The sequence below is a fragment of the Crossiella sp. SN42 genome, from assembly GCF_023897065.1.
Classification (GTDB): Bacteria; Actinomycetota; Actinomycetes; order Mycobacteriales; family Pseudonocardiaceae; genus Crossiella.
The window spans coordinates 166,436-222,097 of the sequence record NZ_JAMHIV010000007.1 but is presented as its reverse complement, the minus strand read 5'-3'; the positions used below and the strand labels follow the sequence as shown (position 1 = coordinate 222,097).

The following is a 55,662-nucleotide window of genomic DNA, read 5'->3' as shown; positions in this document are numbered from 1 at the left end:
TTCAGGCAGCCGCGCGCTCACCGATCGGGCGGCGACGGCGCGACGCGGCCAGCGACGGCGGCTGCCAGGCCCCGTCCGCCCGGTACAGGTCGGTGCCCGGCGGCACGATCTCGTCGATCCGGTCCAGCGTCGCGTCGTCCAGCTCCAGCTCGACGCCGGCCAGCAGCGAGGTCAGCTGTTCCATGGTGCGCGGCCCGATGATCACCGAGGTCACCGCGGGGTGCGCGGCCGGGAAGGCCACCGCCAGCTGCGCCAGCGGCACCCCGAGGTCCGCGGCCAGCTCGGTCAGCTTCTCCAGCGCGTCGAACTTGGCCGCGTTCTCCGGCAGCGAGGCGTCGAAGCGGAACGGGGTCAGCGCGGGCCGCCCGGTGGTCAGGTCCACCGGCTGGTCCTTGCGGACCTTGCCGGAGAGGAAGCCGTTGGCCAGCGGACTGTAGGTCAACGTGCCCATGCCGTAGCGCTGCGCGGTGGGCAGCTGGTGGGTCTCCACGCCGCGGGCGAGCAGGTTGTAGGGCGGCTGCTCGGTGCGGAAGCGGTACAGGCCCCGGCGTTCGGCCACGTGGTGGGCCTCGGCGATGTCCTGGGCGGGGAAGGAGGAGCAGCCGATGGCGCGCACCTTGCCCTGGCGGACCAGGTCGGTCAGCGCGGCCAGGGTCTCCTCGATGTCGGTGGTGTGGTCGGGCCGGTGCACCTGGTAGAGGTCGATCCAGTCGGTGCGCAGCCGCCGCAGGCTGTCCTCCACCGCGCGGGTGATCCAGCGCCGGGAGTTGCCGCCCCGGTTGGGCCCCTCGCCCATCGGGAAGTGCACCTTGGTCGCCAGCACCACCTCGTCGCGGCGGCCTGCCAGGGCCTTGCCGACGATCTCCTCGGACTCGCCCCTGGAGTACATGTCGGCGGTGTCGACGAAGTTGATGCCCGCGTCCAGGGCGGTGTGGATGATCCGGGCGCTGTCCTCGTGGTCGGTGTTGCCGACCATGCCGAACATCATCGCGCCCAGACAGTGGACGCTGACCTCGATCCCGGTGCCGCCAAGCGTGCGGTAACGCATAAGTCCTGCTCCCCAGTAGTGGTGATCTTCGGGGCGGACCCTAGGTGCTGGAGCGAACTCCAGGTCAAGCCCTCATGATACTTTTGCCTGAGTCAATGACTTGGCAGACTGGGGCAACGATGACCACGAAACAGCGAATCGCCGCCATCCGGGCCTTCACCCGGTGCTACACGGCTCAGCTGGGCGTGCTGGACGAGGGCCTGCTGCGCACCCCGTACACCCTCACCGAGGCCAGAGTGCTCTTCGAGCTGGGCCAGCAGGAGGCCACCGACGTCGCCGACCTGCGCCGCGACCTGGCCCTGGATGCCGGCTACCTGAGCCGGATCGTGGCCCGCTTCGCCGCCGACGGCCTCCTGGTCAAGGAGAAGTCAGCGACTGACGCCCGCCGCCAGGTGCTGCGCCTGACCGAGCGCGGCCGCGCCGTGCACACCGACCTGGACACCCGCTCCGCCGACCAGGTCCGCGACCTGCTCGCCACCCTCGCCGAACCCGACCAGCGCCGCCTGACCGAAGCGATGAACACCATCCGCGAGGTCCTCGAACCCACGCGTTCCCGCCCGCCCACGGTGGTCCTGCGCGCCCCGAACCCCGGCGACTACGGCTGGGTCATCAACCGCAACGCGGTGCGCTACGCCGAACAGTTCGGCTGGGACCACACCTACGAAACCCTGGTCGCCAAAATCGTCGCCGACTACGCCGGAAACCACGACCCAGCAAGGGAATCCGCCTGGATCGCCGAGGTCAACGGCGAGCCCGTCGGCTGCGTCTTCTGCGTCGCCGAGAACGCCGAAACCGCCCGCCTGCGCCTCCTGTTGGTCGAGCCCTCCGCGCGCGGCCTGGGCATCGGCTCCCGCCTGGTCGAGGAATGCCTGCGCTTCGCCGAACGCGCCGGCTACACGCAGATCACCTTGTGGACCAACGACATCCTCGGCGCCGCCCGCAAGATCTACCAAGCCGCGGGCTTCGAGCTGGTCGCCGAAGAACCCCACCACAGCTTCGGCAAGGACCTCATCGGCCAAACCTGGACCCGCCCCCTGCCGGTCCGCACGCCTACCCTGCCAAGGTGAGTACCCCGCACATCCACCCCGCCGACCCCGCCCAGGCCGACGAGCTGACCGCGATGATGCACAACTCCTCGGCCTACCAAGGCGAGTACGCCTCAATCCTGCACGCCTACCAGCTCACCCCAGCCAACCTGACCTCCGCCCCCACCTACGTCGCCCGACGCGGCACCGAACCCCTGGGCTTCTACCGCCTGATCCCAGATCCACCGGAGCTCGACCTGCTCTTCGTCGCCGACCACGCGCAGGGCCTGGGCTTGGGCAGACTCCTGATCCGGCACATGCTCGCGGTGGCGGGGGAGCGGGGCCTGACCGCGGTGCGCATCGTCTCCCACCCCCCGGCCGCCGACTTCTACCGCCGCCAAGGCGCACAACAACTCCGGCTGCTGCCCCCAAGCCCGCCCCGGGTCACCTGGACCCGCCCGGAGTTCCTGCTACCGGTCCCCGCGCCAGGAAACCCAGCAGCCCCACCAGGATCAGCACCCCGCCACTGACGGCGTAGAGGATCAGGAACGGAACCAGACCCACCACAACCTGAACCACGCCGACCAGCAGACAAAGCCCGCCAAGCAGCCAGGTATGCCGCGCGGCCAGCGGCAGAAACGCCAGCAACGCGACCCCGAGCAAGAACGGGCTGGCCGGACCAATGGCGAGGGACATCAACACGCCAGTGGTCATCGACACCCCGATCGCCAGCCCGGTCAACCGCCACAGCCAGCGCGGCGGGCTCAACGCGAGCACCCGGCTGGTCCGGCAGGCGAGCACGTCCATGATGACCCCCAGGGTTGAGCGGATGCTCAATTCTAAGCACAAGTTGAGCAAACGCTCAAAGCGATGGGTTCAGCGCCATCGCGCCAACCAGCAGCCCGCCCATCCGTCCGTCGCAGGGTCGGGCCGCCTGGTTGTCGCCGCCGCGCCCCCGCCCAGCTCCGTCCTCCCACCGCGCCGCCGCCGCGCAAGCCGCCTTTGGCGCGCCACCCCGACCGCTGTCGCCCCATCGCCGCGCAGGCCGCCGGGCCGCCGACCGCCCCGCCCCATCACCCGCTCCGGCGCCTGGCAACCCAGGTCAGGTCGCCCGCGTCCTCGGCCTGAAGCCGCGGCCATCCTGCTCGCCGCCGCCCCGCCGCCCCGCCGCCCCGCCGCTGTGCCGCCCTGTCGCTGTGCCGCCCGGTCGCCGTGCATGCCGTTCGCCGCCGCCTCGCCCCGCTCCGCCACCGTGCAGTCGCCCCGTCGCGGGGACCGCCCGGCTGCCGTCGGGTGGCTGTTTGGGCGCTGTGTCGCGGCGACGGCCTCAGCCCGTGATCCGCTGGGCCGCCAGCCGCCCGGAGATCAGCACCGGTGGAATCCCCACCCCCGGCGTGGTGCCCGCCCCGGCCAGCACCACGTTCGCGAACGCCCGGGGCAGGTTCCCCGGCCGGAACGGGCCGGTCTGGGCGAAGGTGTGCGCCAGCGCGAACGGGGTGCCCGCGGACAGGCCCTGTCGTGCCCAGTCCGCCGGGGTCACCAGGGCCAGGCGGGTCACCGCGGCCTGGTCGGGTAGCAGGCCGCGCTTGGCCAGCACGGTCACGATCTCCTCGGCGTAGCGCGGGCCCAGCCGGTCCCAGTCCAGCGGTGCGGCGGCCAGGTTCGGGCACGGGGCGAGCAGGTAGTGGCCGGTCCGGCCGGGGGGCGCGAGGGTGGGGTCGGTGAGGGACGGGGTGGTGAGCAGCAGGGACGGGTCGGACATCAGTTGCCCGCCGTCGGTGATCTCGGCGAAGGTCTGCTCCCACGCCGCGCCGAAGCTGATCGTGTGGTGCGCGAGGTCCGGGGAAGCCTTGTCAGCGGCCAGGTGCACCACCACCGCTGAGGGGGACCAGCGCAGCGGGACCGGTCGTCGGGGGCGGTGGCCGAGCAGTTCGTAGGTCTCGGTGAGGTCGGTGGTCAGCACCACCGCGTCACAGGTGATCCGGTCGGTGGCGGTGTGCGCGGCCAGCACCCGGCCCGCCCTGCCCTCCAGGGACTCCACGGTCTCGCCGTAGCGGAACCGCACCCCGGCGGCCGCGGCGGCTTCGGCCATGGCTTGGGGCAGGGCCCGCATACCGCCGCGCGGGAACCACACCCCGGCCACGGTGTCCATGTAGGCGATCACCGCGTAGGCGGCCAGTGCCCGCTGTGGCGGCACCCCGGCGTAGAGCGACTGGAAGGAGAACACCCTTTGCAGCCGCGGGTCCCGGATGAACCGGCCCACCGCCGGGCCCAGCCTGCCGAAGCCGCCCAGTGCCACCAGCTTCGCCAGCGAGGAGCCGACCAGGTCCAGCGGGGAGTCGAAGTTCGCGCCGATGAACCGGTCCCGCTCCACCGCGTACATCCGGCCCAGCCACTCCCGCAGCCGCAGGTACCCCTGCGCCTCCGCCGGACCGGCGAACCGCCGCACCTCCTCGGCCATCGCCTCGGCCCCGGTGTGCACGTCCACGCTGCTGCCGTCGGCGAACCGCGCCCGGTAGGCCGGGTGCAGCGGCAACAGCTCCAGCCGCCGCTCCAGCGAGTCCCCGACCGCGTGCAACGCCTCCTCGACCAGCTCCGGCATGGTCAGCACGGTCGGCCCGGTGTCCAGCCGGAACCCGTCCACGTCCAGCCGTCCGGCCCGGCCGCCCGGGTGCGGCTCGCGCTCCACCACGGTCACCTCGCGGCCGCTGCCCCGCAGGTGCAACGCCGCTGACAACCCGGCCAACCCACCGCCGACGACCAGGACGTGGTCGCTCCGTCCGGTCACCCGCCGCATGGTCCGCGCTCCGTTCGCCTCACCCGGCCGCCACCACCCGGTCAGTGGTCGCGTCCGGTCAGCACCCTGGCCAACGTACCCAGTTGCCCGGACGGGCCCGCACCAAGGTCCGCCGCGGCCAGCGCCGCCAGCGCGGCCGCGGTGTGCTCGGTGATCATCCGCTCCACCGCCGCCACCGCGCCGACCTCGGTCAGCGCCAGCCGAACCCGGTCCACAGTGGACTCATCCACCACGGCATTCCCGCCCCCGGCAAGGATTCCGCCCAGTAGCTCGGCCACCGCCGCCCGCCCGGCCCGCTCGGCCAGCTGCGCGCCCAGCACCAGCAGCGGAGTCCGCTTGCCCTCCCGCAGGTCGTCCCCGACCGGTTTGCCGGTGACCGCCGGATCGCCGAAGACCCCCAGCAGGTCATCACGCAGCTGGAAGGCCACCCCCAGCGAACGCCCGAACGCCCGCAGCTGCCGCACCATCGGCGCGGGCGCCCCGGCCAGCTCGGCGCCCAGCTGCAACGGCCGCTCGATGGTGTAGCTCGCCGTCTTCAACCGCGCCACCCGCAACAACGCGGGCAACGAGTCCTCGCCCTTGGCATGCGCCCGCAGGTCCAGGTACTGACCGGCCACCATCTCGCTGCGCATCGCCTGCCACGGCTGCCAGGCCCGCCGCAACATGTCGTGGCTGACCCCTGAGCTGACCAGCGCGTCATCGGCCCAGGCCAGCGCCAGGTCCCCGATCAGGATCCCCACGCCATCGCCGAAGCGCTCCGCACAACCCGACCACCCGGCCGAGCGGTGCCGCCCCGCGAACACCACGTGCGCCGCGGGCCGCCCACGCCGGGTGGAGGACCGGTCCATCACGTCGTCGTGCACCAGCGCGCTGCACTGCAGCAGTTCCAGCGCCACCAGCGCCCGCACCACCGAGTCGGCGCGCTCCCCGGCCGGGTCGCCACCGGCGGCCCGCCAGCCCCACCAGGCGAAGGCGGGCCGGATCCGCTTGCCCCCGGCCAGCGCGAGCTCGGTCAGGGCCCGCACCAGCATCGGATCGACACCGCCGCGCACATCGCTGTCGCCGCGCGCTCGGAGGAACTCCTCGATGGCCGGCTCCAGCCCGGCCTCGGTGAGCTCCGCAGCGAACACCACCTGTTCGACAGGCAAGTCCCCCTCCTCCGCTCGCCGCGTCTCCCGCCTGGCGACGCTAGCCGCCACCTCCGGAACGCGCATCCGCGAACGGCGCTGACCTGCGACGACGCCAAGACTGCCGGTCGTGTCCACCGACCCGGGCGAAGGCAGCCCGCGCCCTCGGGATGTAGCGGAGCCGGTACGGCAGAAACGGCCAGAGCCGGGCTACCACCGCCGCGAACCGGCGAAACCGGCGCTCGTCCACCGGCCGCCAGGACGCGCCGATCCTCACCCGCACCACCGGCGGCAGCAGCGCCCTGGTGAGGAACCACAGCACCCGGCCGACCAGCGGCGCGACCAACCGCCACAACGGCGCGGGCAACCACGGCTGCGGCATCGTCTCCGGCCGCTCCACGAACCGCAGCAGCGCCCGCGCCGCCGGAGTCAGCTCCAGCTGCTCGGCGCACACCCGGTCGAAGTACGCCTTGAACTCCGCCCAGTCCTTCGGCACCGGACGATCGCTCACCCCGTACCGCCGATAGGCCACCAGGGACTCCGCGTACAGCTGCTCCCGCTCCGCCTCGGTCAACGGCCGGTCGAAGACCTCCGCGGTCTGGAGCACCACGTCGAGCATGGTCGCGTGCGCCCAGAACCACACCTCCGGATCCAGCGCGTGGTACCGCCGCCCCTGCTCGTCGTGGCCGGTGATGCCGTGGTGGAGCTCCCGGATGCCACGCGCGGTGTCCTCGGCGGCCGGACCGTCGTAGACCACCCCGGCGATCTGCGGGATCGACCGCAGCGTCCGGGCCCACGGCTCGGTGTAGAACGCCGAGTGCTGCACCACGCCGGCGCCCAGTGCCGGGAACATCAGCTCCAGCAGGCCGACCCGGCCGAGCAGCAGCAGCGAGCGGCGGTCACCCGAGTAACGCCAGTGCAGCGATCCGGGACCAGGTGCGGTCATGGCTGACTCCTCCAGGGGGAGTCCCCATCATCGCTCACCCGCCCCAGTGGGCGACATGGGCCGATCCGGGGTCACCGCTCGCTGTCCAGATGCGCCATCAGCGGTTCCGGATACCTGGGACCGGCGGCGGAGTCCGCGGGCACCGCGCGCTCGATCGCCTCGAGGTCCACATCGGACAGTTCCAGGTCGAGCGCGCCAAGGGCCTCGGCCAGCCGCTCCCGGCTGCGCGCGCCCACCAGTGGCACGATGTCCTGCCCCTGGTGCGCCACCCAGGCGATGGCCACCTGCGCGGTGCTGGCGCCCCTGGCCGCGGCCACCGCGCCCAGCGCCTCGGCCAAACCGAGGTTGTGCCCGAGGTTCTCCGGCGCGAACCGCGGACTGTGCCCACGGAAGTCCCCGGCCTGGATGGACCGGTCGGCCGACCAGCGCCCGGACAGCAGGCCCCTGGAGAGCACCCCGTAGGCGGTGATGCCGATGCCCAGCTCGCGGCAGACCGGCAGGATCTCCGCCTCGATGCCACGGGAGAGCAGCGAGTACTCGATCTGCAGATCCACGATCGGGTGTACCGCGGCGGCCCGGCGCAGGGTCTCCGGACCGACCTCGGACAGCCCGATGTGCCGCACGTGCCCGGCCTGGATCAGCTCGGCGATCGCGCCGATGGTGTCCTCGATCGGCACCGCGGGGTCGAGCCGGGCCGGGCGGTAGACGTCGATGTGGTCGGTGCCCAGCCGCTTCAGCGAGTAGGCGGCGAAGTTCTTCACCGCGGCCGGGCGGCAGTCGAAGCCGAGCCAGCCGCCGTCGGCGTCGCGCAGCGCGCCGAACTTGACGCTGACGACCGCCTGGTCGCGGTCCCGGCCGCGCAGCGCCTCGGCGACGAGCAGTTCGTTGTCGCCCATGCCGTAGAAGTCGCCGGTGTCCAGCACGGTCACGCCCGCGTCCAGGGCGGCGCGGATGGTGGCGATGCCCTCGGACCGGTCGGCCGGGCCGTACAGGTCCGACATGCCCATGCAGCCCAGGCCGAGCGCGCCGACCGCCGGTCCGGTGGCGCCAAGGGGACGAGTGATCATGGTGTTGCTTCCTCCGGTCGGTTCGGCGGCGGTGGTGCCGCTGCCACGAGCCTGCCCCGCCCGCCGCGATTTGAGGAGAGGACTCTCCGTCCCTGGATCTGGCCGTCCCAGGACCTGGCCGTCCCAGGGACGCCCTGATCCAGGGACGGGGAGGTCCTGGATAACTGTCGGTGCCGCAGGGCAGGGTGGAGCCGTGGACCGAACCCAACTCGCCGACTTCCTCCGCCGCTGCCGAGCCCGCCTGCAACCCGCCGAGGTGGGCGGCCTCGACCTGGCCCGCCGCCGCACCCCCGGCCTGCGCCGGGAGGAGGTGGCCAAGCTCGCCTGCATCGCCACCGACACCTACGCACGCCTTGAGCAGGGCAGAGGCCGCCATCCGACCACCCAGGTGCTGGCCGCGCTGGCCCGCGCGTTACGCCTGACCGACGACGAACGCGACCACCTGTACCTGCTCGCCGGGCACGAGCCACCGGCCCCGCCCCGCACCACCGAACTCCGGCCCAGCCTGCTCCCGCTGATCTACCGGCTGTGGGACTACCCGGCCATGGTGATCTCCGACCTCGGTGTCTGCCTGGCCCAGAACCCCCTGGCCCGCGCACTAATGGGTGATCTCGCGGGGGCGCACGGCTGGGACCGCAGCTTCCACTGGCGCTGGTTCGCCCGGCCGGAGAGCCGCGCGCTGTTCCCCGCCGAGGACCACGCGGAGCACTCCCGGGTGCAGGTCGCCGACCTGCGTGCCACCGCGGCCCGCCGAGCCGGGGACCAGGACGTGCGCGAGTTCGTCCGGGCCCTGCGCTCGGCCAGCGCGGAGTTCGCCGAGCTCTGGGACCAGCACGAGGTCGCGGTCCGGCGCTCGGACCACAAGCGGTTCCTGCACCCCGAGATGGGACTGATCGAGACCCGCTGCGAGATTTTACTGACCCCCGAGCACGACCAGCGGCTGCTGTTCTACGCCGCGGAACCGGGCACCGTGAGCCACGACCGCCTGCAACTGCTCGGCATGCTGGCGTACCAGACCCCGGAGGATCAGGCCGAGGCAGAGGCCGCGCTGGCGGAGATGGAGGCGATGGACCGATATCCCCAGGAGCCGTTCCAGTCCTGACCTGGCTCCAGCACGATCAGCCCGTCACCGCTGTTGAAGGCGTTCGGCGCGCAGGTCATCGGCTCGATGGTGATGCCGGAACGCGGCGTGCGGGCCGCCGGGGCGTAGTCATCGGTGTAGACCTGGAGGTAGTCGTAGCCGCCGTCCATCCACAGCTCGGTGGTCGTGCCCGCGGCGTCGGCGACCCTGGCCACGGCCAGGCCCTGCTCGTCGCGGACCAGGTCGGTGAACGCGGTGTCCAGGGCGGCTGAGCCGAGCGCGCGAGTGGTGCGGAAGTCCAGCGCGGTGCCCGCCACCGACTCCTTGCCGATGGGCAGCAGGCGGTTGTCGGTGGGGTAGTAGGTGGCGGCAGGGAGGGTCAGCTCGACCAGTCCGGCGGTGGCCAGGTACGGGTGGTGCGCGGCGCCGAAGGGCGCCCGGGTGTGGCCGGTGTTGGTGGCGTGCAAGGTGATCCGCACGCCCTCGGCGTCGACCTGGTGTTCGATGCGCAGGGACAGCTGGAACGGGTAGCCGTACTGCGGCCGCTGTTCCTGGGACAGCACGACGCGGTCCTCGGTGTGCTCGACCAGCGACCACTCGGTCCAGCTGAGCAGTCCGTGCAGGGCGGTGCGCCGGTCGGGCTCGTTGATCGGCACCTGGTGCCGCACACCGTCGAAGGTGTAGGCGCCGTTGTCGATCCGGTTGGGCCACGGCACGATGGTCTTGCCCTGGTAGCTGTCGCCGAGCTCCTCGGCCGCGTGGGTGAGCAGCCGCTCGACGCCGTCGACCCGCCAGGACAGCAGCGTGGCGGCGACTCCCGCCACCACCGCGGTGTGCCGGCCGGAGCGGATCTCGTACAGGCGCCCGTTCGTCGTCATGAGGCGAATTGTGTCATCCGGGATGGCGCGGCGGCGTGGCGAGGCGCTGCCGGGTGGCCGGCGGGTCAGCCTGCCAGCTCGTCGGTGCGGGAGAGCCAGCTGCGGTAGACCGGGGCCTGGTCGGCCTTGGCCCAGTAGGCGCGGATGGCGCTGGTGACCAGGGCGTCGGCCAGTCGCGCCACCGGGCTGTCGGTGCGCACGGCCAGGATGTGACGGAAGTCAGGGCGGGCGCCGTGGAAGGGGCGGACCGAGATGCCCTCCTCCAGCCGGAAGGTCGCCTGGGCCAGCATGACGCCCAGGCCGGTGCGAATGAATTCGCGGGCGTTGGCGCTGTCCAGGCGGTAGGCGATGCGCGGGATGAATCCGGCATTCGCGCACAGGCCGCGGAGGTATTCGGCGCAGCGGATCTCCAGGCCCTGGGGGAGGATCCAGTTCTCCTCGGAAAGGTCGGCCAGGGAGATCTCGAATTCGTTCGCTAGCGAATGTCCTGTTGCGACGGCGATGAACAGCGGCTCGGTGGCGATGGTGTGCACCGCCACACCCGGCAGGCGGTCCAGCGGCATGGCCGGGTGCTCGGCAAGCACACCCAGGTCGGCGGCGCCACCCGCCAGAAGTTCCATCGCGGTCTGCCCGCAGCGTTCCTCCCGGAGGGTGATGCTGGCCTCAGGGGCCAGTTCGTGCAGGCGTTCGGTGATCGGCCCCGGCAGTGGAGTCGGGTGGGCGACGATCCGGATCCGGGCAGGACCGGTGTGCAGCGGGGCGGTGAGCTGGCGGGCCTCCTGGATCAGCTCGTCCACCGAGGGAACCAGGACTTTGGCCCGTTGCACCACCAACTCGCCCAGTGCGGTGGGGCGGGTTCCGTTGCGGTCGCGGTGGAACAGCGTGCCGCCGAAGGCCCGCTCCAGCCGCTGTAGCTGACGGGTCAGCGCCGGTTGGGTGAGGCCGAGCTGGATGGCCGCGCCACTGAGACTGCCCACCTCGCTGATCGCCCGAATCATCCGCAGATGCCGGATCTCCACATCCATGAACCCGATGGTAGGACGCCTGGACCCGGTGCCGTAGCCGCTGATAGGTCCCCTGACTGGCCGAACCATGCCATCGGGTCATGGTCAACTGTCAGTGGCCCCGCCGGTTTGTTCAAATTCTAATGAGTTTCATGTTGTCCTCGACGACACCGGTGCGGCTGGCCACGCGGGTGCTCGAACTTGTGCTGGCGCACCAACGAAAAGCGCGCGGCGGGCGATCTTGTCAGCAAGATCCGTGCCCGCGCTGCCTTTCCGCGCAATTGCCGTCGGTGCTCGACGCCATTTCGGCGAACCGGCCGATCCAGTTCGTGCTGCCCGCCTTTCCGGTCAAGTCGCCCAACCGGGAGAAGGTGCTCGGGCACCTCCCGGACCTGGCCGAGGAGCTCGCGATCGCCTTCCTGGACGAGCTGTGCGCCGAGCTGACCGAGGTGTACCCGCCGGGCGTCCGGCTGACCATCTGCTCCGACGGGCGGGTCTTCGGCGACCTGATCGGCGTGCCGGATGAGGACATCACCGCCTACCAGCACGAGATGGCCGCGTTGATCAGCGCCACCGGTGCGGACCGGCTGGCTCTGTACACATTGGACGACTACGCGCCAGGGGTCAGCCCGGTCTCGCTGCGCGACCTGCTCGACCGCGAGTACACCGAACCGCTGTCCAGCCTGCGCGCCAAGGTCCGCGCCGATCCGGACCTGCGCGCCATGTACCTCGGCCTGGTCCGGTTCCTGCTGGAGGACCGCTACGGCCCGGACTACACCGGCACCCGTGCCGCACTGCAACGGGAGAGCAGGCACCGTGCCTACGGCGTGCTCGCCCGGAGCCGGGCCTGGGGCGAGCTGGTCGGCGCCCGGTTCCCAGCGGCGGTCCGGCTCTCCATCCACCCGCAACCCTGCGGCTCGGCCAAGCTCGGCCTGCTGCTGGGCCGCACCCCGGACGCCTGGCTGACGCCCTGGCACGCGGTGGCCGTGCGCGAGCCAGGCGGATGCACCCTGATGAAACGGATCGAGGCCGAACGGCTGGGCGCGCGACTGGTGCACCGGGCAGGCCGCCCCAGCCACTACGTCCTGCCCTGAGCACCGGAGCGCACCGCAGCTGGACGGGCGGCTGCTCGCGGTGTCCCTGGTGGGGCTGACTGCGGCGATGGTGTCGCCGATCTCGTGGAGCCACCACTGGGGTGTGGTTCGTACCGCTGCTGATCGCGTTGCTGCCGCTGCTGGTGGACGGGGTGGTGTTGCGCGCGGCCGGGGTGTTCGCGGCGCTGCTGAGCTTCGCCTGGCCGCTGCACTTGCTCAACGGGCACCGGATGGACCTGCCGCGGCTGGGACCGATCGGGCTGCCACCCGCCGGTGGGCTGGAACTGTTGTGCCAGAACGCCTATCCGCTGGGGTTCCTGGTCATCGTGGCGTTCGCAGCTCGTCGAGCAGCTGTGCGAACACCGGTTCGGTGATGATCGGGATGCGGTAGTCGCGGGCCTTGCGCGCCTTGGCGGACAGGGAGTCCGGGTCGGCGGCGACCACGACCTTGGTCCAGCGGCAGACGTTCTCCGGGTGGGTGATGAGTCCGGCGGCGCTGGCGTGGGCCTGGAGGAGCTCGCGGGGCTGCTCGGTCTGGCCGGTGAAGGCGATCCGGTCGCCGGGGTCGAGACGGAATCCGGCGGGCAGGGCGACCGGCTCGGCGGCCGGGGCCGGCACGTAGGAGTCCGGGGCGTGGCGGGCGCGGTAGTAGGCGGAGGTGCGGCGGGACTGGCGGTAGGCGGGGGCGTCCTCGCGGCGGGGGCGGCGGGCGACCGGGTGGCCGGGCGCGCCCCGGTGCACCGGTGGCGTGTCCAGGGCGGGCACGAAGGGCCAGTTGCGGGCGCGGGCCGTCGCGATCAACTGCGCCCAGTTGCCGTCGCCCGCGGACAGGTAGTGGGCCAGCAGCGCCGCGGTGGCGCGGGCGTCGTGCAGAGCCGAGTGCGCGTTGGTCAGCGGGATGCCCGCGGCGGCGCAGCAGGCGGCCAGGTTGCGGCGGTCGGTGGTGAGGTAGCGCGGGGCGAGGGTCATGGTGCAGACGCCCTCGGTGGCCCCGGTCGGCAGGGGGACGCCGGCGTTGGTCAGCTCGGCGTGCAGGAAGCGGGCGTCGAAGGTCAGGTTGTGCGCGACCAGGACGCGGCCGGTGAGGCGGGCCACCAGGTCGCCTGCGATGCGGTCGAAGGTGGGGGCGGGCAGGACCTCGCGGGCGGTGATCCGGTGGACGTGCTGGGCGCCCAGGTCACGATGGGGGTTGACCAGGGTGCACCACTCGTCGGTGACCGCGCCTGAGGCGTCGGCCTGCACGACGGCGACCTCGATGATCCGGTCGCGGCCAGCGGCGAAGCCCGTGGTCTCGACGTCCACCACCGCGAAACCCACCGACCCCCCAACCCGTAGCGATCACCGGACGCAGCGTAGCCGTCGCGGTGATCACCGGGCTGTTCAGGCAGGGAGTTCGACGCTTTCGCCGGGGGCCAGCAGGGTCAGCGGCACGCCGGTGCCGGGACCGCGTTCGCCGAGCAGGCTGCTGGTGACGCCCCGGCCCGCCTCGCTGAGCAGCACGTCGTGCACCTGGTAGGCCTGCCTCGGCTTGACCTCGCGCAGGTAGTCGACCAGGTGCGCCAGCCGGGACCAGGGCGCGTGCAGCGGCAGCAGCAGCGTGTCCACCCGGCGTTCCGGCACGGTCAGCGCGTCGCCGGGGTGGAACACCGTGCCGCCGAGCAGGAAACCGCTGTTGCGCACCAGCGGGATCTCCGGGTGGATCTCGGCGTGCCAGTCGCCGTGCACCTCCACCTCGACCGCGCCGATGTCGAACCGGTCGCCGTGCCCGACCGCGGTGACCCGCCCGCCCAGCCCGGTGAGCTGCGCCGCCACCGTGTCGGTGGTCCAGATCCGCAGCGCCGGGTCGGCCTCCAGGGCCGCGCGCAGGCGCTGGCCGTCGAAGTGGTCGAAGTGCTCGTGCGTGATCAGCACCGCGGTGGCGCCAGTGAGCGCCTCGGGCTCGGTGAACGCGCCGGGGTCGAGCACGATGGCCTCGCCCTCGTGCTCGACCCGGACACAGGCGTGCCCGTACTTGGTCAGTCGCATGTGCCGAACGCTACCGCCGGGCCGCGCGGCTCGCGGCTCAGAACGCGGTCGGCGGCACCCCGTCCCAGGCCGCCCGCAGCTCGGTGGACACCCGGTCCTGGCTGATCGACGGGTGTTCGGCGAAGAGCAGGGTGTCCCGGGTGGCCGGGTCGAACGGTCGCCAGCGGGGCAGCTCCGGCAGGCGCGGGTCGCCGGTGCGGGCGAAGGCGCTGAGCGAGTCGTTGAGCTGCCGGGCCAGCCGGTCGGCGACCTGGCGATCGGCTTGCGGGTGCAGGCGTTGCGGGTCGGCCTTGCCGAAGGTGAAGGGCAGGTCGCTGGCGTGCACCGGGCCCAGCGGGGAGGCGTGCGCGTAGTCGAAGCGGTAGGCCCAGGCGCGGCCGCCCGCGCGGTGCACGGCCTCGGCCAGCCAGATCGAGGGGAACTGGACGAAGATGTCGCTGGCCAGGTCCAGGCGCGGATCCCGGCCGGCCGGGGTGTGCCGGCGGTAGGCGGCCTGGATGGCGGCGAAGCGGTCCGCGCCGGCCACCGACCTCAGCTTGTTCTCCATGCCGGGGACGAACATCGGGAAGACCCCGGCGAGCTGGTTGGACTCGTCCCGGCAGGTGCCGATCAGCACGTCCACCTTCGCGGAGATCCGGCGCAGCGGGTGCACCGGCAGCACGTGCCCGTCCAGGACCTGGTGGAAGACCTCGCCGCCGAGCTCGGGGGCGGTGCTGGCCTCGGCGGCCGCGGCCACCACCTCCGCGGCCGGGACGGTGAACAGCTTGGGCGAGCCGGGGGAGGGGATGCCGAGCCGCTTCAGCACGAAGTCGGTGGTGCGCTGGGCCTGGGCCGGGGTGAAGTGCGGGCGGGCGCCGCCGCTCTGCGTCACCGCGCGCCGGAACAGGCCGGCGGCGGCGGGCGCGCCGAGCAGCGAGCCGATGGACATGCCGCCCGCGGACTCGCCCATCACCGTGACGTTGCGCGGGTCCCCGCCGAAGGCGCCGATGCACCGGCGCACCCAGCGCAGCGCCTCGACCTGGTCCAGCAGCCCCGTGTTGCCGGAGCCAGGCCTGCCGGGCAGGTGCAGGAAACCGAAGGCGTGCAACCGGTAGTTGAGGGTCACCAGCACCACATCGTTGCGCTCGGCGAAGACCGTGCCGTTGTAGTCGCTGCCCGCGCCGCTGACGAACACGCCGCCGTGGATCCACACCACCACCGGGCGGCGACCCCGGGTGCCGCGCGAGTAGACGTTGAGGAACAGGCAGTCCTCGCTCTCCGGACCCGGCGGCCGGGGCGGCCCGGGGAGCTGGTGGGCCACCGGGCCGAACTCGGTCGCCGCGCGCACCCCGCGCCAGGGCCGCACCGGCCTCGGCGCGGTGAACCGGTGCTCGCCGGTGGGCGCCTCGGCGTAGCGGATGCCGCGCCACACCGTGATCCCGTCCTGCCGGACCCCGCGCAGCTTGCCCAGCGGCGTGCACGCCAGCACGTCCGAGTCGGCCCCGCCCGCGGCCGCCGCCGTGCCCGGCAGCGCCGCCGCCAGTGCCGCGCCCCCGGCCAGTCCGAGCGCCGTCCGCCTGTCCACCTCTGCCACGTCAGCCTCCCGTATCCGTTGTCGACCGCAAGCTCACCTGGGACTGCCTGAAACCGGTCGTCCCGAACGCTCAGACGCCGAAAACCAGCGAACAGGGGTCGCGGCATGACGAGAACCGGCGAGCTGGACCCCAGGATGGTGACCGCGTTGCCGGCCACCCGGCCCCGGCCGGTGCCGGACGAGGTGGACCAGCGGCTCATCGCGCTGCTGCGCGCCGACGGCAGGCCCGGCAACCTGCTGGTCTCGGTCGTCTGCCGGGACGGCGAGGACCTCTACGACCTGATCACCGGCCCCCTGGGCGCGCTGCCGGAGGTCACCGGCGTGGACGTCACCCCGGTGCTGCACGTGGCCCGCCGCGCCGGAGTCAGCCACTCGGCGTGAAGTACGGCGTGGTCGGCGGCCCGGCCGAGGGTGGCGGCACCTGGAGTACCGGCACCGGTTTGCCGCCGGGGTTGCCCTTGGTCTTGGCGCTGAAGGAGAGCTGACCGCTGGCGGCGGGCACCTGGTAGGCGTTGTTCAGGTTGAGCAGCTGGCTCAGCACGTCCGCCGGGGTGGGCAGCCGGTCGGCCGCCCTGGACTGCTCGGCGGCCAGCCGGATCGCGCGGGCCGCGGTCACCATCGCGTCGTGGTGCATCACCGCGTACCCGTCATCCAGCGAGGCCTGGCTGAAGTGCTCGGTGAACGCGGCGTGGAAGTCCCGGTAGTTCGGCGCTTCCGGCGCACCCTCCCGCCACCGCTCGGCATCCACCGAGGAGGCGTAGACCGCGGTCACGTTGGCCGCGACCAGCTTGCTGATGAGCACCTTCACCAGGCCGAAGCCGGTGGCCCCGGTCAGCACGGTGAGCGGCTCGGCCCGGCACACCCGGTGGCTGAGCGCCTCGACGAAGCTCACCAGGTCGCTCTCCCGGCCCGCGTAGAACACCAGCTGCGGGTGCACGGTGCAGATGTTCTTGGTGATGCCGTCGAACATGTTGGGCGTGGCCTCGCCGGGGATGGAGGCGCCGACGAAGCTCTGCGGCGGGTAGCGCAGGTAGCCGCCGCGGTTGCCGAACTCCCGTTCCAGGGCCTGCTTGAGTGTGCGGGTGTAGAGGTCGGGCTGGTTGGCGTCGTAGACCAGCAGGCCTTCGCGCAGGTCGGGCCGGGTGGCCAGGTGGCGGGCCAGCGCGGCCACGTAGTCGGTGTTGGTGGCATTCGCCCGGATCAGGCCGGTGATGTGCTCGTGGTCCAGGCCGTCGGCGGTGATCAGCGCGCCGATCATGGGCAGCTTCAGCGCGGAGAGCCGTTTCGCCGCGGTCTCGGTCTGCGCCACGCTCATGCCCAGCCCGGCCACCGCGACCAGCCGGTCCGCTCCGCTCATCCGGTTGGCCAGCTCGGCCACCACCGGCTCCCAGTGCCGCAGCCCCGATCCGGCGTTGGCCAGCAGCAGCCGGACCAGCGGCTGCGGATCACCGGCCAGCGAGCTGCGGTTGACCCGCTGCTGCCCGACGAAGGTGCCCTGTACCAGCCGTAGGATCTTGGCCCCGTCCAGCGCGCTGGAGCCGTTCCAGGTCAGCGGGGACAGCAGCGCCACGCTGACGTAGGGCTTGTTCTGCGCCAGCACCCACTCATTCTCGGCCAGGATCTTGCGCTGCACCTCGGCCAGGTCCGGGTGGAACTCATAAGAGCCATCGGTGATCCCGACGCACTCACCGTCCACATCGGACACTCCGGAGGACGGTCCGCCGCAGGCGTCCAGCAACCGCCCGGCCGCCCAGGTGCCGACCCCGGCCAGCAGCACCACCACCGCGGTCAGCACCAGCAGCCTGACCAGCCGTCGTCGGCGGCGCGCCCTGGTGGGCGGGGGAGTGAACAGGTCCTGCTCGACCTCGGCGATCATGACTGCTCCGCGAGTCGGTGGTAACGGCGGGCCTCCTCCAGCAGCACGGTGGGCGCCGCGCCGGAGGAGGTGGCCAGGTCGGTGCAGAAGGAGTCGATCTCCTGGTACAGCTCGCCCCGGGTGTTGCGGCGCAACGGATCCGCGTCCAGCCACAGCGCGGCCACCAGCCCGGCGGTGGCACACTGCACCCGGTCGGACAGGGGCAGGTCCCTGGTGAGCGCGCGCACCTCGGCCACCGCGGGCTCCCGGTGCGGCAGGCGGTTGGGCGCGGCGGTCACCTGGTGCAGCTCGGCCAGCCAGACCTGGGTGTCCACTTCGGACAGTCGCTGAGCCTCGGTGGTGGCCACGGCGGCCAGGTCACCGGCGGCCAGGGCGTAGTAGCGGGCGGCCACCGAGCCCGCCGGGCTGTGCTCGCGCAGCGCGCCGAAGACCCCGGTCCAGCTCGCCACGTCGGTCTCCGGCCGTTCGGCCAGGCGTCGCAACAGCAGGCGCCGCAACAGGTTCCCGTGCTCCGGCCACAGCTGGGCGGCCTTGATCTCGGTCAGCGGGGTGCCGTCGCCGGCGTGCAGCCGCCGCTGCCCGGCCAGCCACAGCCCGTCGTCCTCGGTGCGGGCCGCGGCGCAGGTGATCAGGTCGGCTAGCACGGTCAGCTCCGGGAAGTCCAGCTCCACCGGCTGGTCCTGGAGCAGGCGGTGCAGCATCCGGTCGGCCACGCACAGCCGCTGTTCCTGGCCCAGGCCGTGCGGCTCCTGCCGGGTGAGCAGCTCGGCCAGCTCGGGCCGGTCCTCGGCGTGTGCGCGCAGCGCGTCCACCAGCAGCCGGACCGCGGCCGGGTGGCCGCCGGTGAAGCGGTGCACGGTGTGCGCGATCCGCCGGTCGTCGCCGATCCGCTTGCCCAGCGCGGCGACCCGCTCGCGCACCTCCGCCTCGGTCAGGTCGGGCAGCCGCAGTCGCAGCCACCGCGGGCGACGCGGTTCCAGCCTGCGGCGCAGTTCGGCGTAGTTGCGGTCGCGGTCGGTCAGCGCGGCCACGTCGGCCGGGTCCACCCGGTCCAGCAGCAGACCCCGGCTGGTGGCCACCAGGGTCAGCGGATCGGGGTCGGACTGCTGCCGGGTGTCGGTGAGCCGGTCCAGGAACCGGCGGCCCAGCAGGGTGTCCGCGTTGTCCAGCAGCGCCACGCAGTTCAGCGACCACTCCTGCGCGCGGCGGGTGCGGAAGGCCGCGCGCAGGTCGGCCAGGAACGCCCGGCACAGCAGCTGCTCCAGCAGGTAGCGGTCGTGGTCGTCGGCGCCCTCGCGCGCCCACAAGTTGAGGTCCACCAACACTTCCAGTGGGTCCTCGTCCCGGTCCGGCGCGCGGTCCTGGTGCTTGAACCAGGTCAGGAACCGGCCCAGCGTTACCCTGGTCCACCGCCAGCCGCTGGCCCAGCCGACCAGCGCGCCGGTCAGCTTGCCGATCAGCCCGGCGGGCACCGCGGCGGGCAGCTGCGCGGCGTTGAGCGCGTCCCCGGCCGCGGTCTCCAGGATCTGGGCCAGGGCGTCGAGCTTGCGCCGCTGTTGCAGCGTGGCCAGCACCGTGCGGCGGGCGGCAGGCCGGTCCTCTTGGTCGAGGTCGAGCGCGATCACCACGTTGGCCGCGGCCAGCCGGGGGAAGCGCAGGTATCCGTAGCCGCGGCACCAGCGGTTGAGCTGGAAGGCCAGCGCGGAGAGCAGCTGCGCGACCGAGGCGTGCCTGCTGGACTCCAGGTCCAGCCGGGCGTAGGGCACGTTCTGGTCCAGGCGTTCGCCGAGCTCGGTGAGCAGCGTGGTCTTGCCGCTGCCCCGGGAGCCGGTGACCACCAGCACCGGATAGCGCTGGCTGGTCGGGCGCCCGTGCTGCTCCGGCCGGGACATCAGCTCCCGGACCAGGCGCATGGCTGCACTGCGTGATCGGCCCATGGCTCGACGTTAACCACGCGGTTCGGGCAGGGTCCCGGAGTGCCTGAAACGTTATGCGGTCAATCGATTACGCACAGCCACCGGCAGGAGTCAGGGTGGCCAGCAGCGACTCGGCCTCGGCCACCAGGAAGTTGTCCTGGATCCGCCGGGCCAGCCCGGCCGCGGCGCGGGCGTAGGCGCGGGCCGGCCGGGGATCGCGGGCCGACCAGGCCCGGGACAGCGCCAGCAGCGCGTCCACCTCGCCGTAGTGGTTGCGGTCCCCGCGGTAGTGCTGCCGTGCCCAGCGCAGGCAGTGCAGGGCCTCGTCGGTCTGGCCGAGCCGGGTGTGCGCCTGGCCGAGCACGATCAGCGAGTGGTGCTCGGCGATGGTGTCCGCGCAGCGCCTGGCCAGCTCAAGGGACTCCCTGGCCAGTTCCAGGGCCTCGCGCGGGTTGCCGGTGTCCATGTGCAGCTCGGCCAGTTCGGCCAGCACGTAGCGCTGCGCCCAGTCCGCGCGCACTTCCCTGGTCACCGCGAGGGCGTGCCGGAGCCTGCGCTCGGCCAGCCCGCTCTGGCCCAGCACCCTGGCGTGCGAGCCCAGCAGGTAGAGCACCCACGGGTTGTGCGGCGGCACCGCGGGGTGCTGGGCGAGTTCTTCGGCGGCGTCCCGGTGACGCAGCGCCTCCTCGTGCTCGCCGAGGCGGTGGCAGACGTAGAACAGCGCGTTGAGCGTGGTGAGGTGCGAGATCGGGTCGTGCCGCTCGGCCTGGTGCAGCGCCAGGACGCGCAGCTCGTTGGCCTTGATCGCGGCCAGGCTCTGCTCGCGCAGCCGGTAGGAGCCGATGTCGGTGTGGATGGCGGCCGCGCCCGCGGTGAGCCCGGCCTCGGCGTAGCGCTCCAGCGCTCGCTGGTACAGCTCGACGGCCTGCTCGCGGCGTTCCCGGTACCGTTCCGCGTCCGCCAGGCTGATCAGCGCCACCACCTGCCCCGCCGGGTCGCCCTCGGCCTGCGCCGCGGCCAGGGTGGCCTGCGCGGCCGGCAGGCAGGCCGGGCTGGGGCGGAGCAGGAAGTAGTTGCGCACCACGCCCATCAGCCGCCAGGTCGCCGGGCGCGGGCCGTGCTCGGCGGCGTGCGCGATCAGCGCGGTGATGTTGCCGATCTCGGCGTCCAGCCAGTCGGTGGCCACCCGGTAACCGTCGAAACTCACCTCCGGCGGCACCGGCGGGGTCGGGGCCAGCGGCACCTGCCGCCAGTGGCCGTAGAGCGCCCACGAGGCGGTCTCCACGGTCTGGGTGTACCAGCCGTAGAGCCGCAGCACCGCCGCCGTGCGCTCAGCCGGGGCGAGCTCCAGGGCGGCGCGTTCGGCGGCGTACTCGCGGAGCAGGTCGTGCAGGGTGATCCGGTCGTTCGCGGCCGGGCGGATGAGGTGCGCGGTGCTCAGCCGCGCCAGCGCGTCCTCGGCCTCGGCCAGTGCACAGCCGGCCAGCGCGGCGACCGCCTCGGCGCTGAACTCGGCGATGGGGGCCAGGCCGAGCAGCCGGAACACCGCGCGGGCCGGTGGTTCCTGGGCCAGGTAGGAGCAGTCGAAGGTGGCCCGGACCCCGCTGAGCTCGTGCTCGCCGATCTCCAGCGCGCTGAGCCGGTCGCCGTCGAGCAGCTCGCCGACCATCCCGGACAGCGGCCAGGACGGGTGCGCGGCCAGGTTCGCCGCAGTGATCCGCAGCGCCAGCGGCAGCCGGGCGCAGGCGTTGATCAGCTCCGCGGCCGCGTCCGGTTCGGCGGCCAGCCGCTCGGCGCCGACGGTGGCCGCCAGCAGCTGTCCCGCTTCCTCGTCGTCGAGCACGTCCAGCACGATCGCGCGCACCCCGGCCAGCCGGTTGCGGCTGGTGACCAGGACCTGCGCGCCGGGGCCGACGGCCAGCAGCGGGCGGAGCTGCTCGTCGTCGAAGACGTTGTCCAGCAACACCAGCAGCTGTCGTTCGGCCACCAACGAGCGGTACAGGTTCGCCGCGGCCGACAGCTCGGCGGGCACCCGTTCGGCAGGCACGCCGAGTCCGCGCAGCAACCGGTCCAGCGCGGCCAGCGGGGTCAGCGGCTGGCCGGGGGTGTGGCCGAGCAGGTTGAGGTAGAGCTGGCCGTCCGGGAACTCCGCGCGCACCCGGTGCGCCCAGTGCACGGCCAGCGCGGTCTTGCCGACCCCCGCGGTGCCGGTCAGCAGCACCGGTTCGCTGCCCGGTTGCAGCTCGTCGAGCTCGGCCAGCGCGGCGGTGCGGCCGGTGAACCCGCCGATCGCGGGAGGTAACTGCGCCGGGCGGGGCACGGCCGCCGGGACCACCGTGGTGAAGGTGCTGTGCGCGGCGGGCACCTCGCCGCGCAGCACCCGCAGGTGCGCCTCGCGCAGCGCGGCGCTGGGCCGGACCCCGAGGTCGGTGTCCAGGCGGTCGCGGATGCCGGTGAAGACCTCCAGCGCGGCGGCCTGACGGCCCGAACCGGCCAGCGCGAGCAGCAGCACCGCGTGCAGGTCCTCGTGCAGCGGGTGCTCGGCGGCCAGCGGGCGCAGCACGCGCACCGCCTGCTCGGCCCGGCCCAGCCGCACGGCCAGCGCGCCGTAGGCCAGCGCGGCCTCGATCCGGCGCCTGCCCACCGCGACCGCCACCGGGTGCTCGCGCAGCCTGCCCGGCAGGTCGGCCAGCACCGGGCCGCGCCACCGGTTCAGCGCCTGCTCGTACTCGGCCAGTGCGGCCACCGGGTCGGTGCCGGCCAGGCTCTCCGCGCGGTCCAGGCCATCGGCGAACTCGGCCAGGTCGAGCTGGCCGGGGCCCGGGTTGAACAGGTAGCCGCCGTGCAGGGTGACCAGGCGGTCGCGGTCGCCGTCGGGCAGCTGCTTGCGCAGCCTGCTGAGGTAGGTGTGCACCAGGCTCTGCCGGGACTCCGGCGGCCGGTCGCCCCACAGCGCGTGGGTGATCTCGCCGTGGCTGACCAGCTGCCCCGCCCGCAGCGCGAGCAGGCCGAGCAGCAGCCGGGGCATGGCCGCCGAGGAGTCCAGCACGGTCGAGCCGCGGGAGAGCAGCAGCGGTCCGAGCACGCCGACGCGCAGCTCGCCCGGCTCGGGCAGCTCCGGATCGGGCAGGCCGACCACCGCGGCCAGCCGCCGCAGGGTGTCCCCGCGCGGGACCTTCACCTCGCCCTGCTCGACTCCGCGCACCGTGCGCACGCTCAGCCCGGCCCGCGCGGCCAGCTCCTCCTGGGTGAGTCCACTGCGCAGCCGGGCGGTGCGCAGCGCCGAAACCCACGGTGTGCCAGCCACCCCGCAATGCTGCCTGGGCCGGAGCTGGCCTGGCACACCGGGTCTGTGCCGGGCGTTGTGGTAGGTGTTCTCCTGACGGTGGCGCGGGGGAGGAGCAGCGGGGATGAACGCGGGCGAGCCGGTCCGGCAGGCGGTGCTGGAGGCGGTGCTGGAGCGGATCACCTTCGCCAACGAGGAGACCGGCTACACCGTGGCCAGGGTGGACACCGGGCGCGGCGGCGACCTGGTGACCGTGGTCGGCGCGCTGCTGGGCGCGCAACCGGGGGAGTCGCTGCGGCTGCGCGGCCGGTGGGGTTCGCATCCGCAGTACGGCAAGCAGTTCCACGTGGAGGACTACACGACGGTGCTGCCCGCCACCGTGCAGGGCATCCGGCGCTACCTGGGTTCCGGGCTGATCAAAGGCATCGGGCCGGTGCTGGCCGACCGGATCGTCGAGCACTTCGGCGTGGACTCCCTGGACGTCATCGAGCAGCACCCCGAGCGGCTGATCGAGGTGCCCAAGCTGGGCCCCAAGCGCACCAAGCTGATCGCGGCCGCCTGGGAGGAGCAGAAGGCGATCAAGGAGGTGATGGTCTTCCTGCAAGGGGTCGGGGTGTCCACCTCGCTGGCGGTGCGGATCTACAAGCAGTACGCGGAGAAGTCCATCGAGGTGGTCCGCCAGGAGCCCTACCGGCTGGCCAACGACGTGTGGGGCATCGGGTTCCGCACCGCCGACACCATCGCCAAGTCGGTGGGCATCCCGCACGACAGCCCGCAGCGGGTCAAGGCCGGGTTGCAGTTCACCCTGTCCGAGGCGACCGGCAACGGCAACTGCTTCCTGCCGGAGCAGGAGCTGATCAGCGAGGCGATCAAGATCCTCCAGGTGGACACCGGCCTGGTGATCGACTGCCTGGCCGAGCTGGTCGAGGAGGAGGGCGTGGTCCGGGAGCAGGTGCCCGGCGAGGACGCGGACGCCCCGGTGGGCGCGATCTACCTGGTGCCCTTCCACCGCGCCGAGGTCAGCCTGGCCGCCTCGCTGCTGCGGCTGCTGCGCGCGGGGGCGGACTGGATGCCGGACTTCGCCTCGGTGGACTGGGCCAAGGCGCTGGCCTGGTTGCACCGGCAGAACAAGACCGAGCTGGCGCCCGCGCAGGAGGAGGCGGTCAAGCTCGCGCTGACCAAGAAGGTCGCGGTGCTCACCGGCGGACCGGGCTGCGGCAAGAGCTTCACCGTCCGCTCGATCGTGACCCTGGCCAGGGCGAAGAACGCCAGGGTGCTGCTGGCCGCGCCCACCGGCCGCGCCGCCAAACGCCTCACCGAGCTGACCGGCCACCCGGCGGCCACCGTGCACCGCCTGCTGGAGCTCAGACCCGGCGGGGACGCCGCCTACGACCGGGACCGCCCACTGCCCGCGGACCTGGTGGTGGTGGACGAGGCGTCCATGCTGGACCTGTTGCTGGCCAACAAGTTGGTCAAGGCGGTCGGCCCCGGCGCGCACCTGCTGCTGGTGGGAGATGTGGACCAGCTCCCGTCGGTGGGCGCGGGCGAGGTGCTGCGCGACCTGCTGGCCGAGGGCAGCCCGATCCCGCACGTGCGGCTGACCCAGGTGTTCCGGCAGGCGCAGCAGTCCGGCGTGGTCACCAACGCGCACCGGGTCAACGCGGGCGAGCCGCCGGTGACCGACGGCCTGGACGACTTCTTCCTGTTCCCGGTGGAGGAGGCCGAGGCCGCCGCGGAGCTGACCGTGGACGTGGTGGCCCGCCGGCTGCCGAAGAAGTTCGGCGTGAACCCCCGCCGCGACGTGCAGGTGCTGGCCCCCATGCACCGCGGCCCGGCAGGCGCGGGCGCGCTGAACCTGGTGCTGCAGGAGGCGCTGACGCCCAGCCGCCCCGACGTGCCGGAGCGCCGCTTCGGCGGCCGGGTGTTCCGGGTGGGGGACAAGGTCACCCAGATCCGCAACAACTACGACAAGGGCGCCAACGGCGTCTTCAACGGCACCCTGGGCGTGGTGGTCGCGCTGGACAACGACGAGCAGAAGCTCACCGTGCGCACCGATGAGGACGAGGACGTCGACTACGAGTTCAGCGAGCTGGACGAGCTGACCCACGCCTACGCGGTCACCATCCACCGCAGCCAGGGCAGCGAGTACCCGGTGGTCGTCATCCCCCTGACCACCAGCTCCTGGATGATGCTGCAACGCAACCTGCTCTACACCGCGGTGACCCGGGCGAAGCGGATCGTGGTGCTGGTCGGGTCGCGGCGGGCGATCGGTCAGGCGGTGCGCACGGTGGGCGCGGGCCGCCGCCACACCGCGCTGGCCTGGCGACTGCGCGATCACGCCGGCTCGTAACGCAGCGGCACCTCGACCCCGGCCCGCCGGAACAGCCCGGCCACGATCTTGTTGAGCATCCGGTTGACCGCGGCGGAGTCCTTGGCCCGCAGCATCTCGGCGGTGAGGATGTGCCGGGAGTCCTGCCAGGGCTCGCCGGGGTGGAAGACGGTGAGGATGACGGTGACGCCGTAGGGACGCGGGGTGGCTTGCACGCGCCAGGCCGGGCCGGTGGGCGGGACCAGCGGGATGCGCTGGGTGCTCCAGGTCCAGGAGTGCATGCAGTAGAGGAGCTGGTCGGTGGTCACGCCCTTCATGGTTGGCTTTGCCAGGCTGGCAAGGTAAATCCGCAGCGTCGCTCGATAGGGTGAGATTTCCTTGCCCCGCAACGCTTTTTGCCAGCCCGGCCGCGGCTCAGGCCTCGAACCCCAGCGCTCGCATGTAGACCGCGAACGGTTCCCCGGCCGGAATCACCCTCGCCGCCTCGAACTCCAGCACGTCCGTGGTGCGCATCCCGGTGCGCCGGGCCAGTTCCGCGGCGGTGACCCCCTGGGTCTCGCGGGCCTCGCGCAGCACCTTGGCCAGGTCCTCGGCGTCTTCGCGCGGGGTGAAACCGTTCGTCATCGCTGCTCCTTGCCGTGGTGGTTGAGGGCGTGCTCGCACAGGGCGAGCAGTTCGCGGGTGTAGCCGGGCAGGTCCAGGTCCGGCTGGGTGAGCAGGTGCTGCAACGCGCCGGAGAGCAGCTGCCGGATGATCACCGCGACGGTGCCGGGGTCGAACTCGCGGAACTCGCCCGTGCGCTGTCCGCGTTCCAGCACCTCGGCCAGGCCGGCGAGCTCGGCGGCGTTGTTCGCCGCGACCCACCGGCTCAGCGCCTCGGGATGACCCTGGAGGATCTGCACCAGTGCCCGCATGTGCGTGCGGTGGGTGTCGTAGAACCTGATGCTGCCCTCCAGGTACCCGCGCAGGGCGTGCCAGGCGGAGGTGGCCTCCGCGCTTTCCGGGCGCACCACCGCGCCGCCGGTGGCGTAGACCTCGGCGACCACCTGGCCGATCAGGTCGTCCTTGCCGTCGAAGTGGTAGGAGATCAGTCCGGGGCTGCTCAGCCCGGCCCGCCGGGCGATCTGCGCGAAGGATGCCTTGGCGTAGCCGAGTTCGGCGATGGTCTCGATCGCGGCGAGCACGATCTGCTTGCGGCGGGCGGCCTCGGTGAACGTCAGTTCGCTCGACCCAGGATTAGGTTGCACAACCTAAATCTAGTGCATTCATCAAACCGGCCCGCGGCGGGCTAGAACAGGCCGATCACCAGCGACATGGCGAGGAAGAGCACCAGCTGGTAGCCGCAGTTGATGAGGGTCAGCTTCGGCGGCTTCAGCTCGAAGGCGTTGTGCTGGAGCAGTGTGGTCGCCGAGAACGTCAACCAGGCCACCAGGCCGACCAGCAGCGCCAGGCCCACTGACTTGTCGCCGGTGGCCGCCGATGCGATCTCGATGCCGGCCGCCAGTCCGACCGCGGTCACGCTGTTCGCGATGAGGAGCTGGACCATGTTCCGCCTGCTGGCCTTCTTGGACCGTTCCGGGGTCAGGCCGGTCAGCTTCCACCACACGAACACAAAGCCGATCTTGCTGTACCACAGGCCCGCCACGGCCATGCCGACCACGATCGCGAGCACGGTGGCCAGCCAGTTGATCTCCATGGCGCAACTCCCTGGTTGTCCGGACGCCGGAGCGTGATAAAATCAACCGCAATGGAAAAAGTCAAGCGCTCTGCTGGTCGCTCCTACGGTCAGTACTGCGGAGTCGCCCGCGCCTTGGACGTGGTGGGCGACCGCTGGAACCTGCTGATCGTGCGCGAGCTGCTGCCCGGCCCACAGCGCTACAACGAGCTGAAGACCTCCCTCGCGGGGATCGCGACCAACCTCCTGGCGGAGCGGCTGCGGAGCCTGGAGGGGAACGGGATCGTCGAGCGGCGGCTCGGCGATGCGGGAGTCCTCTACGCCCTGACCCCGTGGGGCGCGGGGCTTCGCGAGCCGATGGAGGCGCTGGGCAGGTGGGGCGCGCCGCTGATGACGACCGGACGTGACGGCGACTCGTTCCAGCCGCGCTGGCTGGTGGTCGCGCTGCCCGCGCTGCTGCCAGGCGTGACCGCGACTCCCGCGCTCGAGCTGGGCTTCGAGGTCGACGGCTTCCTCGTTGTCCTGCACATCGATGAGAACGGTCCGCGCGCGGTGACCAAGCCCGACCGCCGGCCGGAGACGGTCCTGGCGGCCGAGCCGGAGGTTGTCGTCGGGCTCGCGGCCGGTGCGCTCACGGTCGACCAGGCGGTCTCGGCGGGACGCCTCCAGGGTGATGTGGAAGTGCTTCGTGGAGCTTTTCCCGCTGGGCGGGCTACCGCTCTGCCCGCGGCCGATTCCCGCTAGCCGACGCTGCTTGTCGGCAGGTCGACCGTTGTTGTGCTTGTGAATTTTGCCAGCGTGATTATTTCAGTGTTGATCGAAATTAAGCCGCGAAACGGCAAACGACAACCCCGCCGAGATCGGCCGAACGGCTCAGCGGGCCTGGGTGGCGAACTCGTGCAGGAGAGCTCCGGTGGCCCCGGGGTCCTCGAACATGGGCGTGTGGCCGACCCCGTCGAGGATCTCGACCCGGGCGCCGGGCACCCGCCGGTAGTCCTGGGCCGAGGACGGCTGCCACCGCCGGTCCCGCGCGCCGAAGACCACCAGGGTCGGCAGGCCGATCGCGGTGAGCCGGTCGGGAAGGGGCCGTTCGGTCAGGAACGTGCTGGCGGCTTCGTCGGTCGCGGTGAGGGCGCGGTAGGTCATGCCGCGGATGTCGGCGATGAGCCGGTCGGGGACGGGCACCTCGCGGGTGAACGCGGTGCCGACCGCCTCGCGGATCATGCTCTCGGTGCGCAGTCGCCAGAGCAGCTCACCGAGCACCGGGGTGGTCAGCAGGTCGGCGGTGGCGCTGTTGCCGAGGAAGGCGTCCAGCCGGGGGCCGGTGGAGATCAGCATGATCGCGGCCACCAGGTCGCGGCGCCGCTCGGCCAGTGCGGTGGCGACGTAGCCGCCGGTGGAATGGCCGACGATGGTCGCGCGGCGGATGCCCAGGTGATCCAGCACGGCGGCGATCCGGTCGGCCTGCTCGGGAATGCCGTAGCCGGTAAGGGGTTTGGCCGATCCGCCGTGGCCGAGCAGGTCCAGCCGCAGCACGTGCAGGTCGCGCATACCCGGCAGCACCGGATCCCACCAGGCCGTCGAGCCGGTCAGTCCGTGCAGCAGCACTACCGCGGGCGCGCCGGGCGGCCCCTCCCGCGCGAAGTGGATGTCCCCGCCGGGTAGGCGCACGATCCGCGCGCCGGTGGCTTCGGCGGTCTCGGTGCGTACGGCCACCGTGTTCGCCGCGAGCAGGAGGGCGAGACCGCCGAGGGCCAGCAGGGTGATCCGCCTTCGCCGTCCGCGTGGGGTGGGTTTCTGGTCCATGGCGACACCTTCGCGTTGGGCGGGGCGCGGGGTCTTGGAGAAATGTCCACGGCCTAGGGTCGGGGTGTGCGAGACACCGCCGCCTGGGAGATCGCGCGACCGGCGCGGACGCGGCCCGGTGCGGACCTGGCCGGGTTCCGCATTCCCGGCGACCGCCCGGCCGAGCTGCGGGCCATCCCGCATCCGGCCGTCACCGTGGCCATCGAGTTCAGTGGCCGTCCGGTGGCCGTGGGCGGGCGGCGGATGACCAGCGTGGTCGCGGGGCTTGGCTTCAGCGTGTTCCGGGTGCGGGCTGAGGGGGTGGATTGCGTGCAGTTGCGGCTGTCCCCGTTGCTGGCGCACCCGGTGCTCGGGCTGCCGCTGGCGGAGTTGCGCGGGCAGGTGCTCTCCCTCGATGACCTGTGGGGCCGGGGCACGTCGGCGCTGCGCGAGCGGTTGCACGACGCGCGCACCTGGCCGGCGCGGTTCGCGCTGGTCGAGGCCGAACTGGCGGCGCGACTGGACGCGGGCCGGACGGTTGATCCCGAGGTGGCCTGGGTGTGGCGGGAGATCCTGGGCAGCCACGGCCGGGTGCGGGTGCGCGAACTGGCGGCGCGGACCGGGTGGAGTCGTCAGCGACTGTGGTCCCGCTTCGGCGCGCAGATTGGCCTGACCCCCAAGCGCGCGGCCATGCTGGTCCGCTTCGACCACGCCGTGCACCGCCTGGTGCGTGGGCACAGCGCCGCGCGGGTGGCGGCGGAGGGCGGTTACGCCGACCAGTCCCACCTGCACCACGAGATCCGCGCGTTCACCGGCACCACCCCGGTGGCCGCCGCGGGTGAGCCGTGGCTGGCGGTGGACGAGCGGGCGTGGCCGGGCTGAGCGGTCAGGGCGTCAGGGCCAGCGGCAGGGTCGCGATGGTGTGCCGGTCCTGGCGGCCGTCCACCGGGACCACCGGCACGCCAAGGCTTTGCGAGGCCCGCTGCGGGCTCAGCCACAACCCGTCCGCCGCGACCCCGACCCGCACCCGCGCCCTGGCCACCAGCTCGCCGCGGGCGGCCCTGGACAGCGTGTAGGAGGTGCAGGTGAACATCGCCTCCGGCGCGCACCGGCCCAGCAGCGACACCGCGTCCGCCGGATCCTTCGGCACGAAACAAGCCTGGCGCAGCCGACCCACCGAGACATCGCGCCAGGACTCGGTGACCCGGTGCCGGGCGGTGCCGTCGTTGGCCACCGGGCCGGAGACCACCTCCGGGTCCGCGCCGAGGGCGACCAGGAGCTCCTGGTGCAGTTCCAGGGTGTCCAGGGCGGTGGCCGGGTAGCCGGCTTCGGCGAGCTGGCTGACCAGGCGGTGCGCGGCGCTGGCGATGGCGCGGCGGCTGCCTTCCTCGCCGCCGCCGCGGGCCAGTGCGGCCAGGGGCTCCTCGGCGGGGCGGTAGCGCAGGGACAGCCAGTGCACCCGGATCGGGGTGGCCGCGCCGGTGCTGGCGGGCAGGCCGGGGACGGCCCAGATGGTGAGCTGGGCGCTGGTGAGCCGGATGCCGGAGCGTTCGTAGGCCTGGTGGAGCAACCGGGTCAGCGCATCCGGCGCAGGGTGTGCGGCCGGCGCGATTCGCACCATCGTGCAGAAACTGCCGTCGGAGTCCAGTGTTGCCACTCCTACCCTGTTGCCGGCGCGGTCGACCTGGGTATGCACGGACAGGTCGGGCAGCAGGGCGCGCAGCGGCGTGGCCGCCTCGCGGGCGGCGAGCCTGCGACGGCGGTGCCGGAAGCGCAGGTAGAGGGCGGCCCAGCGGTAGGCGGGCAGGCCGCGAACGCGGAGCAGGGTAACGGCGAGGGTGATGGTGGCGACGCTGAGGGCGAGGATGCTCCACGGTCCGAAGGGGACGATGGTGCCGAGCACGCCCAGGGCCGCGATCTCCGCGACGGCAATTGTGCCCGCACCCAACGGCACCACCCGTCCCCGCCGGCCGGTCGAGAGAACGCTCATCCGCATGCACCACCGAGTGTTTGGGAATTCCTTGCGGCACAAGGATTTCAGTCAACAGATGACCGGAACTGTCCGTGGTGATCGATAGTATTGCGCAGCAGTGCGACGGCGCGAGGGGGCGGCGGTGTGGACCCAGAAGGACCAGGTGCAGGCATACCAGTTCCTGCGCAGGCGGCTGGTCTCCGCGCTGGTGGCCGGGGACGCCAACCATCCGGTCTCGCCGAGCAGGCGGCTGTTGCTGGGCACGGTGCTCGGGATCGCGGTGGCGCTGCTGGTCACCGCGGTGTTCGGGATCATCGGGGTGCTCAGCCCTGCACGGGCCGCGGAGTGGAAGCAGGGCGGCCAGGTGATCGTGGAGAAGGAGACCGGCGCCCGGTTCGTGCTCGGTGAGGGCGACCTGCTGCACCCGGTGCTGAACTTCGCCTCGGCGCGGCTGCTGGCCGGTGGCAACGGGGATCGCACGGTGACCGTGCCCGCCAAGACCTTGGCTGATCTGCCGAGGGGTGCGACGGTGGGGATCGAGGGTGCGCCGGACTCGTTGCCGGAGACCGGGCGGCTGCTGGGCGGGCCGTGGACGACCTGTTCGCGCGGTTCGGCCGATCTGCCCGCCAATGTGGAGCCGGGGTCGAGTGTGTCGGTGGGGCGCGCGCCGGGTGGTCGGGAGCTGCGGGCGGGGGAGGGGCTGCTGGTGCGGCTGGCCTCCGGGGAGCGGTTCCTGTTGACCGGTGGGCACCGGTTCAAGCTGGCCGATGAGCGGGCGGTGGTGGCGCTGGGGTATGAGCCGGTGCGGGCGCTGCCGGTGGCGCGGAACTGGCTGAACACGGTGCCGGTCGGCCGGGACCTGGCGGTGGTGTCGTTGCGGCAGGCGGGATCGCCGGGTCCGCGACTGGGCACTGTGGACACCCGGGTGGGGCAGGTGCTCCAGGCCGAGGGCGTGGCGGACGGTTTTTACGTGGTGCGCGCGGACGGGGTGGCGCCGGTGACCGAGACCGAGGCCAGGCTGGTGCTGGCCGCGCCCGGGAACGCCGCGGCGTATCCGGACCGGCGGGCGCGGGTGCTGCCGGTGCCCGCGGCGGAGCTGGCCGAGGCGCCGAGGGCGGAGAGTTCGGGGGAGCGGGAGCCGACCGGATATCCGTTGCGGCGGCCGGAACCGGTGTCCCTCGGCGGGTTGCCCGGCACGGTGTGCGCGAGCGATTTTGGGGCCACCGGGGCGAAGCTGACCTATGGCGACGCCGGGGCCTCTCCGTCCACTGTGGACGATCGGGGGCGGGTGGCGGACGTGGCGCTGGTGCCGGGCGGGGCCGGGGCGCTGGTGGCTGATCAGCCCGCGCCGGGGGCGTCCTCCGGTGCGGTGTACCTGGTGACCGATGCCGGGGTGAAGTTCCCGGTGGCGGGCGGGGAGTCGGTGCAGGCTCTGGGATACGGGGCGGTGGCCAGGCGGCCGGTGCCCGCGAGTGTGCTGGCGTTGTTGCGGACCGGTCCGGTGCTGGACCGTGCCAAGGCGCAGGAGGTGGTGGCGCGGTGAGCGGAGCGCGGATCAGGGTCGGGGTCATCGAGGATCATCCGCTGTACCGGGCCGCGGTGGCCAGGGTGCTGGCGGACGCGCCCGATGTCGAGCTGGACGGGGTGGCCGAGTCGGTGGCGCAGTTCGCCGCGCGGCGCAGCGGGTCCGGTTCGGTGGTGGTGCTGGACCTGAAGCTGCCGGGGGTGCGGGACGCGGCCGCGGTGATGGAGGTGGTCGGCATGGGGCACCGGGTGCTGGTGGTCTCGGCGCACGCCGGGCAGTCGGAGGTGCTGGGCGCGATCGCGGCCGGGGCCAGGGGGTATCTGTCCAAGGACAGCGACGGGGACGAGATCCTGCGTGCGGTGCGGGAGATCGCGGCCGGGAACAGCTATGTGTCGCCGACACTGGCCTCCTACGTGCTCAACGCCTCGCGGGACCGCAACAACGGGCCGGTGATCGAGCTGTCGGTGCGGGAGCGGCAGGTGCTGGCGTTGCTGGCGGCGGGGGAGCGGGACCAGGACATCGCGGAGGCGATGGCGATCAGCGTGCGCACGGTGCGCTCGTATCTGGACCGGATCCGGGACAAGACGGGCTGTCGCCGCAGGCCGGAGCTGACCCGGTACGCGATCGAGGAAGGGCTGGCGCACAGCACACCCGCCGACTGGGCGGGCCGGGCCTGATGAGGCGGCGCGCCGGCCTGGTAGCGGTGTGCGCGTTGTGCGCCTTCGGTTTCACCCCGGTGGCGGTGGCGCAGCAGTGCGCCGCGCCCGCCGGGAACTACGGCGGCCCGGTGAACTGGGCGCAGCGGTTGATCGGCGCGGATCGGTTGTGGCCGTTGACCGAGGGGGCGGGGCAGCGGGTCGCGGTGGTCGCGCCAGGGGTGGAGGCGGCCGGGCAGCTGGCCGGGCGGGTGCGGGAGGCGCAGGCCGACTGTGACGGGCGGGGCACGTTCGCGGCCGGGATCATCGCGGCGCGACCGGATCCGGACACCACGTTCGCCGGGATCGCGCCGGGCAGCCAGGTGCTGGCGGTGCGGGTGCCGCAGGCCGATCCGGACTCCCTGGCCGCGGGGATCACCCGCGCGGTGGAGGGTGGCGCGACGGTGGTCGCGGTGGTGAGCCCGTCGGCGAGCAGCAGCGGCGCGCTGTCGGCCGCGGTGCGCAACGCGTTGTCCCGCAACGTGGTCGTGGTGGCCGCGGCGGCGGGGGACAAGCCGTCCACCCGGACTTTTCCCGGTGCGCTGCCGGGGGTGCTGGCGGTGGGCGGGATCGACCAGAACGGTGCGGCGGTGTCGGCGGAGTCCGGGGAGCACCTGGGGCTGGCCGCGCCGGGGGCGGACCTGGTGAGCGTGTCCGCCGGTGGGCGCGGGCACCGGTGGGGGGTGGGCGGTCCGGCGTTCGCGGCGGCCTACGTGGCTGGTGCGGCGGCGCTGGTGCGCGGGTATCGCCCCGAGTTGTCGGCGGAGCAGGTGCGGACCCGGTTGCTGGTGACCGCCAGTGGCGCTGGTGGCGGGCATGATCCGGTGCTGGGCTGGGGTGTGCTGGACGCGTACTCGGCGGTGACCGCGGAGCTGCCGGCAGGGGTGTCGGCGCCGGTGGCGGGGGCGCGGCCGGAAGCGGGGGCGCGGCCGACGGTGGCGATCGCGGCGGGTCCGGCCGAGCCGGTGCGGCACGACCGGCTGCCGGGCGCGTTGGCGGTGCTGGGAGTGCTGGCCGCGGGCGTGGCGGTGGTGGCCACCGCGGCGGTGCGGCGCGGCCGGTCGCGGGGCTGGCGGATCGGCGGGGACGGGGCGGGCGCGCCCAGCAAGTGATCTTGGGTAGGGTCGGGGCATGTCGTCGATCTTCAGCCGTCGCGCGTTCCTCGGTGCGGCGGCGCTGTTGCCACTGGCCGCCTGCACGATCGAGGAGAAGCCTGCCGTCATCACCAGCGCGCCGCCGCCGTCGACCGCCGCCGCGCCGCAGCGGCACGACCGGCTGGCGGAGCTGGAGCGGGAGTTCGACGCGCGGATCGGGGTGTACGCCCTGCACACCGGCACCGGCGCGACCATCGAGCACCGGGCCCAGGAGCGGTTCGCGTTCTGCTCGACGTTCAAGGGCCTGGCCGCGGCGGCGGTGCTGGCGCGGCACCCACTGTCCTATTTGGACACCGTGGTGCGTTACGGCAAGGAGGAGCTGCTCAAGAGCGCGGTGGTGACCAGCAAGCACGTGGCCACCGGGATGAGCCTGCGGCAGCTGTGCGATGCCGCGGTCCGCTACAGCGACGGCACCGCGGGCAACCTGCTGCTGCGCGAGGTCGGCGGCCCGGCGAAGCTGACCGAGTACGTGCGGAGCCTCGGGGACACGGTGACCAGGATGGACCGCACCGAGCCCGCGCTCACCGAGGCCACGCCAGGCGATCCGCGCGACACCTCCTCGCCGCGGGCCCTGGGCGAGGACTACCGCAAGATCGTCCTGGGTGACGCGCTGCCGGAAGATCGGCGGGCGTTCCTGCGGGACCTGTTGGAGCGCAACACCACCGGTGGTCAGCGCATCCGGGCGAAGGTGCCCGCGGGCTGGACGGTGGCGGACAAGACCGGCACCGGGGACTACGGCACGCTCAACGACATCGGCATCGTGTGGCCGCCAGGGGGCGCGCCGCTGGTGGTGGCGGTGATGTCCAGCAAGGCGGCCAAGGACGCGGAGTACAAGCAGGCGGTGGTCGCCGAGGCGGCGGGCTACGTGCTGGGCGAGCTCACCTGACGTTCGTGCCGGTGAACAGCCGCAGGATGATCTGGCGGTACTGCTCGGCGTGGTGGCGGTCCTGGCGGAGGTAGTTCTCCCTGGCGGTGGTGACGTTTCCGCCGGTGCGGTCGATCTCCTCGGCGGCCTCGCCGAGGGTGCCGGCCAGACCGGACAGGGTGGCCGCGTGGGACTGGGCGGCCTGCCGGGACTGCGGGATCTGACCGAAGGCGTCGCCGGGCAGGGTGCTCGCGGTGAGGTTGCCGCGCACGGTGTTCAGGTCGGCGGCGGCGGTGTGCAGGGTGCGGGCCAGCGGGCCGAGGGTGCCGCCGGCGGCGTGGAAGGACTGGCCGTTGCCGCGGGCCGCCGAAGTGGGTGCGGGAGTGGGCACAGGTGCGGGTTCGGCCTGGTGGACGGGCTGGACCGGGTTGCCGGTGACCAGGCCCGAGGCGGCGCGGGCGCGGTCGAGGTAGCGCTGGTAGTCGCCGTTGGTGTAGGTGGACCACTGGCGGAAGCTGGTGCCGTTGCCGGAGATGGCGTAGGCGTTGGCCGCGTTGGTGGCCGGGTCCAGGTTGGCGGTCTCGTCGCGCTGGGCCTGTTCGCGGGCGGTGCCGTGGCCGGGGTTGAGCGAGCGGATCTGCCACAGCCCCACCGAAGGACCCCACTTGCCGGTCTCCAGCGCGACGTCGCCGATGGCGTCGGTGCGCCCGCTGGACTCGGCCAGCGCGACCGCGACCGCGGTGTTGAGCATGTCGCCGCGGAACCCGGCGTCCCAGGCCAGCTGCGCGATCTCCTGGTCGGTGAGCCTCGCCATGGCCGGGGCCTCCTAGTAGCGGAAGGACGGGGGTTCGGGGCGGTCCTCAGGCTCCTCGCCGATGACCTGCGGGGTGATCACCGCGGACTCGCCCCACACGTCCTCGGTCTCCACCAGCCAGGGCGGGATCCGGCGGCCACCGGCGAGGTCGCCGCCCATGCCGCCGCCCATCGGCATCATGGGCATCATCGGCATGCCGCCAGCCATGCCCTGGGCGGAGCCGGCAGCCGCCGCGGCGGCGCCCATCGCGCCTGCCATGCCCCTGGCGGCGGCTGCCGCGCCCGCCGCTCCGGCCAGCCCGGCCGCGGCCTGCGCCTGCGTGCCGGATCCGCCAGGAGCGCCGATCTTGCCCAGCCCGCCCGCGCCGCCACCGCCGCCGAGTTTGCCCAGTCCCGCACCGAGTCCGGCACCCAGCCCGGCCGCGCCCGCGCCGAGCTTGGCCGCCTCCGCGCCGATCCCGGGAGTCACGGGGGTCCCGGGGGTCGCGGTGCCCGGCTGAACCTGCTGCTGCGGATCGGGTTTCTTCGCCCAGTCCGGCACCTTGGGCAGCGCAACGGCGAAGCGACCCGCCGCCGCGGCCGAGGCAGCCGCCAGTCCGGAGGCGAACATGCCGCCGAACAGCGGCGGCTTGACCGGCGCGGCGGCCCCCGCGCCGGGGTGGTCGGTGCCCTGTGGGCCGGAAGGCACTCGCCCGGCAGGGGACTCGGGAATCGAAGCTTGCGCGACCCGGTACTGGTTGGCCAGGTCTTCCATGATCAGCACCGCGCGGGCGTGGTTTGCGTTGGCCACCTGCGCGGCCTGTTGCTGCTGGCGGACCGCGGCCACCGCCTCGGCCTGCTGCGCCGCGACCCGCGCGGCCAGTTCCGGGGAGGTGCCCGGACCCAGCTGGATCGGCGCGCCCGCCATCCGCAGCGTGGCCGCGGAGACCTCGGGCACCTCGGTCGGCGGCGGCATGGTCGCCTGGGCCTTGATCAGCGCTTCCGCGGTGTCGTGGGCCAGGTCCCGCATGGCGTGCGCGGCCTCGGCGGTGCGCCGCAAACCGGTGGCCAGGTCGGTGATCATCGACTGGTACTGCTCGGCCGCGCCGCCGCGCCACTGGTGCCGGAACCGGGCGAGCTGCCCTTCCAGGTTGCCCGCCTGCTCGTGCAGCCGGGAACCGACCGCGTCCCAGGCGTCGGCGGCCGCGCGCATGGTCTTGGGCTGGCCGGCGTGCAGCATGTCGTAGAGCTGGCGGTGGCTGTAGCGGGCGAAGTCGGTCTGTCCGTCGCTGGCGAAGTGCACGGGGGTCACAGCCTCCCCGGGTCGGTGCGCGGGTCGGAGATCTGCAGCACGTTGCCGAGGTTGATCAGCGCCTGCCCGGCCTGCTGGTCCTGGCGGCGGTAGGCCTCGGCGATGGTGTGCGTGACGTCCTCGGCGAAGTCGATGGCCTGCCCGGCCCGCCCGAGCAGGGCGTGCATCTCCTCGGCCGCGGCCAGGTGGTGCGCGCCGAGCAGGTCGGCCTCGGTGAACTGGCCCAGCTGGACCTCGCGTTCGGTGAGGCCGCCGAGGTGGGCCAGCGGCTGCGCCATGCCGGTCAGCTGGGTGCCCAGCTCGCGGGCGAAGTCCACCAGCGACGCCAGGTGCACGGCGAAGGAGTTGTTCTCGGTGCTCACCCCTGCCCCCTCGGTTGTGGTCGGTCACGCGGGCCGCGGACCCTGCCCAGGGCGAAGATTTCCGGGTCTGCCCTGGGCAGGGGCCAGCGGCTGGCGGGGATGTCAGCCGCTGGGGAACAGGCCCGCGTTGGTGCGCTCCATGGCCATCTGGTCGGTCATGGCCTTGCCGGTGTTGGCGGAGAAGTTGCGGATGACCGCGACCATCTCCGCGATGGCCGAGCGCAGGTCGTTCTCGGCCTGCTGGGCCTGCGCGCCCGCGGCGCTGCCCGAGCGGTACCAGGTGTTGCGCAGGTAGCCGAGCGAGCCGTCCAGCTCGTGCATGTGCCGTTCCAGGGCGTTGGCGCGGTTGGACAGCGCGTCGGAGCTGGCGGCGAGCTGGCTGAAGTTGACGGAGACGACGTCCCCGCCGCTGCCGGTGGAATGCATGGGCGTTGGTGTCCTCTCCCGGTCAGGAGCCAGCGAGGCGGTTGAACACGGATCCGGCCGCGCTGTTGGCCGCGGCGCCTGCCACCTTGTTGATGTCGTCGGTGGCGTTGGTGTCGCCGGTGTTGTAGTTGCGGCTGACGTCGGTCATCAGGCTGGACATCCGGTCGAGGGCGGCGGTGGCCTTGGCCATCTTCTCCTGCAGCGTGGTGTGCAGCTGCTGGAAGGCGGCGGCCTGGTTGCCCTGGTAGGAGTTGCTCAGCGCCCAGCCGAGGTCGTTCTGGAGTCCGGTCATGGTGGACTTGGTCGCGGTGGCGGACTGGTGGAAGCCGCTGATCGCCTTGGTCATCGCGGCGGCATCGGCCTCAAAGCCGGGACCGGCCATGGGCGAACCACCTCCTCTCATTCACCGGGGTGTTTCCTGGTGTCGAGCCTAGGTACGGAGTTGTTGCCGCCCAACGGCACAAGTGCCGGTCGGGGTGGCGGTAGTTGTACCCACACCGGCTCAGCTGCCCGGTGTCCAGGCGACCTGGACGAGCTGGTTGCCGTGCCGCCGGGACACCAGCTGGCCCCGGCCGGGCGGCTGGGGGGAACAGCGGACATCGCCCAGCAGCACGCCTTCATCGCGCGAGCCGGACATGACCAGGCCGGGGGAGCCGAGCTCCTTGATGCGCATCAGCACCGGGTCGTAGATGCCGCGCGCCGCGCCGCCGCTGCCCCTGGCCACCACGAGGTGCAGGCCGATGTCCCTTGCCTGGGGCAGGAACTCGACCAGTTGCAGCAGCGGGTGCGTGGTGCCGCCCGCGGTGGCGACGAGCTCGTAGTCGTCGACCAGCACAAAAAGATCAGGGCCTGTCCACCAGTCCCGGCGGCGCAGCTGGTCCGGGGTGACCTCGGGGCCAGGCAGCCGGGCGCGCATCGCCTGCACCACTTCAGCGAGCAGCCCGTCCAGCACCGGGGCGCTGCCGGCGTAGCCCAGCAGGTGCGGGCCGTCGACCGCGCCGAGCATGCCACGCCGGTAGTCCACCACCAGGATCGCGGCTTCCTCGGGGGTGTAGCGGGCCATGATGCCGTTGGCGATGGTGCGCAGCAGCCCCGATTTCCCGCCTTCGACGTCGCTGAAGGCCAGGAAGTGCGGTTCGGTCTGGAAGTCCAGGAACACCGGCGACAGGTCGTTCTCGGCGATGCCGAAGGGCACCTGCTTGCCCGGATGCTGTTGCGGGGCAGGCAGATCGCTGGCCGGGAACTCGTGGGGGAGCAGACGCACCTGTGGCGCAACGGATCCGGGCCAGGCGGCGGTGATCTTCTCGACCAGGTCGGCGGTGCCCGCGGTCACCGACTCGGCGAACTGGGCGCCGTCGATGCGGGGGAGCGCGCCGAGGAAGTGCAGCTTGTCCGGGGTCAGTCCGCGGCCCGGGGTGCCGGCGGGCACGTTCTGGGCGGCGCGGCGGTCGATGGCGGAGTCGCTGGGATCGCCCAGCCGCAGCTCGTAGCGGGTGCTGATGGAGTCCCGCAGCGGCGGCCGTACCGCCATCCAGTAGTTGGCCGCGATCACCACGTGGATGCCGAAACCCAGGCCCCTGGCGGCCAGCCGGGTGATCGACTCCTCCAGCTGCTCGTACTCCTCGCGCACCGTGGTCCAGCCGTCCACCACCAGGAACACGTCGCCGAACTCCCGGTCGCCGAGCTCGCTCTCCTGGATCTCCTTGCGGCGCTGGCGGAAGGTGGCCATGGAGTCCACCGCGTGCCGGGCGAACAGCGCCTCCCGCTCGGCCAGCAGGGTGGACAGCTCGGCGACCATCCGGCGGCAGGAGTCGGCGTCGCGGCGCACCGCGTAGCCGCTGACGTGCGGCAGCCCGGCCACCGGGCCGAGCGCGCCACCGCCCATGTCCAGCAGGAAGAACTGCACCTCCACCGGCGTGTGGGTCAGCGCCAGCACGCCGATCAGGCTGCGCAGGAAGGTGCTCTTGCCGCTCTGCGGCGCGCCCACCAGCAGCACGTGCCCGCCCGCACCGGCCAGGTCGGCCCACATCAGGTCGCGGCGCTGCTCGAAGGGTTTGTCCACAATGGCCAGTGGCACGGTGAGCTTGCCGTTGCCGCCCCAGCCGATCGGGGACAGGCCACGCTCGGGATCGGCGCCCAGCGGCGGCAGCAGGTGGTCCAAGGTGGGCGGCTCGTCCAGTGGCGGCAGCCAGATCTGGTGCGCGTCCGGGCCCTTGCCGATCAGCCGGTCGATCATCGCGCCCATGATCGTCTCCCCGGTGGCGGCCGGCACGGCCTCGGCCGCTTCGGCCCGCACCGGTTCGACGATCTCCACTCGTTCCAAGGAGTACGGCAGCACCTGGCGGCCGGGCGCGGTGGTCTCGCCGCTGCTGCCGGACTCCCTCGGCGGCAGGTCGCCGGAGACGTAGGCGGCCTTGAACCGTTGCAGCGTCTCGGTGTCGCTCTTGAGGTAGGCCGAGCCGGGGATCGCGGGCAGGTGGTAGGCATCGGGCACGCCGAGCACGGTGCGGCTCTCCGCGGCGGAGAAGGTGCGCAGCCCGATCCGGTAGGACAGGTGCGCCTCCAGCCCGCGCAACCGGCCCTCCTCCAGGCGTTGCGAGGCCAGCAGCAGGTGCACCGCGAGGCTGCGGCCCAGCCGGCCGATCATGACGAACAGGTCCACGAACTCCGGGCGGCTGGAGAGCAGCTCGCTGAACTCGTCGATGATCAGCAGCAGCGAGGGCAACGGAGCCAGCGGCGCGCCGTTCTCCCTGGCCCGCTCGTAGTCCCGGACCGAGGCGAAGTTCCCGGCCGCGCGCAACAACTCCTGGCGGCGCAGCATCTCACCGTTGAGCGCGTCGGCCATCCGGTCGACCAGGGTGAGGTCGTCGGAGAGGTTGGTGATCACCGCGCAGGTGTGCGGCAGCCCGGTCATCCCGGCGAAGGTCGCCCCGCCCTTGAAGTCGATCAGCGCCAGGTTCAGCGTCTCCGAGGAGTGGGTCACCGCCAGCCCGGTGACCAGGGTGCGCAGCAGCTCGCTCTTGCCGGAGCCGGTCGCGCCGACCACCAGCCCGTGCGGTCCCATGCCGTTCTCCGCGGACTCCTTGAGGTCCAGCTCCACCGGCCTGCCCTCCGGATCCAGGCCCAGCGGCAGCCGCAGCCGCTCGCGCGGGGTGCGCGGCCGCCAGGTGACCTCCGGGTCCACATCGCGCGGATCACCCAGCCCGAGCAGCCCGGCCAGGCCGAAGGTGGCGCTCACCGGCGCCTCCGAGGGCGCGGCCACCCCGTGGAAACGCGGGGTCAGCGCCCTGGCCAGGGCCTCGGCCGCGGCGGTGGAGAGCCCGTCGGGCTCGCCGAGGTAGGCCACCCTGGACTCCGCGCCCTCGCCGGTGACCATGCCCATCCGCTGCGGCGAGACGTGCAGCCGCAGGCTTTCCGTGCCGGGGGTGTCGATGGGCACCTCGTGGCCGACGTCCAGCACCGTGACCCCGTGCTGCCCGCCCACCGGGGCCAGCCGAGGGTCGCCGTAGGTGCGCCCGCCGTCGACCACGAGCAGGATGTGCGGGGCGTCGTAGCCCATCCCGGCCCGCCTGGTGAACGGCGGCCGGTCACCGAGGTCGTTGCCCAGCAGGTCGGCCAGCGTGGTCAGGTCCCCGGCGACCAGGCGGGCCGGGCCGACCGCGTCCGCGGCGGTGGCGTCCTGGGCGTGCGGCAGCCACTTCACCCACTCCCAGTCCGCGCGCCGGTCCGCGGCCACGCAGACCGCGATCCGCAGGTCGGCGGGGGAGTGGAACAGCGCCGCCTGGGCCAGCAGCGCCCGCGCCAGGTCCAGCACCACCGCGCGCGGCCCGCTGACCCCGATCCGGGCGAAGGAGCGCAGCGACACCGACACCGGCAGGTCCGGCACGGTGGCGTAGGCGCGGATGAAGTGCCGCAACGAGGTCGAGGACACCGGGTCCAGCTCTTCAAGGGGCACCGTCTGCGGCGCGCGCAGGGGAGTGGCCAGCCGCTGCGGCCCGCGCCCGGCGCGCAGCTGCCCGAAGGAGGTCGCCGAGCGCCGCCGTTCCCACAGCCGGTCGCCCTCGGCGAAGGTCCACAGGTCGGCCGGTTCGGGATGGGAGTCGAGCAGGTGGGCGCGCTGGGCGGCGGCCACCTCGCGGACCTGTCTGCGCAGGTTGGCCAGGTACTGCTGGTAGTCCCGCCGCTCCTCGTTGATCTTGGCCTTGTTCTGCGAGCGTCCCTGGGCCAGCGACATGACGATCATGCCGATCATCACCACCACGAACAGGCCGCCGAAGACGTAGGTCATCACCCCGCCGCCGCGTCCGATGTAGACGAAGGACATCGCGCCCATGCCCAGCATCATCGGCAGCATGAACAGCAGGCCCATCATGCCCTGGTTGCCGCCCTTGGCCAGCATGGGCGGGGACTGCAGGGTGATCTCCCCCGCGGGCGGCTCGGGGACCCGTCGGCTCTTCCGCGCGGTCTGCACCCAGCCGATTCTGGTCACTTCGGCCCGCGCGCTGGTGGGTACTTTTGCCGTCCGTGCGCGGAGCCGGGGCTCCTACTCTCGCTGGGGAGCACATGACCGGCGAGGTGGGAGGGTGAGATGGCCGTGAGCCTGCCAGGGTTCGACGCCAGCCCCGAGGAGATGCGGTCGGTGGCCGGCAACCTCAGCGGCATCATCATGCAGGCGGCCAACGCGGTCGGCGCGCTGCGCTCGATGCGGGTGAACCCCTCGGACTTCTCCGCCCTCGGCGCCGCGGTCGGCGCGATGAACGCCAAGCTGGAGGCCACCCAGGTCAGCTCGCTGAACACGCTGCTCTCGCTGTTGCAGGAGTTCAACGACAACGTGCGCAAGGTCGCCGACACCTACCAGGACCACGACCGGCGCATCGCCGACGTCTACGCCGGCAGGCAGTCGGAACTGGCCGCGGTGTCCTCCACCCTGTGGAGTTCGCCGAATGCCGAGAGGCTGGCCGCCGCCGCGACCGGTGCCAGCCTCTCCGGCGCGGCCCAGCCCGCCTCGGTGGACAACGTGCTCGGCTACCTGCGCACCGCCGGGATAAGCGACCTGGGCGAGCGCTCCTTCACCGACCCGGTGGCCTTCGCCCGCTGGCTGGACACCGAGGCAGGCAACCAGCAGCGGGCCGGGGTGATCGGCGTCTACGCCGGGCTGGCCCGCGACCTCGGTGACGTGCCGGGCGGCGTCCGCGCCGGTGACATCGTGGTGCTGGCCTTCGACCGCGACCCGGTGGTGGCGGTGGCCGGCGAGCGCGGGCAGCTCTACAACAACGGCCTGGTGCGGCCCAGCTTCACCGGACTCGCCGACACCCGGGTGTACCGCCCGATCTCGGCGTCCTGACGCCGGCCGAGCAGAGGAGATCCGCGTGACCGCGATGGCCTTCCCCGTCAGCGCCGCCATGGACGTCACCGCCAAGGGCGGCGGGCCCGGCACCTTCCTCAACTGGATCATCAACGGCAACCCCGGCCAGATCCTCAAGCACGTCACCGACCTGCTGGCCAAGGCCAACGAGTTCGCCCAGCTCTACCAGCAGCTCAGGCAGGCGGGGGAGCAGCTGCGCAAGGTCTGGCGCGGCCCGGCCTCCGGCGCGGCGGGCAAGAAGATCACCAACTTGCTGGAGTCCTTCACCAAGATCATCTCGGTGGTGAAGGAGGTCGCGCAGAAGCTCGGCCTGGCCGCCTCGATCATCCAGAAGGCCCAGCTGGCCTTCAAGACCATCGTCGCCGCGATCAACCCGACCGTGGCCGGGCTGATGTCCAACCCGTGGACCTACGCCGCCGCGGTCGCCCTGTCCACCGCCACCAGCGGTGCGCTGAAGGGCTTCCTGGCCGCGCTCGGCGCGCTGCTGAAGTCCCTGGGCGCGGTGGAGCTGGCCGCGAAGCTGACCACCATGGCCGAGGTGCTGGGCCAGCTGGAGAAGCTGGTCGGCCTGGTCACCGGTAAGGACGGCGCGGCCCCCGCGCCCGGTGGCGCCCAGCCGACCACGTTGCCCGCCAAGGACTTCACCCAGTACCAGCCGCCCGCCCTCGGCGGCGCGCAGCCCGGCGCCACCCAGCCCGGCAACGGGCAGAACATGTGGATCCCGGTCGACCCAGCCACGCCGAACCCCTCGACTCCCGCCCCGAGCGCGTCATCGCCCGGCATCCCGAACCCCGTGCCGTCCCCCAGCGGTCACGGTACGGGGTTCGGGGTGAGCGTCACCGTGACCACTGGCGAAGGCAGTGCCACGGTGACCGCGCCCTCGGGGCGGGACACCATCGTCAACGCCACCGTCGGCGGCACGCCGATCAAGGTGGCGATCGACGGCGACGGTGACGGCAAGGTGCCGGCATGACCACCGCGGTGGGCAGCCCGGTCTCGGCCGTGCTGGCCGGCTACGCCGCCGCGCTGCGCCAGTTCCAGGTTGTGGTCACCGGCAACCCGGCCGCGCTGGAGGCAGAGGCGACCCGCCTCACCGGCCTCGCCGACCGACTGTCCACAGTGGCCAGTGCCACCCTGGAAGCCGCGCGCCGGGCCAACAGCGGCTGGCGCGGACCCGCCTACGCCGCCTTCCTCGCCCTGGTGGAACGCTGGAGCACCGGCCTGCGCATCGGTCAGGAACAGCAGCTGCGGCAACAGGCGGAGAAGCTGCGCGCGGCCGCGACCGTGCTGCGCAAGGCCCGCGCCGCCATGGACAAGGTGCTCGCCGACTTCACCGAACGCGGCCGCAACGTCGAACGCATGTCGGTCTCCGCCGCGATCTACAACGGCGACCTGCGCCCGTACCTCGTGCACGCCAACGCCATGGGCGAGGTCGCGGTGCTGGCCGCCCGCAAGATCGTCGCCCAGCTCGGCGCCGAGCTCACCGCGCTGTTCCCCGCAGGCGCCGCACCGCCCCCGCGCACCCCGTTCCAGCGGCTGGTCGACTACATCACCAACGAGATGAGCTACAACGGCCGCTCCCAGACCGCGGCCGGCCTGCACCGGCTCAACAACCCAGGCTGGGGCGGGCTGCTGGAACCCCTGACCAGCACCCGCGACAAGACCCACGCCCTCGGCCTGTTCACCTGGCTGGTCCGGCCGGGCGGGCCGTGGGACCACAAGGGCGAGATCCGGCAGCTGATGGGCATGAACCGGCACACCGGTTTCCTGACCGGCATCGACGGCACCACCCTGAAGATCCGGCACGACTTCTGGTCCAACCTGCACTACGGCTACGTCGGCTCCGCCGCCGGGTTCAGCGGCTTCGAGCTGCACCAGGGCGCCAACGCAGCCGACCTGGCCAGCGGGCACTGGACCGACCCGGCCGACCAGTACGCGGTGGAGATGGGCATCCAGCTGTTCCGCCAGGTGCCGCCCGAGCAGCTGACCCCGGACCTGATCCGCCAGTACATCACCGACCCCACCCGGCTGAACGAGCTGCGCCAGCGTGGCTCGATCACCCCGTAACACTCCACAAAGGACGGTCACATGCAGCCCGATCCCTTTGCCGCCTTCGACCGCGGCGACATCCCCCAGGTCGACGACCTCCTGGAACGGGTGCGCCGCCAGCAGGAGGAGATCGAGCGCATCCAGCGCAACGTGGAGAGCATGCTGGTGCAGGGCCGTTCCCAGCGCGACGAGGTCACCGTCACCGTGCAGGGCACGGGCCGGGTCACCGAGGTGCTCATCGACCCGCAGCAACTGCGCCGCAGCGACGCCCGCGAACTGGGCGAGCACGTCGCGGAGGCGGTCAACGACGGCCTGCGCCGGGTCGCCGAGGCCAGCACGGCCCGGTTCGCCCCGGTGATCGAGTCCGCCGCCCGCACGGAGAACTTCCAGTTCTGACAAGGACACTCGCATGACGCCGACGGCCAGGCGGGTCACCGTGGTGACCCCGCGCGCCCGGATGGACCTCGCTCTGCCCATGGCCAGCACGGTCGCCGAGCTGGTGCCCCAACTCATCCGCCTGGCCGGCGCCCAGGACCTGCCCACCGGGGCGGGTCCTGGCTGGGGCCTGTCCCGGCTCGGCGAGGCCGCGCTGGCCCCCGGCCTGACCGTGGCCGCCGCCGCGGTCCGCGACGGCGAGGTGCTCTACCTCAACCCGCGCGAGCGCTACGAGACCCCGCTGCTCTTCGACGACGTCGTGGACGCCATCGCCAGCTCCGCCACCGCCCGCTCCGGCGCCTGGCAACCCCAGGTCGGCCGCGTCCTCGGCCTGGCCGCCGCGGCCATCCTGCTCGGCGGCGCCGCCCTGCTGGCCACCACCGCACTGACCGGGAACCTGTTCGCCCCCATCGTCTCCGGCGTGCTCGCGGTGGTCCTGCTGCTCATCGGCGGCGCGCTCACCCGCGCCTACACCGACCTGGGCGCGGGCAGCGCCTGCACCGCCATCGGCGCCCTGCCCGCCCTGCTGGCCGGCATGTCCGCGCTGCCGCCCCACCAGCCGCTGCCGCTGCGCCCGGAGTCCCTGGCCCTCGGCCTGGCCGCACTGACCCTCTACGCCGCCATCGCCGCGGTCCTGCTGGCCCACCGCCTGGCCTGGTTCGGCGCCCTGGCCATCGCGGCCGCCCTGGGCGCGCTCACCGCCGCCACGGTGCTGCTGTTCGACTTCGACCCCGGCCACGCCGCCGCCGTCACCCTCCCGCTGGTCACCGCGCTCGGCGCGGCCGCCCCGATGATCGCGCTGCGCTTCGCCCGGCTGCCGCTGCCCACGGTCCCGGCCGACATGAAGTCCTTCCGCGCCGACGAGAAACCCGCACTGGGCCCCGACGTCCTCGGCCAGACCACCGCCGCGGAGGAGATCCTCACCGGCCTGCTGGCCGCCTTCGGCGCGGTGGTCCTGGGCTGCGCGGTGGTGCTGACCAAGTCCGACTCGATGTGGCCCGCCCTGCTGGTCGGCGTCACCAGCCTGGCCTGGGTGCTGCGCTCCCGCACCTACGCCGGCACCCTGCAACGGATCGCGGTGATCAGCACCGGACTGGGCGGCCTCGGCGTGCTCGCGGTCTGGCTGAGCCGGTCGCTGCCGGTTCCGTGGCTGCTGGCCACCGCGGCGGCCGTCGCGGTCGGCGGGGGAGTGTCGATCAGCTACGCCGCCCGCGTCGTGCGCGGCAAGCACTCGCCACAGGGCGCGCGACTGCTGGACGCCCTGGAGTACACGCTGCTGATCTCGGTCGTACCGCTGGCGGGTGCGGTGCTCGGCATCTACAACGCAATCCGCGACGCCGTGGGCTGACCCAGCCCCAGCCCGCGTCACGCTTCGCTGCCCCATCCCGCCGCTCGTCCCGCCATCGCCTCCCTCGTGGCAAAAAGCTTCGTCCTCCCGATAACTTCAGTGCCGAGTGAAAATAATCCCTTTACGAACCCTAACCCCCAACCCGCAAGGACCTGGGCCAAAGCGGTTAGAGTGATCAGGTGTCGAACAGGCAGAACGGTGGACGCCGCCACGACATCCTCCGTGCGACGATCGAACACATCCGCACCAGGGGAATCGCTGCCACACGCCCGGCGGACATCGCAGCCTCGCTGGGCATCAGCACCGCGCTGGTCTTCTACCACTTCGGCACCATCGAGAACCTGATCGCCGAGGCCTTCTCCGCCGCCGCCGAGCACGACCTGGCCCGCCTGGCCGAGCTGCGTGCCGCCGGCAACGCCCTGTCCCGCCTCGCCGCGGTGCTGCGCTTCTACGCGCCCACCGGCGATGCCACCGGCTGGGTGCTCTGGATCGAGGGCTGGGCCGCCTCGCTGCACGATGACAACCTGCGCAAGGTCGCGCAGAACCTGGACCTGCGCTGGCGGGAAGCGGTCGAGGAGCTGATCAATGAGGGCGTGGCCGAGGGCACGTTCGTCTGCCCCGACCCGCGCGGCGCGGCCTGGCGGATGACCTCGCTGCTGGACGGCCTCGCGGTGCAGTTGGTCGCGCGGCAGGGCACGGTCCGGCCGGAGGACCTGACCGGGTGGCTGCACGAGGCGGTGGCCAGGGAGCTGGGCATCAGCGCGGACAAACTCGGCGCACTGGTCTGAGCCGGTCTGCTACGGTGATCGACATGCAGCGCGCCAACGCGACTACGACGCCGGAGTACGTCCCGGCGCGCTGACAGCATGACTTGACGCGAAGCCCCGGGGCGGGTGCCCCGGGGCTTCGCCATGTGGTCACCCGCTCTCCGCATCCTGCGAGGAGACCACGATGCCTGACCACCGCAAGCTCGGCCGCGAGCTGAACCTGTTCGACTCCGACCCGCTGATCGGCGCGGGCCTGCCGTACTGGCTGCCCGACGGCGCGGCGATCCGGCACAGCCTGGAGGAGTACATCCGCTCCGCCGAGCTCCGCGCCGGCTACCAGCACGTCTACTCCCCGGTGCTGGCCAAACGCGAGCTCTACGAACGATCAGGGCACTGGGACCACTACCGCGAGGACATGTTCCCGCCCATGGATCTAGGCGGTGACAAGATGGTGCTGCGCCCCAGCCTCTGTCCACATCACGCGCTGATGTACCGCTCCCGCGCGCACAGCTACCGCGAGCTGCCGCTGCGGCTGGCCGAGCTCGGCGGCATGTACCGCGCGGAACTCTCCGGCGTGCTGGGCGGCCTGACCAGGGTGCGCGCCATCCAGCTCAACGACGCGCACATCTTCTGCACCCTGGACCAGGTCGCCGAGGAAGCGGCCGCCGCGCTGGAGCTGATCCGCAAAGCCTATGCCGCACTGGACATCCAGGACGCCCGCTACCGGCTCTCGCTGCCCGGCGCGGGCGGCAAGTACGTCGCCGGGGCGGACATGTGGCAGCGCGCGGCCGCGATCCTGCGCGAGGTCCTCGACGCCGCGGGCATCGACTACGAGGCGGTGGAAGGCGAAGCGGCCTTCTACGGCCCCAAGATCGACATCCAGATCGCGGACAGCGCGGGCCGCGAGTCCACCCTGTCCACCGTCCAGGTCGACTTCTACCAACCGGAGCGGTTCGACCTGCACTACATCGGCCCTGACGGCGGACGGCACCGGCCGGTCATGGTGCACCGCAGTGTGATCGGCAGCGTGGAGCGGGCGGTGGCCCACCTGATCGAACGCCACGGCGGCGCCTTCCCACCCTGGCTGGCCCCGCGCCAGCTGGCGATCCTGCCCATCTCGCCGGAGGAGGAGCCGCCCGCCGCCAAGCTGCTGCGCCGCTGCCGCGACCTCGGCCTGCGCGCGGAGGTGCTGGAACCGGGGGAGGGGTCGCTCGGCGCCCGGATCCGCGCCGCCCGCCTAGCCCCGTACCAGGCGGTGATCGGCGCGCGAGAGGCGGCCGAGGGTCAGGTCGCCCTGCGCCTGCGTGACGGCCGTCGGCTGGACGCCATGCCCGCGGAAGACTGCTTGCGCAGGGTGCAAGCGGTGGTGCGGGCGCACAGCCCGGAGCTCTGGGAGGACGTCGGTTGACGTCGCCGGTCGATGATCGATGTCATCCAGCAGTCGGCCGCCCCGGCGCGGAAGCAGGCCAGTGATGATCGCGCTCCCTTACTCGAACTGACCTGGACCGACCCGATCACCGGCAAACGCGGCTTCCTGGTCATCGACCGCCTGGTTCGCGGTGTGTGCAGCGGCGGCCTCCGCCCGTGCGAAGGCTGCACCCTGTCCGAGGTCCGGGCCCTGGCCCGCGGCATGACCGCCAAGGAAGCCCTCAACTACGACCCCGCCGCGCGGTCCCTCCCGCTCGGCGGGGCCAAGGGCGGCATCAACTGCAGCCCCTACGACCCAGCGTCCCGCCAAGTCCTGCGCCGCTACCTGGAAGCCGTCCGCCCGTACCTGGAAACAACCTGGGCCACCGGCGAAGACCTCGGCCTGCGCCCAGCCGTCCCGTCCCGCCCGGACAGGGTTTCCCAGCCGCTCCGCCCGGCTCAGCCCCCGGCGTCCACACCCGCCTAGCCTCCGCAGCCCAGCTCGAACCTCCGCCGCGCCGCCAACCCTCACCCGCCAACCCTCATCCGCCAAGCCGCCCCACCAAGCGTCGCCCGGCCAGCCTGGCCCGCCGCGCCCGGCTTCCGATGTCTCGCGAGTTCCGGCTTCCGCGCTCACCCGAGCTGCGGCTGCACTCACGTTGGCTCGCGCGAGCCGAAGTCCCAGCACCACGCTGGAACTCCTCCGCGAGCCGGGGCCAGACCACGCTGGCCGCCCCGGCCGGGGCGGGCGGGGCCACGGGCGTGGTGCCCACGCGCCACGGCGTGGGCGCGGTGCCGGAGCGAGCCGGTGGCCGGCAGGGCTCGCTGGCTGGCCGATGTCCGGCCGATCTCTCCCCGGTGCGGGGCCGAGTGAGCCGGGGCCGGGACCGGGGGAGGAGTGGTCGCTGTCGCCCCTGACGGGGTCCGCCGCCGCCACCGTTCCTCTGCGGAACGCTCGAACCCCGGTTTTGGTTGCCTTTCGTTTTGGATCACTGTCGCTCGATCGGGTCAAATGCGCCGTGTCGACTACCGCGCCTGGACCATAACCGCACTTCAGTGGCCTGATTCTACCTCCCCGATCTCACCCGCCGGATTCCGGATCGGAACGCCGCCGGTACCGGTCGACCCACCTCTTGATGGTGTGCCGGAACAGCCATGCCAACACCACGGTCACTAACAAAATCTCATCTCCTCCGATAATTTCAGTGAAAATCGAAACTAAGCCGTCCAGAACAGCAACAACCCACAAACAGCATCGAGGCCCGAGGAGGGACCACGCCGAGCGAACCCGGCTCGGGCTGATGAAGGAGGTACTCAGACTCGGCGGAACGAGCGGCGTCCGGCTTCGTCCGCGACCCAGCAGATCGACTTCGCCAAGGAAGGCGACGAGGTTCGCGCTACTGGCGTTGCGCTCCGCAGGGAAAGCGATGGTGGCCGGTGAACCGGGGCCGCTTTGCCGAAAGGTGTTGCGGCGCAAGGGGTCGGGCGGGTCGGCCCGGCGAGTGTATCGATCAGATCGCGGCCCAGCTCAAGATCATGGGGATGGTGCCGGTGTGGGGATCCTGGGCGCGACCGCGGTGGACGAGGGGGCTGGCCGGTTTAGCGTTGCTGGAGGCGGCGCAGGGCGAGGTAGCCGCCGATGGCGGGGATGAAGGCTAGTAGGCGGGTGCGGGGCGGGGTGTTCTCGATCAGCAGGCAGGCTGCGATGACCAGTAGGTAGGCGGTGCCGTGCAGTGGGCCGGTGAGTGCGCTGACCGGGCGCCAGTGCACCGTCACCAGGTTCAGCAGGAGTACCGCGATCGTGATCATCTCGGCCAGGGCGGCGTAGCGGAGCAGGCGCATGTCAGGCTCCTGTGGTCGAGCCGGGGCGGACGATCATCAGCACCACCACGACCGCCCAGAGCAGGTTGAAGACGCCGGTGGACATCCGGAGTTTGCGCAGCACGCCTTGCCACGGCTGGTCGCCTGCGGCCTTGGGCAGGGCGTTGACCAGCGTGGTCTGGGCCGGTACGACGACCGTCGCCAGGACTGTGGCGGCGAGCGCGGTGAGGATGATGGAGACGATCAGCCACGTGTCGCCGAGCACCTTCAGCTGGACGGCGGTGGCCAGGCCGAACACCGGCACCACGATTCCGGCGACCATGTACCCGCGGGTGATCCGGCGCAGCAGCAGGGTCACCGGGACCGCGGGGGCCTCCGCGCGCAGGGCCGCGCCGGCGTAGCGGGGGAACAGGCTGGCGGCGACGGTGACCGGGCCGATCAGCACGATGGCGGCGAGCACGTGCACGCTGAGCAGGAACTTCGTCATCGGCTCAGCCCGTCGTCACCGCGTCGGCGCGCCAGACCACGCCGCGGCGTTCGTGTTCGAACAGGGTCTCGATGGCGAAGGCGGTTTCCGCGCCGAGGAAGCGTTCGACCAGGTGCAGGGCGAGGTCCAGGCCGGAGGTGACGCCGCCCGCGGTGACCAGGTCGCCGTCGTCGACGACCCGGGCGGGCACCACGACCGCGCCGAAGGCGGCCAGTGCTGCCAGGCCGGCGCGGTGGGTGACCGCGGGGCGGTCGGTGAGCAGGCCCGCCGCGCCGACCAGCAGCGATCCGCCGCAGACGGTGCCGAGCACGGTGCCGGGGCGGGCGGTGAAGGTGTGCAGCGCCTGGTGCAGGGCGGGGGTGAGGGCGGCGGTGAGCCGGTCGGTGATCTCGGTGGCGCCGTTGGCCATGGAGCCCGCGGCGCCGGGGATGATCAGCAGGTCGGCGCGGTCGGGGTCGAGGGCGGCTTGGGCGTGCAGGGTGAGGCCGTTGCCGCTGACGACCGTGGTGGCGGTGCCGACGGTGACGAGCTGGGCGGTGATCGCGCCGCCGGTGTGGGCGCCGGCGGCGCCGAGCACCTCGTGCGGGGCGATCGCGTCGAGTGGGTCGACGCCGTCGAACAGGACGATCTGGGCGAGCATGGTGATCCTTTTCCCTTGGGGTCGGTGATCACTGTGGCGGCTGGGCCCGCGGGGCGCGAGTGGCTGGAAAGCCAATAACCGCCTACTTCTCGCCAAGTCGCTGACCTGCGGCGATGGGTATGGTGTGGTCATGCGGGTGGTGGCTGTTGTGGCGTTGAACGATGTGGTGCCCTCGGATCTGGCCATTCCGTGTGAGGTGTTCGAGCGAACCCGGCTGCCCGACGGCCGGCCCGCCTACCAGGTGCGGGTGTGCTCGGCCGGGGGTGTGGTGGATGCCGGGATGTTCGAGGTGCGCACCCGCTGGGACCTGAGCGCGCTGGCCGGGGCGGACACGGTGATAGTTCCCGGCGTTCGCGATGTCAGCCTTCCGGTGGACCCGGCGGTGCTGGCCGCGTTGCGGGCGGCCGTGGCGGCCGGGGCGCGCGTCGCCTCGATCTGTTCGGGGGCGTTCGTGCTGGCCGAGGCCGGGGTGCTGGACGGGATGCGGGCCACCACGCACTGGCTGGGCGCGGCCGCGCTGGCCCGGCGGTATCCCACGATCGAGGTGGACCCCGATGTGCTGTTCGTGGACAACGGGCAGGTCCTGACCTCCGCGGGCGCGGCGGCGGGGATGGACCTGTGCCTGCACATGGTGCGGCGGGACCACGGTGCGGCGGTGGCCGCGGACGTGGCCCGGCTTTCGGTGATGCCGTTGGAGCGCGCCGGTGGGCAGGCGCAGTTCATCGTGCACTCCGATCCGGCCCCGGACGGTGGTTCGCTGCAGCCGTTGCTGGTGTGGCTGGCGGAGAACCTGGAGCGCCGGTTGACGCTGGATGACCTGGCCAGGCAGGCGCGGTTGAGCACCCGGACGTTGAGCCGTCGTTTCCGCGAGCAGACCGGCACCACGCCGTTGCAGTGGATCATGCGGGAGCGGTTGCGGCGGGCCCAGCACCTGCTGGAGACCACCGGTCTTTCGGTGGACCGGATCTCCGCGCAGGTGGGGTTCGGTTCGCCGACGGCCTTCCGGGACCGGTTCCGGCAGTTGGTCGGGGTGTCGCCGGCTAGCTATCGGCGGTCGTTTCGCTCGCCGGGGTGAGGATGCGCCGTTCCTCCGGGGTCAGCGGCGCTTCGGGCAGGTACTGGCCGCGGGGGCCGCGCAGGGTCTGCCAGAGCACGCGCGGGGTGAACAGTCGCAGCGGGGAGTCCAGCAGCGCGAAGACCCGGAGGCTGGCGCGCTGCAGGTCGGGGCGGCCGGGGATGGCGGCGATCATGCGGTCGGCGTAGCGGTTGTTGAGCTTGGCCAGGCGGCCGGGGTGGCGGCCGGTGGTGGTGGTGTGCGGCAGGCGCAGGTCCTGGGCGGTGGCCATCCGCCAGGCCGGTTCGGTGACCTTGGCGATGGCGCGCTGGGAGCGGCGGGCCGCGCCGGGTAGCAGAGGGTGGTGGCGCTGCCAGCGGCGGCGCAGGGCGTGTGCGGCGAGCACGGCGGTGGCCATGCCGTGTCCGTAGATGGGGTTGAAGGTGGCGTAGGCGTCGCCGAGCACGAGCAGTCCGTCCGGCCAGAAGCGGGCGCGTTCGTAGAAGTTGCGGTGGTTGGCGGTGTTGGCGAAGCCGTAGGGCGGGGTCAGCGGGGTGGCCGCGGCGATCAGGTCGGCCAGGATCGGGTCGGCCAGGCTGCGCAGGAACGGTGGGTAGCCGTCCTCGTCGGTGGGTGGCGGGTCGTGTTTCGGGCCGACCAGGGTGAGGATCCAGCGGTCGTCCTCGATGGGGGAGAGCATGCCCGCCACGGCGGGGCGGTCGGAGGCGGGGTTGGGTTCGACGAGCAGCAGGGGGAAGGTGGCCGGGGTGCCGGGCGGGGCCTGGTAGACGCGGGTGGCGTAGCGGATGCCGGAGTCGATGTGCTCGCGGTGCACGGCGGGCAGTTTCAGCTCGGTGAGCCAGTCGTGGGTGTGCGAGGAGCGGCCGGTGGCGTCGATGACCAGGTCGGCGGTGAGGCGGCGGGTGTCGGTGGCGCCGCGGTCGCGCAGCCGGACGCCGCTGATCCGGCGGCGGTCGCCGAGCAGGCCGACCACGGTGGCCGGTGGGGCGACGGTGATGCGGGGGTGGGCCAGCACGCGGCGGCGGATCGCCCAGTCGGTGAGGGCGCGGCTGGCGCTGATGATGCCGACCTCGGGGGCCATGCGGTCGCGCCAGCCGGTGGGGCGGCGGACGAGGATGTCGGCGGGGTGGTGCAGCTGGTGGGCGCCGAGGCCGGTGAGCTCGTCGGTGATGCCGGGCAGCAGGTCTTCCAGTGCCGCGTAGCCGCCTTCGACGAAGACGTGGGTGTGGCGGGCCTGTGGGGTGCCCTTGCGGTGTTCGGGACCTTCGGGTAGGTCGTCGCGGTCGATGATGGTGACCGTGTCGACGTGCTCGGCGAGCACGTGCGCGGCCAGGATCCCGGCGAGTCCGCCTCCGAGAACAACGGCGTGGTGAGTCGGCACTGGCACATCCTGCCACCTTTGGGGGATCGGCTCGTTACCGTCGGTGGTTGTGAACGATGTGATGTTCGTGCCGTATGCGGCGCACGGTCATGTGAACCCGCTGCTGCCGGTGTTGCGGGAGCTGCGCGCGCGTGGGTGCCGGGTGCGGGTGCTGGTGGGGCCGGCTTTCGTTGAGGTGGTGGCGGCCACCGGGGTGGAGGTGGTGGCGGTGCCGGTGGGGTTCGAGACCTGGGTGCCGGAGCGGTTCCGGTGGGCGGAGCTGCGGCGGCTGGGGCGCTCGGCGCGGACCCGGTGGCGGTCGGACTCGGCGGGGAAAGCGTTGCTGCGTCAGGAGATCGCGCGTCGTCGGCCGGATGTGGTGGTGTGGGACGCGATGAGCGGGTGGGCCGGTCGGCTGGCCAGGGCGGCCGGGGTGCCGGCCATGGTGTGGAGCACGACCTACGCGGTCAACGACGCGGTGCTGGCCGAGACCGCCCGGCACCGCTACGGCGAGCTGGCCGCCCCCCTGGCCCGGGGTGCCCGGTTGGCGCGGCTGGCGCCCGCGGCGCGGGGGGTGGATCCGGTGCTGGTGACCACGATGCCGGAGCTGCAACCGGCGCGGGCGAGCTTCCCGTCCCGGTTCCACTTCGTGGGTCCACTGCTGGGTGAAGCTGACCGCGGCAGGGAACCTTTGCCGTGGGCGGAGATCGAGGCGCGGCCGGTGCTGCTGGTCTCGCCGGGCACGGTGTTCGCGCGGGGTCCGGGGTTCTTCCAGGCGGCGGCGGAGGCTTTCGCGGACACTGACTGGCTGGTGTTGCTGGCCACCGGTGCGACCGATCCGGCTGAGCTGGGTTGGTTGCCGGACAACGTGATCGCACGCCGGCGGCTGCCGCAGCGCGCGGTGCTGGCGCACACCTCGGTGTTCGTGACCCACGCCGGGATGAACTCGGTGCTGGAGTCGCTGGCGGCCGGGGTGCCGATGGTGGTGGCGCCGCGGCTGGGTGATCAGCGGGGCACGGCGCGGCGGTTGACCGGGCTGGGGGTGGCGGTGCCGGTGGCGCAGCCGGTGCGGGCGGCGGCGCTGTACCGGGCGGTGCGGCGGGTGGCGGGGGATGAGCGGATGCGGGCGCGGGCGGCGGAGCTGGGGGCGCGGATCGCGGCGGGCGGAGCGGCCGGGCGGGTGGCGGAGCTGATCGCCGACCGGGGGCGCTGAGCCAGTGGGGTCAGAGGTTGTCGGGGTCGGGGACGCGGAAGCTGTGGGCGGGGAAGCCCG

53 protein-coding genes and 1 pseudogene (1 of these 54 running past the window's edge) are annotated in these 55,662 nt (G+C 72.7%); 23 read left to right on the top strand and 31 right to left on the bottom strand.

Annotated elements, in window-relative coordinates:
• Nucleotide 1 precedes the first annotated feature (1 nt).
• Nucleotides 2–1,048 (bottom strand): aldo/keto reductase, encoded by a 1,047-nt coding sequence (locus M8C13_RS11010; RefSeq protein ID WP_252480420.1) that lies wholly within the window; start codon nt 1,046–1,048, stop codon nt 2–4.
• Nucleotides 1,049–1,167: 119 nt separating this feature from the next.
• Between M8C13_RS11010 and M8C13_RS11005 the strand changes: the two genes are divergently transcribed.
• Complete coding sequence (locus tag M8C13_RS11005) at nt 1,168–2,115, top strand: bifunctional helix-turn-helix transcriptional regulator/GNAT family N-acetyltransferase (RefSeq protein WP_252480419.1); 948 nt, start codon at nt 1,168–1,170, stop codon at nt 2,113–2,115.
• On the top strand, nt 2,112–2,603 hold the full coding sequence (locus tag M8C13_RS11000; protein WP_308202787.1) for a GNAT family N-acetyltransferase: 492 nt from the start codon (nt 2,112–2,114) through the stop codon (nt 2,601–2,603). The genes M8C13_RS11005 and M8C13_RS11000 overlap by 4 nt, the downstream gene beginning before the upstream one ends.
• Here M8C13_RS11000 and M8C13_RS10995 read toward each other — a convergent pair.
• The 5 genes from M8C13_RS10995 to M8C13_RS10975 all read right to left on the bottom strand — a co-directional run bounded on the left by M8C13_RS10995 (nt 2,518) and on the right by M8C13_RS10975 (nt 8,010).
• On the bottom strand, nt 2,518–2,880 hold the full coding sequence (locus M8C13_RS10995) for a hypothetical protein (RefSeq protein WP_252480418.1): 363 nt from the start codon (nt 2,878–2,880) through the stop codon (nt 2,518–2,520). The genes M8C13_RS11000 and M8C13_RS10995 overlap by 86 nt on opposite strands.
• Nucleotides 2,881–3,400: 520 nt before the next feature.
• Nucleotides 3,401–4,870: a phytoene desaturase family protein gene (crtI, locus tag M8C13_RS10990; RefSeq protein ID WP_252480417.1), complete on the bottom strand. Its 1,470-nt coding sequence runs from the start codon at nt 4,868–4,870 to the stop codon at nt 3,401–3,403.
• Nucleotides 4,871–4,911: 41 nt separating this feature from the next.
• A complete protein-coding gene (locus M8C13_RS10985) occupies nt 4,912–6,018 on the bottom strand; it encodes a polyprenyl synthetase family protein (RefSeq protein WP_252480416.1) in 1,107 nt (368 codons plus the stop codon).
• Nucleotides 6,019–6,058: 40 nt separating this feature from the next.
• A complete protein-coding gene (locus tag M8C13_RS10980) occupies nt 6,059–6,943 on the bottom strand; it encodes an oxygenase MpaB family protein (protein ID WP_252480415.1) in 885 nt (294 codons plus the stop codon).
• A gap of 71 nt (nt 6,944–7,014) precedes the next feature.
• The gene (locus M8C13_RS10975; RefSeq protein WP_252480414.1) at nt 7,015–8,010 is read right to left on the bottom strand and encodes an aldo/keto reductase; all 996 of its coding nucleotides are present in this window, start codon (nt 8,008–8,010) and stop codon (nt 7,015–7,017) included.
• A gap of 193 nt (nt 8,011–8,203) precedes the next feature.
• On the opposite strand from M8C13_RS10975, the gene M8C13_RS10970 reads away from it, so the two are divergent.
• The gene (locus tag M8C13_RS10970) at nt 8,204–9,112 is read left to right on the top strand and encodes a helix-turn-helix transcriptional regulator (RefSeq protein ID WP_252480413.1); all 909 of its coding nucleotides are present in this window, start codon (nt 8,204–8,206) and stop codon (nt 9,110–9,112) included.
• On the opposite strand, the gene M8C13_RS10965 is transcribed toward M8C13_RS10970, so the two are convergent.
• Together M8C13_RS10965 and M8C13_RS10960 are read right to left on the bottom strand one after the other, a co-directional pair.
• Nucleotides 9,037–9,969 (bottom strand): aldose 1-epimerase family protein, encoded by a 933-nt coding sequence (locus M8C13_RS10965; RefSeq protein WP_252480412.1) that lies wholly within the window; start codon nt 9,967–9,969, stop codon nt 9,037–9,039. The genes M8C13_RS10970 and M8C13_RS10965 overlap by 76 nt on opposite strands.
• Before the next feature lie 65 nt (nt 9,970–10,034).
• A complete protein-coding gene (locus M8C13_RS10960; RefSeq protein ID WP_252480411.1) occupies nt 10,035–10,994 on the bottom strand; it encodes a LysR family transcriptional regulator in 960 nt (319 codons plus the stop codon).
• A gap of 269 nt (nt 10,995–11,263) precedes the next feature.
• Here M8C13_RS10960 and M8C13_RS10955 point away from each other — a divergent pair, with 269 nt between their 5' ends.
• On the top strand, nt 11,264–12,067 hold the full coding sequence (locus M8C13_RS10955) for an L-tyrosine/L-tryptophan isonitrile synthase family protein (protein ID WP_252480410.1): 804 nt from the start codon (nt 11,264–11,266) through the stop codon (nt 12,065–12,067).
• Nucleotides 12,068–12,168: 101 nt separating this feature from the next.
• Nucleotides 12,169–12,441: a hypothetical protein gene (locus M8C13_RS10950; protein WP_252480409.1), complete on the top strand. Its 273-nt coding sequence runs from the start codon at nt 12,169–12,171 to the stop codon at nt 12,439–12,441.
• On the opposite strand, the gene M8C13_RS10945 is transcribed toward M8C13_RS10950, so the two are convergent.
• The 3 genes from M8C13_RS10945 to M8C13_RS10935 all read right to left on the bottom strand — a co-directional run bounded on the left by M8C13_RS10945 (nt 12,389) and on the right by M8C13_RS10935 (nt 15,665).
• Entirely contained in the window at nt 12,389–13,384 is a 996-nt protein-coding gene (locus tag M8C13_RS10945) for an exonuclease domain-containing protein (protein ID WP_252480408.1), read from the bottom strand. The genes M8C13_RS10950 and M8C13_RS10945 overlap by 53 nt on opposite strands.
• Nucleotides 13,385–13,447: 63 nt before the next feature.
• Nucleotides 13,448–14,092, bottom strand: a complete 645-nt coding sequence (locus M8C13_RS10940; RefSeq protein ID WP_252480407.1) for an MBL fold metallo-hydrolase — start codon at nt 14,090–14,092, stop codon at nt 13,448–13,450.
• A 37-nt stretch (nt 14,093–14,129) separates the two neighbouring features.
• Complete coding sequence (locus M8C13_RS10935) at nt 14,130–15,665, bottom strand: carboxylesterase/lipase family protein (RefSeq protein ID WP_252480406.1); 1,536 nt, start codon at nt 15,663–15,665, stop codon at nt 14,130–14,132.
• A 105-nt stretch (nt 15,666–15,770) separates the two neighbouring features.
• Between M8C13_RS10935 and M8C13_RS10930 the strand changes: the two genes are divergently transcribed.
• Entirely contained in the window at nt 15,771–16,046 is a 276-nt protein-coding gene (locus M8C13_RS10930; protein WP_252480405.1) for a hypothetical protein, read from the top strand.
• Here M8C13_RS10930 and M8C13_RS10925 read toward each other — a convergent pair.
• From M8C13_RS10925 to M8C13_RS10915, 3 genes are all read right to left on the bottom strand, one after another.
• Nucleotides 16,030–17,541 carry a hypothetical protein gene (locus tag M8C13_RS10925; protein ID WP_252480404.1) on the bottom strand — a complete coding sequence of 504 codons (1,512 nt, stop codon included), beginning with the start codon at nt 17,539–17,541 and terminating at the stop codon, nt 16,030–16,032. The two genes, M8C13_RS10930 and M8C13_RS10925, sit on opposite strands and share 17 nt — an antisense overlap.
• Nucleotides 17,538–19,478 carry an AAA family ATPase gene (locus tag M8C13_RS10920; RefSeq protein WP_252480403.1) on the bottom strand — a complete coding sequence of 647 codons (1,941 nt, stop codon included), beginning with the start codon at nt 19,476–19,478 and terminating at the stop codon, nt 17,538–17,540. Before M8C13_RS10920 ends, M8C13_RS10925 begins: the two co-directional genes overlap by 4 nt.
• Before the next feature lie 67 nt (nt 19,479–19,545).
• Nucleotides 19,546–22,764: a BTAD domain-containing putative transcriptional regulator gene (locus tag M8C13_RS10915; RefSeq protein WP_252480402.1), complete on the bottom strand. Its 3,219-nt coding sequence runs from the start codon at nt 22,762–22,764 to the stop codon at nt 19,546–19,548.
• Between the two features lie 103 nt (nt 22,765–22,867).
• On the opposite strand from M8C13_RS10915, the gene M8C13_RS10910 reads away from it, so the two are divergent.
• Entirely contained in the window at nt 22,868–25,093 is a 2,226-nt protein-coding gene (locus M8C13_RS10910; protein ID WP_252480401.1) for an ATP-dependent RecD-like DNA helicase, read from the top strand.
• Here the strand turns inward: M8C13_RS10910 and M8C13_RS10905 are convergent.
• The 4 genes from M8C13_RS10905 to M8C13_RS10890 form a co-directional block, all read right to left on the bottom strand.
• A complete protein-coding gene (locus M8C13_RS10905; protein ID WP_252480400.1) occupies nt 25,078–25,380 on the bottom strand; it encodes a hypothetical protein in 303 nt (100 codons plus the stop codon). The two genes, M8C13_RS10910 and M8C13_RS10905, sit on opposite strands and share 16 nt — an antisense overlap.
• Before the next feature lie 106 nt (nt 25,381–25,486).
• The gene (locus M8C13_RS10900) at nt 25,487–25,696 is read right to left on the bottom strand and encodes a helix-turn-helix domain-containing protein (protein WP_252480399.1); all 210 of its coding nucleotides are present in this window, start codon (nt 25,694–25,696) and stop codon (nt 25,487–25,489) included.
• Nucleotides 25,693–26,319, bottom strand: coding sequence for a TetR/AcrR family transcriptional regulator (locus M8C13_RS10895; RefSeq protein ID WP_252480398.1), 627 nt, complete (start codon nt 26,317–26,319; stop codon nt 25,693–25,695). Before M8C13_RS10895 ends, M8C13_RS10900 begins: the two co-directional genes overlap by 4 nt.
• Before the next feature lie 41 nt (nt 26,320–26,360).
• Nucleotides 26,361–26,768 (bottom strand): DUF1761 domain-containing protein, encoded by a 408-nt coding sequence (locus M8C13_RS10890; protein ID WP_252480397.1) that lies wholly within the window; start codon nt 26,766–26,768, stop codon nt 26,361–26,363.
• Nucleotides 26,769–26,819: 51 nt separating this feature from the next.
• On the opposite strand from M8C13_RS10890, the gene M8C13_RS10885 reads away from it, so the two are divergent.
• Complete coding sequence (locus M8C13_RS10885) at nt 26,820–27,491, top strand: helix-turn-helix domain-containing protein (RefSeq protein WP_252480396.1); 672 nt, start codon at nt 26,820–26,822, stop codon at nt 27,489–27,491.
• Between the two features lie 129 nt (nt 27,492–27,620).
• Here the strand turns inward: M8C13_RS10885 and M8C13_RS10880 are convergent, their stop codons facing one another.
• Complete coding sequence (locus tag M8C13_RS10880) at nt 27,621–28,553, bottom strand: alpha/beta fold hydrolase (protein ID WP_252480395.1); 933 nt, start codon at nt 28,551–28,553, stop codon at nt 27,621–27,623.
• A gap of 66 nt (nt 28,554–28,619) precedes the next feature.
• Between M8C13_RS10880 and M8C13_RS10875 the strand changes: the two genes are divergently transcribed.
• Nucleotides 28,620–29,414, top strand: coding sequence for a helix-turn-helix domain-containing protein (locus tag M8C13_RS10875; protein ID WP_252480394.1), 795 nt, complete (start codon nt 28,620–28,622; stop codon nt 29,412–29,414).
• A 4-nt stretch (nt 29,415–29,418) separates the two neighbouring features.
• Here M8C13_RS10875 and M8C13_RS10870 read toward each other — a convergent pair whose 3' ends face one another.
• Nucleotides 29,419–30,522: a type VII secretion protein EccE gene (locus tag M8C13_RS10870; protein WP_252480393.1), complete on the bottom strand. Its 1,104-nt coding sequence runs from the start codon at nt 30,520–30,522 to the stop codon at nt 29,419–29,421.
• 100 nt (nt 30,523–30,622) lie between these two features.
• On the opposite strand from M8C13_RS10870, the gene eccB reads away from it, so the two are divergent.
• Genes eccB through bla form a run of 4 tightly spaced genes read left to right on the top strand, consistent with a single transcriptional unit; the run spans nt 30,623 to nt 34,764 of the window.
• Nucleotides 30,623–32,047 carry a type VII secretion protein EccB gene (gene eccB / locus M8C13_RS10865; RefSeq protein ID WP_252480392.1) on the top strand — a complete coding sequence of 475 codons (1,425 nt, stop codon included), beginning with the start codon at nt 30,623–30,625 and terminating at the stop codon, nt 32,045–32,047.
• Nucleotides 32,044–32,706 carry a response regulator transcription factor gene (locus M8C13_RS10860; protein WP_252480391.1) on the top strand — a complete coding sequence of 221 codons (663 nt, stop codon included), beginning with the start codon at nt 32,044–32,046 and terminating at the stop codon, nt 32,704–32,706. The genes eccB and M8C13_RS10860 overlap by 4 nt, the downstream gene beginning before the upstream one ends.
• Nucleotides 32,706–33,836 carry a S8 family serine peptidase gene (locus M8C13_RS10855; protein WP_305883941.1) on the top strand — a complete coding sequence of 377 codons (1,131 nt, stop codon included), beginning with the start codon at nt 32,706–32,708 and terminating at the stop codon, nt 33,834–33,836. The genes M8C13_RS10860 and M8C13_RS10855 overlap by 1 nt, the downstream gene beginning before the upstream one ends.
• Nucleotides 33,837–33,855: 19 nt before the next feature.
• Entirely contained in the window at nt 33,856–34,764 is a 909-nt protein-coding gene (bla, locus tag M8C13_RS10845; protein WP_252480390.1) for a class A beta-lactamase, read from the top strand.
• On the opposite strand, the gene M8C13_RS10840 is transcribed toward bla, so the two are convergent.
• From M8C13_RS10840 to eccCa, 6 genes are all read right to left on the bottom strand, one after another.
• Complete coding sequence (locus M8C13_RS10840; protein ID WP_252480389.1) at nt 34,757–35,557, bottom strand: transglycosylase SLT domain-containing protein; 801 nt, start codon at nt 35,555–35,557, stop codon at nt 34,757–34,759. The genes bla and M8C13_RS10840 overlap by 8 nt on opposite strands.
• A 12-nt stretch (nt 35,558–35,569) precedes the next feature.
• Nucleotides 35,570–36,847 (bottom strand): WXG100 family type VII secretion target, encoded by a 1,278-nt coding sequence (locus M8C13_RS10835; RefSeq protein ID WP_252480388.1) that lies wholly within the window; start codon nt 36,845–36,847, stop codon nt 35,570–35,572.
• A complete protein-coding gene (locus M8C13_RS10830) occupies nt 36,844–37,209 on the bottom strand; it encodes a hypothetical protein (protein ID WP_252480387.1) in 366 nt (121 codons plus the stop codon). Before M8C13_RS10830 ends, M8C13_RS10835 begins: the two co-directional genes overlap by 4 nt.
• 102 nt (nt 37,210–37,311) lie before the next feature.
• Nucleotides 37,312–37,635 (bottom strand): hypothetical protein, encoded by a 324-nt coding sequence (locus M8C13_RS10825; RefSeq protein WP_252480386.1) that lies wholly within the window; start codon nt 37,633–37,635, stop codon nt 37,312–37,314.
• Between the two features lie 22 nt (nt 37,636–37,657).
• Complete coding sequence (locus tag M8C13_RS10820; RefSeq protein WP_252480385.1) at nt 37,658–38,017, bottom strand: WXG100 family type VII secretion target; 360 nt, start codon at nt 38,015–38,017, stop codon at nt 37,658–37,660.
• A 120-nt stretch (nt 38,018–38,137) separates the two neighbouring features.
• Complete coding sequence (gene eccCa / locus M8C13_RS10815; RefSeq protein ID WP_308202784.1) at nt 38,138–42,106, bottom strand: type VII secretion protein EccCa; 3,969 nt, start codon at nt 42,104–42,106, stop codon at nt 38,138–38,140.
• Nucleotides 42,107–42,229: 123 nt separating this feature from the next.
• Here eccCa and M8C13_RS10810 point away from each other — a divergent pair, with 123 nt between their 5' ends.
• From M8C13_RS10810 to M8C13_RS45045, 8 genes and pseudogenes are all read left to right on the top strand, one after another.
• Nucleotides 42,230–42,979: a WXG100 family type VII secretion target gene (locus tag M8C13_RS10810; protein WP_252480384.1), complete on the top strand. Its 750-nt coding sequence runs from the start codon at nt 42,230–42,232 to the stop codon at nt 42,977–42,979.
• A 34-nt stretch (nt 42,980–43,013) separates the two neighbouring features.
• Complete coding sequence (locus M8C13_RS10805) at nt 43,014–43,973, top strand: hypothetical protein (RefSeq protein WP_374213054.1); 960 nt, start codon at nt 43,014–43,016, stop codon at nt 43,971–43,973.
• Nucleotides 43,970–45,067, top strand: a complete 1,098-nt coding sequence (locus tag M8C13_RS10800; protein WP_252480382.1) for a polymorphic toxin type 44 domain-containing protein — start codon at nt 43,970–43,972, stop codon at nt 45,065–45,067. The genes M8C13_RS10805 and M8C13_RS10800 overlap by 4 nt, the downstream gene beginning before the upstream one ends.
• 21 nt (nt 45,068–45,088) lie before the next feature.
• The gene (locus tag M8C13_RS10795) at nt 45,089–45,445 is read left to right on the top strand and encodes a YbaB/EbfC family nucleoid-associated protein (protein ID WP_252480381.1); all 357 of its coding nucleotides are present in this window, start codon (nt 45,089–45,091) and stop codon (nt 45,443–45,445) included.
• 13 nt (nt 45,446–45,458) lie between these two features.
• A complete protein-coding gene (eccD, locus tag M8C13_RS10790) occupies nt 45,459–46,832 on the top strand; it encodes a type VII secretion integral membrane protein EccD (RefSeq protein ID WP_252480380.1) in 1,374 nt (457 codons plus the stop codon).
• Nucleotides 46,833–47,011: 179 nt separating this feature from the next.
• Complete coding sequence (locus tag M8C13_RS45385; RefSeq protein ID WP_252480379.1) at nt 47,012–47,620, top strand: TetR/AcrR family transcriptional regulator; 609 nt, start codon at nt 47,012–47,014, stop codon at nt 47,618–47,620.
• Between the two features lie 160 nt (nt 47,621–47,780).
• Nucleotides 47,781–49,007 (top strand): annotated as a pseudogene (gene thrS, locus M8C13_RS10780) (threonine--tRNA ligase); the annotation flags it as partial.
• A gap of 12 nt (nt 49,008–49,019) precedes the next feature.
• Nucleotides 49,020–49,493 (top strand): Glu/Leu/Phe/Val dehydrogenase dimerization domain-containing protein, encoded by a 474-nt coding sequence (locus M8C13_RS45045; protein WP_305883940.1) that lies wholly within the window; start codon nt 49,020–49,022, stop codon nt 49,491–49,493.
• A gap of 1,112 nt (nt 49,494–50,605) precedes the next feature.
• On the opposite strand, the gene M8C13_RS10770 is transcribed toward M8C13_RS45045, so the two are convergent.
• From M8C13_RS10770 to M8C13_RS10760, 3 genes are read right to left on the bottom strand one after another with little or no spacing between them, the layout of a single operon-like run.
• The gene (locus M8C13_RS10770) at nt 50,606–50,848 is read right to left on the bottom strand and encodes a hypothetical protein (protein WP_252480377.1); all 243 of its coding nucleotides are present in this window, start codon (nt 50,846–50,848) and stop codon (nt 50,606–50,608) included.
• 1 nt (nt 50,849) lies between these two features.
• Nucleotides 50,850–51,314 (bottom strand): hypothetical protein, encoded by a 465-nt coding sequence (locus M8C13_RS10765; protein ID WP_252480376.1) that lies wholly within the window; start codon nt 51,312–51,314, stop codon nt 50,850–50,852.
• A 4-nt stretch (nt 51,315–51,318) separates the two neighbouring features.
• Nucleotides 51,319–51,954, bottom strand: coding sequence for a DJ-1/PfpI family protein (locus M8C13_RS10760; RefSeq protein WP_252480375.1), 636 nt, complete (start codon nt 51,952–51,954; stop codon nt 51,319–51,321).
• A gap of 130 nt (nt 51,955–52,084) precedes the next feature.
• Between M8C13_RS10760 and M8C13_RS10755 the strand changes: the two genes are divergently transcribed.
• Entirely contained in the window at nt 52,085–53,029 is a 945-nt protein-coding gene (locus M8C13_RS10755) for a GlxA family transcriptional regulator (protein ID WP_252480374.1), read from the top strand.
• On the opposite strand, the gene M8C13_RS10750 is transcribed toward M8C13_RS10755, so the two are convergent.
• Nucleotides 52,995–54,416: an FAD-dependent oxidoreductase gene (locus M8C13_RS10750; protein ID WP_252480373.1), complete on the bottom strand. Its 1,422-nt coding sequence runs from the start codon at nt 54,414–54,416 to the stop codon at nt 52,995–52,997. The two genes, M8C13_RS10755 and M8C13_RS10750, sit on opposite strands and share 35 nt — an antisense overlap.
• Before the next feature lie 43 nt (nt 54,417–54,459).
• Here M8C13_RS10750 and M8C13_RS10745 point away from each other — a divergent pair, with 43 nt between their 5' ends.
• The gene (locus M8C13_RS10745; protein ID WP_252480372.1) at nt 54,460–55,602 is read left to right on the top strand and encodes a nucleotide disphospho-sugar-binding domain-containing protein; all 1,143 of its coding nucleotides are present in this window, start codon (nt 54,460–54,462) and stop codon (nt 55,600–55,602) included.
• Nucleotides 55,603–55,612: 10 nt separating this feature from the next.
• Here M8C13_RS10745 and M8C13_RS10740 read toward each other — a convergent pair whose 3' ends face one another.
• Nucleotides 55,613–55,662: the 3' portion of a hypothetical protein gene (locus tag M8C13_RS10740; protein ID WP_252480371.1), read on the bottom strand. It continues 742 nt past the right edge of the window; the window shows 50 of its 792 coding nt (coding positions 743–792); its start codon lies beyond the right edge, outside the window — the gene reads right to left on this strand; the stop codon is at nt 55,613–55,615.

Excerpts from the sequence above, each read along its gene's own strand:
- M8C13_RS10855 (WP_305883941.1), top strand. The coding sequence starts at position 32,706 with ATGAGGCGGCGCGCCGGCCTGGTAGCGGTGTGCGCGTTGTGCGCCTTC.
- M8C13_RS10930 (WP_252480405.1), top strand. The coding sequence starts at position 15,771 with ATGACGAGAACCGGCGAGCTGGACCCCAGGATGGTGACCGCGTTGCCG.
- M8C13_RS10940 (WP_252480407.1), bottom strand. The coding sequence starts at position 14,092 with ATGCGACTGACCAAGTACGGGCACGCCTGTGTCCGGGTCGAGCACGAG.
- M8C13_RS10795 (WP_252480381.1), top strand. The coding sequence starts at position 45,089 with ATGCAGCCCGATCCCTTTGCCGCCTTCGACCGCGGCGACATCCCCCAG.
- M8C13_RS10980 (WP_252480415.1), bottom strand. The coding sequence starts at position 6,943 with ATGACCGCACCTGGTCCCGGATCGCTGCACTGGCGTTACTCGGGTGAC.
- M8C13_RS10825 (WP_252480386.1), bottom strand. The coding sequence starts at position 37,635 with ATGCATTCCACCGGCAGCGGCGGGGACGTCGTCTCCGTCAACTTCAGC.
- M8C13_RS10920 (WP_252480403.1), bottom strand. The coding sequence starts at position 19,478 with ATGGGCCGATCACGCAGTGCAGCCATGCGCCTGGTCCGGGAGCTGATG.
- M8C13_RS11005 (WP_252480419.1), top strand. The coding sequence starts at position 1,168 with ATGACCACGAAACAGCGAATCGCCGCCATCCGGGCCTTCACCCGGTGC.
- M8C13_RS11010 (WP_252480420.1), bottom strand. The coding sequence starts at position 1,048 with ATGCGTTACCGCACGCTTGGCGGCACCGGGATCGAGGTCAGCGTCCAC.
- M8C13_RS10890 (WP_252480397.1), bottom strand. The coding sequence starts at position 26,768 with ATGGAGATCAACTGGCTGGCCACCGTGCTCGCGATCGTGGTCGGCATG.
- M8C13_RS10800 (WP_252480382.1), top strand. The coding sequence starts at position 43,970 with ATGACCACCGCGGTGGGCAGCCCGGTCTCGGCCGTGCTGGCCGGCTAC.
- M8C13_RS10765 (WP_252480376.1), bottom strand. The coding sequence starts at position 51,314 with ATGACGAAGTTCCTGCTCAGCGTGCACGTGCTCGCCGCCATCGTGCTG.
- M8C13_RS10965 (WP_252480412.1), bottom strand. The coding sequence starts at position 9,969 with ATGACGACGAACGGGCGCCTGTACGAGATCCGCTCCGGCCGGCACACC.
- M8C13_RS45045 (WP_305883940.1), top strand. The coding sequence starts at position 49,020 with ATGATCGATGTCATCCAGCAGTCGGCCGCCCCGGCGCGGAAGCAGGCC.
- M8C13_RS10975 (WP_252480414.1), bottom strand. The coding sequence starts at position 8,010 with ATGATCACTCGTCCCCTTGGCGCCACCGGACCGGCGGTCGGCGCGCTC.
- M8C13_RS10960 (WP_252480411.1), bottom strand. The coding sequence starts at position 10,994 with ATGGATGTGGAGATCCGGCATCTGCGGATGATTCGGGCGATCAGCGAG.
- bla (WP_252480390.1), top strand. The coding sequence starts at position 33,856 with ATGTCGTCGATCTTCAGCCGTCGCGCGTTCCTCGGTGCGGCGGCGCTG.
- M8C13_RS10995 (WP_252480418.1), bottom strand. The coding sequence starts at position 2,880 with ATGGACGTGCTCGCCTGCCGGACCAGCCGGGTGCTCGCGTTGAGCCCG.
- M8C13_RS10770 (WP_252480377.1), bottom strand. The coding sequence starts at position 50,848 with ATGCGCCTGCTCCGCTACGCCGCCCTGGCCGAGATGATCACGATCGCG.
- M8C13_RS10760 (WP_252480375.1), bottom strand. The coding sequence starts at position 51,954 with ATGCTCGCCCAGATCGTCCTGTTCGACGGCGTCGACCCACTCGACGCG.
- M8C13_RS10840 (WP_252480389.1), bottom strand. The coding sequence starts at position 35,557 with ATGGCGAGGCTCACCGACCAGGAGATCGCGCAGCTGGCCTGGGACGCC.
- crtI (WP_252480417.1), bottom strand. The coding sequence starts at position 4,870 with ATGCGGCGGGTGACCGGACGGAGCGACCACGTCCTGGTCGTCGGCGGT.
- M8C13_RS10885 (WP_252480396.1), top strand. The coding sequence starts at position 26,820 with ATGGAAAAAGTCAAGCGCTCTGCTGGTCGCTCCTACGGTCAGTACTGC.
- M8C13_RS10820 (WP_252480385.1), bottom strand. The coding sequence starts at position 38,017 with ATGGCCGGTCCCGGCTTTGAGGCCGATGCCGCCGCGATGACCAAGGCG.
- M8C13_RS10870 (WP_252480393.1), bottom strand. The coding sequence starts at position 30,522 with ATGAGCGTTCTCTCGACCGGCCGGCGGGGACGGGTGGTGCCGTTGGGT.
- M8C13_RS10925 (WP_252480404.1), bottom strand. The coding sequence starts at position 17,541 with ATGATCGCCGAGGTCGAGCAGGACCTGTTCACTCCCCCGCCCACCAGG.
- M8C13_RS10880 (WP_252480395.1), bottom strand. The coding sequence starts at position 28,553 with ATGGACCAGAAACCCACCCCACGCGGACGGCGAAGGCGGATCACCCTG.
- M8C13_RS10910 (WP_252480401.1), top strand. The coding sequence starts at position 22,868 with ATGAACGCGGGCGAGCCGGTCCGGCAGGCGGTGCTGGAGGCGGTGCTG.
- eccD (WP_252480380.1), top strand. The coding sequence starts at position 45,459 with ATGACGCCGACGGCCAGGCGGGTCACCGTGGTGACCCCGCGCGCCCGG.
- M8C13_RS10805 (WP_374213054.1), top strand. The coding sequence starts at position 43,014 with ATGGCCTTCCCCGTCAGCGCCGCCATGGACGTCACCGCCAAGGGCGGC.
- M8C13_RS10755 (WP_252480374.1), top strand. The coding sequence starts at position 52,085 with ATGCGGGTGGTGGCTGTTGTGGCGTTGAACGATGTGGTGCCCTCGGAT.
- M8C13_RS10900 (WP_252480399.1), bottom strand. The coding sequence starts at position 25,696 with ATGACGAACGGTTTCACCCCGCGCGAAGACGCCGAGGACCTGGCCAAG.